The organism is Variovorax sp. CF079 (assembly GCF_900101545.1).
Classification (GTDB): Bacteria; Pseudomonadota; Gammaproteobacteria; order Burkholderiales; family Burkholderiaceae_C; genus Variovorax.
Genome location: NZ_FMZU01000017.1, coordinates 1 through 56,082 on the forward strand (window position 1 = coordinate 1; position 56,082 = coordinate 56,082).

Annotated in this window: 52 protein-coding genes and 1 tRNA gene (1 of these 53 only partly in view); 32 read left to right on the forward strand and 21 right to left on the reverse strand. The window is 69.0% G+C overall.

What is annotated here, in order from left to right; genetic code table 11:
• Nucleotides 1–121: 121 nt before the first annotated feature.
• Genes BLS74_RS33950 through BLS74_RS21940 form a run of 3 tightly spaced genes read left to right on the forward strand, consistent with a single transcriptional unit; the run spans nt 122 to nt 1,957 of the window.
• Complete coding sequence (locus tag BLS74_RS33950; RefSeq protein WP_139191725.1) at nt 122–307, forward strand: hypothetical protein; 186 nt, start codon at nt 122–124, stop codon at nt 305–307.
• Between the two features lie 46 nt (nt 308–353).
• Nucleotides 354–1,166: a substrate-binding domain-containing protein gene (locus BLS74_RS21935; protein WP_093109268.1), complete on the forward strand. Its 813-nt coding sequence runs from the start codon at nt 354–356 to the stop codon at nt 1,164–1,166.
• A 41-nt stretch (nt 1,167–1,207) separates the two neighbouring features.
• A complete protein-coding gene (locus BLS74_RS21940) occupies nt 1,208–1,957 on the forward strand; it encodes a transporter substrate-binding domain-containing protein (protein ID WP_093109269.1) in 750 nt (249 codons plus the stop codon).
• Here the strand turns inward: BLS74_RS21940 and BLS74_RS21945 are convergent.
• From BLS74_RS21945 to alaS, 3 genes are read right to left on the reverse strand one after another with little or no spacing between them, the layout of a single operon-like run.
• On the reverse strand, nt 1,948–3,201 hold the full coding sequence (locus BLS74_RS21945) for a D-amino acid dehydrogenase (RefSeq protein ID WP_093109270.1): 1,254 nt from the start codon (nt 3,199–3,201) through the stop codon (nt 1,948–1,950). The two genes, BLS74_RS21940 and BLS74_RS21945, sit on opposite strands and share 10 nt — an antisense overlap.
• Nucleotides 3,202–3,216: 15 nt before the next feature.
• A complete protein-coding gene (locus tag BLS74_RS21950) occupies nt 3,217–4,248 on the reverse strand; it encodes a 2-dehydropantoate 2-reductase (RefSeq protein WP_093109271.1) in 1,032 nt (343 codons plus the stop codon).
• A 5-nt stretch (nt 4,249–4,253) separates the two neighbouring features.
• Nucleotides 4,254–6,878, reverse strand: coding sequence for an alanine--tRNA ligase (gene alaS, locus BLS74_RS21955; RefSeq protein ID WP_093109433.1), 2,625 nt, complete (start codon nt 6,876–6,878; stop codon nt 4,254–4,256).
• 150 nt (nt 6,879–7,028) lie between these two features.
• Between alaS and BLS74_RS21960 the strand changes: the two genes are divergently transcribed.
• Nucleotides 7,029–7,400: a DUF2784 domain-containing protein gene (locus BLS74_RS21960; protein ID WP_093109434.1), complete on the forward strand. Its 372-nt coding sequence runs from the start codon at nt 7,029–7,031 to the stop codon at nt 7,398–7,400.
• 107 nt (nt 7,401–7,507) lie between these two features.
• Nucleotides 7,508–8,464, forward strand: a complete 957-nt coding sequence (locus BLS74_RS21965; RefSeq protein ID WP_093109272.1) for a cupin-like domain-containing protein — start codon at nt 7,508–7,510, stop codon at nt 8,462–8,464.
• 16 nt (nt 8,465–8,480) lie between these two features.
• Here BLS74_RS21965 and BLS74_RS21970 read toward each other — a convergent pair whose 3' ends face one another.
• Nucleotides 8,481–9,905 carry an FAD-binding oxidoreductase gene (locus tag BLS74_RS21970; RefSeq protein WP_093109273.1) on the reverse strand — a complete coding sequence of 475 codons (1,425 nt, stop codon included), beginning with the start codon at nt 9,903–9,905 and terminating at the stop codon, nt 8,481–8,483.
• 210 nt (nt 9,906–10,115) lie between these two features.
• On the opposite strand from BLS74_RS21970, the gene BLS74_RS21975 reads away from it, so the two are divergent.
• From BLS74_RS21975 to BLS74_RS22000, 6 genes are all read left to right on the forward strand, one after another.
• Nucleotides 10,116–10,541 (forward strand): ester cyclase, encoded by a 426-nt coding sequence (locus BLS74_RS21975; RefSeq protein WP_093109274.1) that lies wholly within the window; start codon nt 10,116–10,118, stop codon nt 10,539–10,541.
• Between the two features lie 2 nt (nt 10,542–10,543).
• Nucleotides 10,544–11,227 (forward strand): TetR/AcrR family transcriptional regulator, encoded by a 684-nt coding sequence (locus BLS74_RS21980; RefSeq protein ID WP_093109275.1) that lies wholly within the window; start codon nt 10,544–10,546, stop codon nt 11,225–11,227.
• Nucleotides 11,224–11,700, forward strand: coding sequence for a c-type cytochrome (locus BLS74_RS21985; protein ID WP_093109276.1), 477 nt, complete (start codon nt 11,224–11,226; stop codon nt 11,698–11,700). The genes BLS74_RS21980 and BLS74_RS21985 overlap by 4 nt, the downstream gene beginning before the upstream one ends.
• A gap of 61 nt (nt 11,701–11,761) precedes the next feature.
• A tRNA-Gly gene (locus BLS74_RS21990) sits at nt 11,762–11,835 on the forward strand.
• Nucleotides 11,836–12,127: 292 nt separating this feature from the next.
• Nucleotides 12,128–12,535 carry an FHA domain-containing protein gene (locus tag BLS74_RS21995; protein ID WP_093109277.1) on the forward strand — a complete coding sequence of 136 codons (408 nt, stop codon included), beginning with the start codon at nt 12,128–12,130 and terminating at the stop codon, nt 12,533–12,535.
• 322 nt (nt 12,536–12,857) lie between these two features.
• Nucleotides 12,858–13,265, forward strand: coding sequence for a GreA/GreB family elongation factor (locus BLS74_RS22000; RefSeq protein WP_093109278.1), 408 nt, complete (start codon nt 12,858–12,860; stop codon nt 13,263–13,265).
• An 18-nt stretch (nt 13,266–13,283) separates the two neighbouring features.
• Here the strand turns inward: BLS74_RS22000 and BLS74_RS22005 are convergent, their stop codons facing one another.
• Both BLS74_RS22005 and BLS74_RS22010 read right to left on the reverse strand, forming a co-directional pair.
• Nucleotides 13,284–14,207, reverse strand: a complete 924-nt coding sequence (locus BLS74_RS22005) for a hypothetical protein (RefSeq protein WP_093109279.1) — start codon at nt 14,205–14,207, stop codon at nt 13,284–13,286.
• A gap of 47 nt (nt 14,208–14,254) precedes the next feature.
• Nucleotides 14,255–14,920, reverse strand: a complete 666-nt coding sequence (locus BLS74_RS22010; protein ID WP_244503959.1) for a helix-turn-helix domain-containing protein — start codon at nt 14,918–14,920, stop codon at nt 14,255–14,257.
• 90 nt (nt 14,921–15,010) lie between these two features.
• On the opposite strand from BLS74_RS22010, the gene BLS74_RS22015 reads away from it, so the two are divergent.
• From BLS74_RS22015 to BLS74_RS22025, 3 genes are all read left to right on the forward strand, one after another.
• The gene (locus BLS74_RS22015) at nt 15,011–16,147 is read left to right on the forward strand and encodes an NAD(P)/FAD-dependent oxidoreductase (RefSeq protein WP_093109281.1); all 1,137 of its coding nucleotides are present in this window, start codon (nt 15,011–15,013) and stop codon (nt 16,145–16,147) included.
• A 112-nt stretch (nt 16,148–16,259) separates the two neighbouring features.
• Nucleotides 16,260–17,243: a Bug family tripartite tricarboxylate transporter substrate binding protein gene (locus BLS74_RS22020; RefSeq protein WP_093109282.1), complete on the forward strand. Its 984-nt coding sequence runs from the start codon at nt 16,260–16,262 to the stop codon at nt 17,241–17,243.
• A 27-nt stretch (nt 17,244–17,270) separates the two neighbouring features.
• Nucleotides 17,271–18,800, forward strand: a complete 1,530-nt coding sequence (locus BLS74_RS22025; RefSeq protein WP_093109283.1) for an amidase — start codon at nt 17,271–17,273, stop codon at nt 18,798–18,800.
• Between the two features lie 21 nt (nt 18,801–18,821).
• Here the strand turns inward: BLS74_RS22025 and fusA are convergent, their stop codons facing one another.
• Entirely contained in the window at nt 18,822–20,882 is a 2,061-nt protein-coding gene (gene fusA, locus BLS74_RS22030; protein WP_093109284.1) for an elongation factor G, read from the reverse strand.
• 109 nt (nt 20,883–20,991) lie between these two features.
• A complete protein-coding gene (locus BLS74_RS22035; protein WP_093109285.1) occupies nt 20,992–21,825 on the reverse strand; it encodes a hypothetical protein in 834 nt (277 codons plus the stop codon).
• 108 nt (nt 21,826–21,933) lie between these two features.
• Between BLS74_RS22035 and BLS74_RS22040 the strand changes: the two genes are divergently transcribed.
• The gene (locus BLS74_RS22040; protein WP_093109286.1) at nt 21,934–22,419 is read left to right on the forward strand and encodes a SixA phosphatase family protein; all 486 of its coding nucleotides are present in this window, start codon (nt 21,934–21,936) and stop codon (nt 22,417–22,419) included.
• Between the two features lie 9 nt (nt 22,420–22,428).
• On the opposite strand, the gene BLS74_RS22045 is transcribed toward BLS74_RS22040, so the two are convergent.
• From BLS74_RS22045 to imuA, 4 genes are read right to left on the reverse strand one after another with little or no spacing between them, the layout of a single operon-like run.
• Nucleotides 22,429–23,004 carry an NnrU family protein gene (locus BLS74_RS22045; RefSeq protein WP_093109287.1) on the reverse strand — a complete coding sequence of 192 codons (576 nt, stop codon included), beginning with the start codon at nt 23,002–23,004 and terminating at the stop codon, nt 22,429–22,431.
• 51 nt (nt 23,005–23,055) lie between these two features.
• Entirely contained in the window at nt 23,056–26,376 is a 3,321-nt protein-coding gene (locus BLS74_RS22050; protein WP_093109288.1) for an error-prone DNA polymerase, read from the reverse strand.
• Nucleotides 26,369–27,682 (reverse strand): Y-family DNA polymerase, encoded by a 1,314-nt coding sequence (locus BLS74_RS22055; RefSeq protein WP_093109289.1) that lies wholly within the window; start codon nt 27,680–27,682, stop codon nt 26,369–26,371. The genes BLS74_RS22050 and BLS74_RS22055 overlap by 8 nt, the downstream gene beginning before the upstream one ends.
• Nucleotides 27,651–28,451 (reverse strand): translesion DNA synthesis-associated protein ImuA, encoded by an 801-nt coding sequence (imuA, locus tag BLS74_RS22060; protein WP_093109290.1) that lies wholly within the window; start codon nt 28,449–28,451, stop codon nt 27,651–27,653. Before imuA ends, BLS74_RS22055 begins: the two co-directional genes overlap by 32 nt.
• Nucleotides 28,452–28,613: 162 nt before the next feature.
• Here imuA and BLS74_RS22065 point away from each other — a divergent pair, with 162 nt between their 5' ends.
• From BLS74_RS22065 to BLS74_RS22075, 3 genes are read left to right on the forward strand one after another with little or no spacing between them, the layout of a single operon-like run.
• Entirely contained in the window at nt 28,614–28,901 is a 288-nt protein-coding gene (locus BLS74_RS22065) for a type II toxin-antitoxin system RelE/ParE family toxin (protein WP_093109291.1), read from the forward strand.
• On the forward strand, nt 28,898–29,236 hold the full coding sequence (locus tag BLS74_RS22070; protein WP_244503960.1) for a helix-turn-helix domain-containing protein: 339 nt from the start codon (nt 28,898–28,900) through the stop codon (nt 29,234–29,236). Before BLS74_RS22065 ends, BLS74_RS22070 begins: the two co-directional genes overlap by 4 nt.
• A 3-nt stretch (nt 29,237–29,239) precedes the next feature.
• A complete protein-coding gene (locus BLS74_RS22075; RefSeq protein WP_093109292.1) occupies nt 29,240–30,061 on the forward strand; it encodes an aldo/keto reductase in 822 nt (273 codons plus the stop codon).
• Between the two features lie 4 nt (nt 30,062–30,065).
• Here BLS74_RS22075 and BLS74_RS22080 read toward each other — a convergent pair whose 3' ends face one another.
• The 7 genes from BLS74_RS22080 to BLS74_RS22110 form a co-directional block, all read right to left on the reverse strand.
• Nucleotides 30,066–31,025 (reverse strand): Bug family tripartite tricarboxylate transporter substrate binding protein, encoded by a 960-nt coding sequence (locus tag BLS74_RS22080; RefSeq protein ID WP_093109293.1) that lies wholly within the window; start codon nt 31,023–31,025, stop codon nt 30,066–30,068.
• Between the two features lie 17 nt (nt 31,026–31,042).
• Nucleotides 31,043–32,167 (reverse strand): porin, encoded by a 1,125-nt coding sequence (locus BLS74_RS22085; RefSeq protein ID WP_093109294.1) that lies wholly within the window; start codon nt 32,165–32,167, stop codon nt 31,043–31,045.
• A 116-nt stretch (nt 32,168–32,283) separates the two neighbouring features.
• On the reverse strand, nt 32,284–33,984 hold the full coding sequence (gene ilvD / locus BLS74_RS22090; RefSeq protein WP_093109295.1) for a dihydroxy-acid dehydratase: 1,701 nt from the start codon (nt 33,982–33,984) through the stop codon (nt 32,284–32,286).
• Nucleotides 33,981–34,436 (reverse strand): aconitase X swivel domain-containing protein, encoded by a 456-nt coding sequence (locus BLS74_RS22095; protein WP_093109296.1) that lies wholly within the window; start codon nt 34,434–34,436, stop codon nt 33,981–33,983. The genes ilvD and BLS74_RS22095 overlap by 4 nt, the downstream gene beginning before the upstream one ends.
• Nucleotides 34,433–35,728: an aconitase X gene (locus BLS74_RS22100; protein WP_093109297.1), complete on the reverse strand. Its 1,296-nt coding sequence runs from the start codon at nt 35,726–35,728 to the stop codon at nt 34,433–34,435. Before BLS74_RS22100 ends, BLS74_RS22095 begins: the two co-directional genes overlap by 4 nt.
• 12 nt (nt 35,729–35,740) lie before the next feature.
• On the reverse strand, nt 35,741–36,571 hold the full coding sequence (locus BLS74_RS22105) for an IclR family transcriptional regulator (RefSeq protein ID WP_093109298.1): 831 nt from the start codon (nt 36,569–36,571) through the stop codon (nt 35,741–35,743).
• A 59-nt stretch (nt 36,572–36,630) separates the two neighbouring features.
• Nucleotides 36,631–38,082 (reverse strand): FAD-dependent oxidoreductase, encoded by a 1,452-nt coding sequence (locus tag BLS74_RS22110; RefSeq protein ID WP_093109299.1) that lies wholly within the window; start codon nt 38,080–38,082, stop codon nt 36,631–36,633.
• A gap of 151 nt (nt 38,083–38,233) precedes the next feature.
• Between BLS74_RS22110 and BLS74_RS22115 the strand changes: the two genes are divergently transcribed.
• Both BLS74_RS22115 and BLS74_RS22120 read left to right on the forward strand, forming a co-directional pair.
• Entirely contained in the window at nt 38,234–39,226 is a 993-nt protein-coding gene (locus BLS74_RS22115) for a Bug family tripartite tricarboxylate transporter substrate binding protein (RefSeq protein ID WP_093109300.1), read from the forward strand.
• Between the two features lie 38 nt (nt 39,227–39,264).
• A complete protein-coding gene (locus tag BLS74_RS22120) occupies nt 39,265–40,284 on the forward strand; it encodes a Bug family tripartite tricarboxylate transporter substrate binding protein (RefSeq protein WP_244503961.1) in 1,020 nt (339 codons plus the stop codon).
• Nucleotide 40,285: 1 nt separating this feature from the next.
• On the opposite strand, the gene BLS74_RS22125 is transcribed toward BLS74_RS22120, so the two are convergent.
• Both BLS74_RS22125 and BLS74_RS22130 read right to left on the reverse strand, forming a co-directional pair.
• Entirely contained in the window at nt 40,286–41,155 is an 870-nt protein-coding gene (locus BLS74_RS22125) for an alpha/beta fold hydrolase (RefSeq protein WP_244503962.1), read from the reverse strand.
• Nucleotides 41,156–41,177: 22 nt separating this feature from the next.
• Nucleotides 41,178–42,002 carry a DODA-type extradiol aromatic ring-opening family dioxygenase gene (locus BLS74_RS22130; protein WP_093109302.1) on the reverse strand — a complete coding sequence of 275 codons (825 nt, stop codon included), beginning with the start codon at nt 42,000–42,002 and terminating at the stop codon, nt 41,178–41,180.
• A 79-nt stretch (nt 42,003–42,081) separates the two neighbouring features.
• Here BLS74_RS22130 and BLS74_RS22135 point away from each other — a divergent pair, with 79 nt between their 5' ends.
• The 12 genes from BLS74_RS22135 to BLS74_RS22190 all read left to right on the forward strand — a co-directional run.
• Entirely contained in the window at nt 42,082–42,969 is an 888-nt protein-coding gene (locus BLS74_RS22135; protein ID WP_093109303.1) for a LysR family transcriptional regulator, read from the forward strand.
• 170 nt (nt 42,970–43,139) lie between these two features.
• A complete protein-coding gene (locus tag BLS74_RS22140; protein ID WP_093109304.1) occupies nt 43,140–44,978 on the forward strand; it encodes an ABC transporter ATP-binding protein in 1,839 nt (612 codons plus the stop codon).
• A gap of 315 nt (nt 44,979–45,293) precedes the next feature.
• Complete coding sequence (locus tag BLS74_RS22145) at nt 45,294–46,673, forward strand: DUF2868 domain-containing protein (RefSeq protein WP_244503963.1); 1,380 nt, start codon at nt 45,294–45,296, stop codon at nt 46,671–46,673.
• Nucleotides 46,670–48,094, forward strand: a complete 1,425-nt coding sequence (locus BLS74_RS22150) for a GTPase/DUF3482 domain-containing protein (protein WP_093109438.1) — start codon at nt 46,670–46,672, stop codon at nt 48,092–48,094. The genes BLS74_RS22145 and BLS74_RS22150 overlap by 4 nt, the downstream gene beginning before the upstream one ends.
• 8 nt (nt 48,095–48,102) lie before the next feature.
• Nucleotides 48,103–48,918, forward strand: coding sequence for a glutamine amidotransferase (locus BLS74_RS22155; protein WP_093109305.1), 816 nt, complete (start codon nt 48,103–48,105; stop codon nt 48,916–48,918).
• A gap of 34 nt (nt 48,919–48,952) precedes the next feature.
• Nucleotides 48,953–49,597, forward strand: a complete 645-nt coding sequence (locus BLS74_RS22160) for a CDP-alcohol phosphatidyltransferase family protein (RefSeq protein WP_093109306.1) — start codon at nt 48,953–48,955, stop codon at nt 49,595–49,597.
• Nucleotides 49,597–51,150, forward strand: a complete 1,554-nt coding sequence (locus BLS74_RS22165; RefSeq protein WP_093109307.1) for a phospholipase D family protein — start codon at nt 49,597–49,599, stop codon at nt 51,148–51,150. Before BLS74_RS22160 ends, BLS74_RS22165 begins: the two co-directional genes overlap by 1 nt.
• Nucleotides 51,151–51,252: 102 nt before the next feature.
• Complete coding sequence (locus tag BLS74_RS22170; RefSeq protein ID WP_093109308.1) at nt 51,253–53,637, forward strand: penicillin acylase family protein; 2,385 nt, start codon at nt 51,253–51,255, stop codon at nt 53,635–53,637.
• A gap of 10 nt (nt 53,638–53,647) precedes the next feature.
• Nucleotides 53,648–54,262, forward strand: a complete 615-nt coding sequence (locus BLS74_RS22175) for a histidine phosphatase family protein (RefSeq protein WP_093109309.1) — start codon at nt 53,648–53,650, stop codon at nt 54,260–54,262.
• Between the two features lie 26 nt (nt 54,263–54,288).
• Entirely contained in the window at nt 54,289–55,260 is a 972-nt protein-coding gene (locus tag BLS74_RS22180) for a DnaJ C-terminal domain-containing protein (protein ID WP_093109310.1), read from the forward strand.
• A 5-nt stretch (nt 55,261–55,265) separates the two neighbouring features.
• Nucleotides 55,266–55,589 (forward strand): chaperone modulator CbpM, encoded by a 324-nt coding sequence (locus BLS74_RS22185; RefSeq protein WP_093109311.1) that lies wholly within the window; start codon nt 55,266–55,268, stop codon nt 55,587–55,589.
• Between the two features lie 88 nt (nt 55,590–55,677).
• Nucleotides 55,678–56,082, forward strand: partial view of a chemotaxis protein CheW gene (locus BLS74_RS22190; RefSeq protein WP_139191726.1) — the 5' portion only. 2,094 nt of this gene lie beyond the right edge of the window; only the first 405 of its 2,499 coding nucleotides appear in the window; it begins with the start codon at nt 55,678–55,680; the stop codon falls past the right edge of the window.

Genomic DNA, 56,082 nt, shown 5'->3' on the forward strand with positions numbered 1-56,082 from the left:
GTCGTGTTCGTCAACGGCGCCGCGTCGAACCTGGGCAACGGGGTGCGCGTGACCATCGAGGGCGAGCAGGTCGTCGATGGCGTGCTGATCGCCACCCGTGTGAGCTTCGACAGCTAGTTCGATGACCGATCCCATGAGCCAATGGGTCGGTGCCTTCCTGGCCGAGTGGTGCCGCCTGTCCGAAGGGCTTGCCGATCCCGAGCAATCGGCGGAGTTCGCGAAGGACATCTACGCCTCGTACGGGCAGCGCGATCCTGTCGAAGTCGCCGCAGAAATGTGGGGTGACGGAGCGGGGCGGACCGCCTGACAGCTTCCAGCCCTACGATGGCTGGCAGACAACCCAGGAGACGCCAATGACTTTTCCCACGCTCACGCGCCGCGCGGCATTGCTGCTCGCTGCCCTCGCCCTCGCCGGCTGCGGCAGCCTCGGCGGCAAGCCCGACATCGCTGCCGAACCGATCCACGTCATGACCTCGGGCGGCTTCACCGCCGCCTACAACGAGCTCACGCCCGGCTACGAAAAAGCCAACGGCCGCAAGGTGCAGACCGCCTACGGCGCCTCGATGGGCGCGGCCAGCGACTCGATCCCGAGCCGCCTCGCGCGCGGCGAGCCGGCCGACATCGTGATCCTTGCGCGCCCTGCCCTCGACGCGCTGGTGGCGCAGGGCAAGGTGGTGTCCGGCAGCCAGGTCGATCTGGTGCGCTCGTCGATCGGCTTCGCGGTGCGCACCGGCACGCCCAAGCCCGACATCAGCACGGTCGATGCACTCAAGCGCACGCTGCTCGCGGCGCCGTCGATCGCCTATTCGGCCAGCGCCAGCGGCACCTACTACGAGACCGAGCTGCTCAAGAAGCTGGGCATCGAGGACCAGGTGAAGCCGAAGAGCAAGCGCATCCTCAGCGAACGCGTCGGCACCGTGGTCGCACGCGGCGATGCGGCGCTGGGCCTGCAGCAGGTCAGCGAGCTGCTGCCCATCAAGGGCATCGACTACATCGGACCGCTGCCGGCGGAAGTGCAGCGCGTCACGGTGTTCTCGGCCGGCATCGCGACCGGCGCCAAGCAGCCCGAGGCGGCGCGGCAGCTGATCCGCTACATGAACTCGCCGGCCGCCGCGCCGGTGATCGAACGCACCGGGCTCGAAGCGATCGCGGCACGCGGCCCGTAAACTGGCGCGGCCCCAATCAACCACCGACGCCCGCAACGACCATGAGCTCGCCGATCACCCCCGCCATCGTCTCGGCCCTTGCGCCCACCGGCACGCTGCGTGCCTCCATCAACCTCGGCAATCCGATCCTCGCGAACAAGGAAGCAGCCAGCGGCGACCCGGCCGGCGTCTCGGTCGACCTGGCGCGTGCTCTTGCAGAACGCCTGTCCGTTCCGATCGGGCTGGTGGTGTTCGAGAAGGCGGCCGCGTCCGTCGATGCAGTACGCAACGAGCAGGCCGATATCGGCTTCTTCGCGATCGATCCGGCGCGCAGCGAGGGCCTGCGCTTCACCGCCCCCTATGTGCTGATCGAGGGCAGCTACCTGGTGCCCGCGGCCTCGCCGATCCGGCGCAACGAGCAGGTGGACCAGGGCGATGTCCGCATCGCGGTCGGCACCGGCAGCGCCTACGACCTCTTCCTCACGCGCGAGATCAAGGAGGCGCAGATCGAGCGCGTGCAGGGCGCCAAGGGCGTGTTCGAGAGGCTGCACGCGGGCCAGGTCGAGGTGGCGGCCGGCATTCGGCAGGTGCTCGAGGCCGAGGCCGGACGCACGCCCGGCTTGCGCCTGCTGCCGGGGCGCTTCATGGTGATCCAGCAGGCGATGGGCACGCCGGCCTCGCGCGGCGCGGAAGCGGCCGCCGCGCTGGCCGCCTTCGTCGAGGAGATGAAGGCCAGCGGCTTCGTGGCCGAGGCGCTGGCGCGGCATCGCATCCGGGGCGCCAGCGTGGCGCCTGCGGCCGTTCAGGCGTAGCGCGCCAGGCCCAATCCTTCCATATCGATCTCGGGCGAGCGGCCGCCGATCAGGTCGGCCATCACGCGGCCCGTGCCGGCCGCCATGGTCCAGCCCAGCGTGCCGTGGCCGGTGGCCAGCAGCAGCTTCGAAATAGGCGTGGCGCCGAGGATGGGCGTGCCGTCGGGCGTCATCGGCCTGAGGCCGGTCCAGAACTCCGCGCCTTCGACGCTGCCGCCCTGCGGGAACAGATCGGTGACAACGTGCTCCAGCGTGTCGCGCCGCCGGTCGTTCAGCCGCAGGTCGTAGCCCGAGAGCTGCGCCGTGCCGCCGACGCGGATGCGGTCGCCCAGCCGCGTCACGGCGACCTTGAAGGTCTCGTCCATCACCGTCGACTCGGGCGCCATCGCCGCGTCGGCGATCGGCACCGTGATCGAGAAGCCCTTGACCGGATACACCGGCAGGCGAATGCCCAGCGGCTTCAGCAGCTTCGGCGAGTAGCTGCCCAGCGCCACCACGTAGCGGTCGGCGCGAAAGGGGCCGGCCTCGGTATGGACGGCGGTCACGCCGGCGGCGTCGCGCGCGATGTCGGTGATGCCCACGCCGAAGCGAAAGCGCACGCCCGCCGCTTCGGCCAGCCGCGCCAGCGCCTGCGTGAACTTGAAGCAGTCGCCGGTTTCATCGCCCGGCAGGCGCAGGCCGCCGACGAACTTCTCCCTCACCGCGGCCAGCGCCGGCTCGTGCCGCACGCAGCCCTCGCGGTCCAGCAACTGGTAGGGCACGCCGTAGGCCTTGAGGATCTCGATGTCCTTGCCGGTGCCGTCGAGCTGCTTCTGCGTGCGGAACAGCTGAAGCGTGCCTAACGCGCGCTCGTCGTAGCGGATGCCGGTGTCGGCGCGCAGCTGCTGGAGGCAGTCGCGGCTGTATTCGGCCAGGCGCACCATGCGGCCCTTGTTGAGTTCGTAGCGCGCATGCGTGCAGTTGCACAGCATCGCGATCCCCCAGCGCCACATCGCGGGATCGAGCATCGGCCTGATGACCAGCGGGCTGTGCCGCATCAAAAGCCACTTGATCGCCTTGAGCGGCACGCCGGGCCCGGCCCAGGGCGCCGAATAGCCGGGCGACACCTCGCCGGCGTTGGCATAGCTGGTCTCCAGCGCCGGCGCCCGCTGGCGGTCGAGCACGGTGACCTCGTGGCCGGCCTTGGCGAGGTAGTAGGCCACGGTGGTGCCGATCACCCCGCTGCCCAGAATCAGTACTTGCATGCGAATCCTTGCCGTCTATGTCAAACCCAGCGCCGATTGCAATCGTTGTGCCGACAAGTGCTCCGGCCGCTCGGGCCAGGCTTCCAGCAGCGCCACCATCTTCTCGTTGATCGGCGCGCGGGCGCCGTTCGACTTGGCGAGCCGCACCACCTCGCCGCACAGCGCGTCGATCTCGGTGCGCCGGCCCAGCGCCAGGTCGTCGGCCATGCTGGAGCGCGCCTTGTCGTCGATGCGCAGCATGCGCGCCGCGACCAGGCGGAACAGCGGCGTCGGCAGGCGCAGCATGAACGGCAGGCGCCGCGCCGGCACCGCCGCGAGCTGCGCCGGCGCGATGTTGGCCCACGCCAGGGCATCCAACGCTTCGTCCATCAGGGCCGCCAGACAGCGGCGGTAGCCGCGGTCCAGCAGCTGCTCGCGCAGCGGCAGGCCCGAGAGCGCGTTGATCGGGTTGTTGAGATTGAGCAGCAGCTTGCCCCATTGGACCGACAGCATGTCGTCATAGGTGTCGACCGGTACGCCGGCACGCTCGAACACGGCCAGCCAGGGCCGCAGCGCCCTGCTGCGCCGGGCGGCCAGCCGGCCGACCGTGCCGCGGTGGAAGCTGCCGGGTTCGATCTCCGCGACGTTGTACGGCACCATGCCGGGCAGCACATAGAGCGTGGGTGCGACCTTCGATGCGACGGCCGCATTCGAGATGCCGTTCTGCAGCGAAAGCACCGGCGTGCCGGCCGGCAGCGCCTCGGCCAGCGCGGCCGCGGCCTCGACCGTCGCACTGCTCTTCACGGTCAGGAGCACCAGCGAGGGCCGTATGCCCAGAGGCACCCGCTCCTCGAGATGCAACGCGTCGGGCGGCACGTGGCGCTCCATGCCGTCGAGATCGCTGAGCGTGATCCCGCGCCGCGCGAGCGTCTGAAGCACGCGCGGGCGGCCGACGAAGACCACGCGCACGCCCTCCGCCGCCAGGCAGCCGCCGATAAAGCAGCCGATGGTGCCGGCACCCATCACGAGCACGTCGACGGGCACCGGCTCGGACTCGGGCTCGGCCATGTGCGCTAGATCCGTTCCGCGACCCAGCCCTGCACCGACTGCAGCGCGGCCGGCAGGCCTGCCGCATCGGTGCCGCCGGCCATGGCCATGTCGGGCTTGCCGCCGCCCTTGCCGCCGACCTGCTGGGCGACGAAGTTGACCAGCTCGCCCGCTTTCACCTTGCCCATGGTGTCGGCCGTGACGCCGGCGGCGATCTGCACCTTGCCGCCGTCGACGGCCGCCAGCACGATGGCCGCGGTCTTGAGCTTGTCCTTGAGCTTGTCCATGGTCTCGCGCAGCGTCTTGGCATCGGCGCCGTCGAGCTTGGCGGCGAGCACCTTGATGCCGCCCACGTCCACCGCCTGCGCGAGCAGTTCGTCGCCCTTGGACGAAGCGAGCTTGCCCTTGAGCGCGCCGACCTCGCGCTCCAGCGCGCGCACCTGATCGAGCACCTGCGTGAGGCGCGGCTGCAGTTCCGAGGCCGGCGTCTTCAGCGTGGCGGCCACGCTGTTCACCGTCGCCTCGAGCTCCTGCAGATAGGCCAGCGCATTGGCGCCGGTCAGCGCCTCGATGCGGCGCACGCCGGCGGCCACGCCGCCTTCGCTCACGATCTTGAACAGGCCGATGTCGCCGGTGCGCGCGACGTGCGTGCCGCCGCACAGCTCGCGGCTGGAACCGATGTCGAGCACGCGCACGGTGTCGCCGTACTTCTCGCCGAACAGCATCACGGCGCCGGTCTGCTGGGCCGACTCCATGTCCATCAGGCGCGCCTGGGTCGCCTGGTTGGCCAGGATCTCGGCGTTCACGCGCTTCTCGATCTCGAGGATCTGCGCTGCGCTGACGGGCGCGTTGTGCGCGAAGTCGAAGCGCGTCTTGTCGGCATCGACCAGCGAGCCCTTCTGCTGCACGTGCGTGCCCAGCACCTCACGCAGCGCCTTGTGCATCAGGTGGGTGACGCTGTGGTTGCGCATGGTGGCGGCGCGCAGCATCGTGTCGACGCGCGCGGTGACGGCATCGCCCACCTTCAACGTGCCCTGCGTCTGCGTGCCATGGTGGCCGAACACGTCGGCCTTGATCTTCTGCGTGTCGTCGACGCCGAACTGCACGCCTTCGGCCGCCAGCACGCCCTGGTCGCCGACCTGGCCGCCGCTCTCGGCATAGAAGGGTGTGGTGTCGAGCACCACGATGCCAGGCTGGCCTTCTTTCAGTTCCTGCACCGGCGCGCCTTCGTAGTAGAGGGCCACGACCTTGGCCTCTTCTTCGAGGTGCTCGTAGCCGGTGAAGGTATTGGCCCCGCCGCTGTACTCGACGGCGCGGTCCATCTTGAACTTGCCGGCGGCGCGGCCGGCGGCCTTCTGCTTTTCCATCGCCGCGTTGAAGCCGGCCGCATCGACCTCGACGCCGCGCTCGCGGCACACGTCGGCCGAGAGGTCGAGCGGAAAGCCGTAGGTGTCGTGCAGCTTGAAGGCCACTTCGCCCGGCAGCACCTTGGCGCCATCGGCCAGGGCCGCGTCGAGGATTTCCATGCCGTTGGCCAGCGTCTCGAAGAAGCGTTCTTCCTCGGCCTTCAGCGTCTCGGTAATGCGCTTCTCGTCGGCCACGAGCTTCGGATAGGCGTCGCCCATCAGCGCCACGAGGTCGGGCACCAGCTTGTGGAAGAAGGGCTTCTTCTGGCCCAGCTTGTAGCCGTGGCGGATCGCGCGGCGCACGATGCGGCGCTGCACGTAGCCGCGGCCCTCGTTGCCGGGAATCACGCCGTCGGCCACCAGGAAGGCGGTGGCGCGGATGTGGTCGGCGATCACGCGCAGGCTCTTGTTGTCGAGGTCTTTCTCGCCGGTTTCGCGCGAGGCAGCCTTGATCAGCGCAGCGAAGATGTCGATCTCGTAGTTGCTGTGCACGTGCTGCAGGATCGCGGCCAGGCGCTCCAGGCCCATGCCGGTGTCGACGCAGGGCGCGGGCAGCGGCTTCACGCTGCCGTCGGGCTGCATGTCGAACTGCATGAACACGTTGTTCCAGATCTCGATGTAGCGGTCGCCGTCTTCATCGGGCGAGCCGGGCGGGCCGCCAGCGATCTCGGGGCCGTGGTCGTAGAAGATTTCCGAGCACGGGCCGCAGGGGCCGGTGTCGGCCATCATCCAGAAGTTGTCGGACATGTAGCGACCGCCCTTGTTGTCGCCGATGCGCACCACGCGCTCGGGGGGCAGGCCGATTTCCTTGGTCCAGATGTCGTAGGCCTCGTCGTCCTCGATGTAGACGGTGGCCCAGAGCTTCTCGGCCGGCAGCTTGTAGACCTGGGTCAGCAGCTCGAAGGCCCAGGTGAGCGACTCGCGCTTGAAGTAGTCGCCGAAGCTCCAGTTGCCCAGCATCTCGAAGAAGGTGTGGTGGCGCGCGGTGTAGCCGACGTTCTCGAGGTCGTTGTGCTTGCCGCCGGCGCGCAGGCAGGCCTGCACCGAGGCCGCGCGCACGTAGGGGCGCTTGTCGGTGCCGAGGAACACGTCCTTGAACTGCACCATGCCCGAGTTGGTGAACATCAGCGTCGGGTCGTTGCCGGGCACCAGCGAACTCGACGGCACCACGGTATGGCCCTTGGAGGCGAAGAAATCGAGGAAGGACTTGCGGATGTCCGCAACGCTGAAGGTGGGCTGGCTCATCTTGGACTGGACTTCTGAGAGAGGCGGCCGAGCGGGCAGCCCCTGCATCGAACCCACCTAACTGCTTGATTTGCTTGAACATTCGATTATAGGTTTGGCCCCCTGCCCCGACCGCCCCTGTTGGTATGGCGAAGACCTATGCTCGGGCCCATGAACGACCGCCTGCTGGCCGATGCCGTGCTGGTGCTGCACGGCCTTTTCATCCTGTTCGTGGTGGCGGGCGGCCTGCTCGTGTGGCGCTGGCCGCGGCTCGCCTGGCTGCACCTGCCGGCGGTGCTGTGGGGCGCATGGGTGGCATGGACCGGAGGGTACTGCCCGCTGACGCCGCTCGAGAACGAACTGCGGCTCGCGGCCGGCCAGGCCGGCTACAGCGGCGGCTTCATCGACCATTACCTGCTCGGCGCGATCTATCCCGAAGGCCTCACCCGCGGCGCGCAGATCGCGTCGGGCACATTCGTCGCCGTGCTCAATCTGGGGGTGTATGGGCTGCTTCTTCGCAGGTGGCGCGCGAAGCGAAGCTGATGCCAAGCCGCTAGAAAATTGAAAACAAAAGGAGTACTCTTTCGCCGAACAACTCGGCGCCGGCGCGTCACGCGCACGGCAGGATCGGTTGGCCTGAGGAGGTCATCATGCTCGGTGAATTCGTCACAAGAGAACAGGCCGCCACCCTTGCAGCACGAGCGCGGCGACAGCCGGAACACCTGCTCGAGTTCGAGCCCGACGTGGTGCGCAGTTCGTACAACCTGCGGCCGTTCCTGATCCATCACCATCTCTGCGAACACCCCAGTTTCTCGCTGGACGCATTGTTCGCGCTCTGCCGGCGATTGCCGCGCGGGCAGGTGCAGTACCGCGTCGGCGCCATTCCCGGCGATGCGAATTTCGACTCCTCCTACGAGCGCTACCGCGAGGGCCTGCGCTTCGATGACGTGCTGGAGCAATTCGAAGAACGCAAGGCCTACATCTGCATCTACAACCCGGAGCGCGATGCGGGCTACCGGCCGGTGCTGGAGGACCTGCTGGCCGAGATCGCCGCGGCCATCGAAGACATCGATCCGGTGATCACCTGGTACTCGACCTACGTCTTCATCTCGACGCGCGACGCGGTCACGCCCTACCACATGGACCGCGAGATGAACTTCCTGCTGCAGGTGCGCGGCGAGAAGGAAGTGATGCTCTGGAATCCGCGCGACGACGAGATCATGAGCGCCGCCGAGAAGGACCGCCTGCTCGCGGCTTTCGAGAGCCAGCGCCCGAGCTACAAGCCCTCCTTCGAAGCCAAGGCGATGCGCTACGAACTGCGGCCCGGCTTCGGCGTGCACCATCCCTTCATCGCGCCCCACCGCGTCCATACCGGCCCCGACCTGTCCGTCTCGCTCGCCTTCACCTTCCGCACGCAGAAGTCCGACCTGCGGACCAGCGCGCATGCCTTCAACCACGTGCTGCGCCGCTGCGGCTGGTCGCCGGCGGAGGTCGGGGCCGAGCATCCGTACGCCGATCGCGCCAAGGCGGCGGCGGCGCACGCGATGGATGTGCCGCTCGAGTTGCTGCGCAAGCACCGGCACGCGCGTTCGGCCGCCGCGCACTGACGAAGGCGCAACGCGCTCAAGGCGCCGGCTCGATGTTCAGGTTCATGCGGAACAGGTTGCCCGGATCGAATTGCCGCTTCACGGCCTGCAGGCGCGGGTAGTTCGCGCCGTAGCTGCCCGCGACGCGCTCGGCCTCGTCCTCCGTCAGGAAATTGACGTAGCCGCCGCCGGTTGCGTGCGGCACGGCATCCTGGAAAACCTGCCGCGCCCATGCGCGCACCCGCTCGTCGTCGGCCGCGTCGGACCAGCGGCCATGCACGTTCATGATGTAGCGCGCATCGCGGCCGACGAAAGCCGTGTCATCGGGTTTCACGCGCGCCATCGCGCCGCCGAGCTGGGCGATGAAGATCTCGCACGCCGGCCCCGGCAGCCGGCCGACGGAATCGATCACGAGGTCGAGCGCCGCATCGCTCAGCGTGCTGAAGTTGTTCGACTTCCAGTAGTTGCGGCTGCCCGGCGTGAGCAGCGGATCGAAGGCCGACTGGAAGCCGACATAGGGCGTCGGCCCCAGCGCAGTCGCGAGCGGATCGCCGAACTGCAGCACCGGCGCGGCGGCGCGCTCGCCGGCTTCGACATCGCCGCTGTAGACGAGCGGCAAGATCACCACCTCCGTGCCGTGGACCGATTCGGGAAGGAAGGGCAGCGGGGGCGCCTTGCGCATCACCGTCCACACGCTCAGCTCGTCGGGCGCGCCGGCGGTGAAGTCGCGCCACGCGCGCAGGACCTGCTGCGCCTGCGCAAACGGATAGACCACCAGGCCCGAGTACACCTCGGGGCCGACCTCATGCAGCTGGAACTCGAACGAGGTCGCCACGCCGAAGTTGCCGCCGCCGCCGCGCAAGGCCCAGAACAGCTCGGGTTCCGAGGTGGGCGAGGCGACGCGCTCGGTGCCGTCGGCGATCACGACGGTGGCGCGCAACAGGTTGTCGATGGTCAGGCCATGGCGGCGCGTCAGCCAGCCGAAGCCGCCGCCGAGCGTGAGCCCGGCCACGCCGGTGGTGGAATTGATGCCGAGCGGCGTGGCCAGGCCGTGGGCCTGCGCCTCGCGATCGAAGTCGCCGAGCAGCGCGCCCGCGGCGACGCGCGCGGTGCGCTTCGCGGCATCGACCACGACCGTGCGCATGCCCGACAGGTCGATCATCAGCCCGCCCTCCGCGACCGCATTGCCCGCGATGTGATGGCCACCGCCGCGCACGCTGAGCAGCATCTTGTGCGCCGCGGCGAAACGCACGGCGGCCTGGACATCGCTGTCTTTCATGCACCGCGCGATCAGCGCCGGTCGGCGGTCGACCGTGCCGTTCCAGACCTTGCGCGCTTCGTCGTAGGCGGCATCGGCAGCGCCGAACACCCCGCCGCTGATCTGCGTCGCAAAAGCGGCGACGTCGGACTGCTGGAGTTGCCGGACGTCCTTGTCCAGCGTCTGGTAGGTCAGAGAGGTCATGGGGTGCTCCCGGAGTGAACGCGTTGAAGAGCCGGAGGCTCATTCTTGCGATCTGGCCGCTCCCGCACCTGACCCGGCGTCCTTGAAATCTATCCGTGCGTCCGGACGGTGGCGGGCTGGGGCGCTCTCGGATCAAATGAGATTAATTTCTTGTAATGAGACTGAAATCTCATTACGATACTGGCACTTCAACCCGCGAGGACATTCACCATGGCACTGACCCGCAGCGAAATGGATCGCAAGCTCGACGAGCATTTCAATTTCGAAGCCCAGGACAACGTGGAGGGTGTGCTGGCCACGCTCACGGCCGACGTCGAGCACGACGTGGTCGGCTGGCCCAGCGGCCCCAGCCGCAGCCGCGAAGGCGCGCGCCCGTTCTACGAGACGCTGTTCGCCGACCTGTCCGAAGGCAAGGTCGAATCCAGGCGCCGCCTCTACGGCGACAACTTCATGGTCGACGATTCGCTATGGAGCGGCCGGGCGCCGGGCCACCCCTTCGGCATGGACGGCCGCGACCGTCCGCTGGCCTTCCGCCTGCTGCACGTGATCGAGTTCGCCGACAACGGCGACATCCGCCGGGAGAACGTCTGGGTCGACCTGGGCGCCATCCTGCAGCAGTTGCCCCAGGTGGGCTGAGCATGGCGGGAAACGAAGGCCGCCCGCAGCAGAAGCAGCGCACCCGCAAGGCCCTGCTGCAGGCCGCATCGCAACTGACGAAACAGGGACGCCGGCCGACGCTCGAGGAGATCGCCGAAGAGGCGCTGGTTTCGCGCGCCACTGCCTACCGCTATTTTCCGAACGTCGAGGCGCTGCATCTGGAGGCATCGATCGACATCGAGACGCCCCAGGCGGAGGATGCGCTGCGCGGCGCGCCGGCGGACGACGTGGTCGCCCGTCTCGAACACGTGGACGACGCGCTGCACACGATGATCGCGGCCAACGAGGCGCCGCTGCGAATGATGCTGGCGCAGTCGCTGGAGCGAAGCGCCCGCGGCGAAACCGACGCGCAGCTGCCGGCACGCCAGAACCGCCGCACGCCGCTGCTCGAAGCCGCGCTCGCGCCGGCGAACGGCTCCATCAAGCCGGCGGCGCTGAAGAACCTCAAGCACGCGCTCGCACTGGTGATCGGTCCCGAGGCCATGGTAGTCTTCAAGGATGTGCTTCGACTCGACGACGCCGAGGCGCGCAAGGTCAGGCGCTGGGCGATCCGGGCGCTGGTCGCGGCTGCGGCGCAGCCTGCGCTCGCACCGGCCAGGCCGGTTCAGCGCAAACCGAAGGAAACGATTCTTCCCCGTCGATCTCGTCCAAGGAGTTCTCCATGAGAGCGCGCCCGAAATTCGTTGCCGCCGCATTCGCCCTTCTCGCCTGCGCCGGAACCTTGGCCGGGCCTGCGGAAGCAGGCAAGGATCAACTGCGCCGCGGCCGCTACCTGATACGGGTCGCCGGCTGCAACGATTGCCACACGCCGAACTACGGACCCAGCAACGGCCAGGTCGACGAGAAGCTCTGGCTCACGGGCGATGCCCTGGGCTGGGCGGGCCCCTGGGGCACGACCTATGCCACCAACCTGCGCCTGCTGATGGCCAGCATGAGCGAGCAGCAGTGGATCCACCATGCGCGCAACATGCGGCCGCGGCCACCCATGCCCTGGTTCAATGTCCGCGCCATGAGCGATGCCGACCTGAAGGCCATCTATGCATTCACCCGCTCGCTAGGCCCCGGCGGTTCGCCGGCACCCGCCTATGTGCCGCCCGGCAAGAAGGCTACGGGGCCGGTGGTGCAGTTCCCGGAGTGAGGCAGCGCGTGGCGCGCTGAGCGTTCAGGCGGCAGCGACCGCAGTAGAATCCGCGCCTGCTGCGGGTGTAGTTCAATGGTAGAACGGCAGCTTCCCAAGCTTCATACGAGGGTTCGATTCCCTTCACCCGCTCCAAACCCGACCATTGCGCATCACGGCCCCTCTCGCAGGGGCCGTTTTCATTGCGCTGGTGGTATCGATCGTCACGGCCCGGAGTCGGCCTTCATGCGTTGCTTCGAGGACGTATTCGCACCATCGATGCATCCCATTCACCCAAAGCGTTTTACTCCCGAAGCGCTCATCCCTAACCTCTGCCGACCCCCAATCCGCCCCCATTGAAAGGACGGACAGAGGTCTGCAGACGCGTGCCTGGCGCTCCAGCGTTCGTCGATCTGCCGGTACAGAACGACAGAACGGAACGCGAGACATGCCCAAACTCCTCTTGTTGATCAGCGCCAACACCACCAGGCAGATCAAACTGCGCAAGCCGGAAACCATCATCGGGCGGGCCCCGGGCAACGACATCGTCATCAGGCATGAAAGAGTCAGCCGTTTCCATGCCGCGCTGGTCCTCGATGGTCCATTCGTGACGATCAAGGATCTGGCCAGCAGCAACGGCGTTTACGTGAACGACGTCAAGGTCGATACGCAGCATCTGGTCGATGGCGACAGCATCTCCATCGGCGGCTGCAGAATGCGCTTCCTGGCCGGCAATCAGGACTACACGGCCGTCGAGGCTTTGCGGCTGCTGACGATCCCGGGGCTTCCGCTCGAACTGGCATCTCAGCGCGTCTCTCCCACATGGGCTGACGCATTGCGCGGCGCGGCCGCCTGACCCGCTCGATCTCGGCACTCCTCGAAGGGTCATCCGCCAAGCCGCCCTCGCACCGCCTCCTACAATGGGTCGCATGCGCTTCCCGGCCACCGCCCTCCTCGTCACTGACTGCCCCGCTGCAGCCCCCGTCGCCCCCGCGGCAGGCCGGCGCACGCACGCAGCCGACGGCAAGGCGACCCGGCCCGCTGAGCGCACGCCAGCCGCACTTTCCCTCGCCCGGCGATCGCCCTTCCCTCTTCTCGTTTAGCGCAACCATCGATCGCCGGGCTTAAGCCCCGCGCGACAGCGACCCTTTGCGGCTCGCATTCGATTGGAGTGCTTCATGTCATCGACGACCACCCTTCGCGGCGAGCGCACGCTCACCGAACTCGATCACCTTCGTCTCAGCAAGCTGCTCGACGAAAAATCCCACCCGGGGCTCGAAGCTCTCCTCGATGCCGCCGAACTGCTGCGCTCGCGCGAAGTGCCGGCGGATGTCGTCACGATGTATTCGCAAGTGACCATCGCGGATGTGCCCTCGGGCCGGCGCCACAAGCTGACCCTCTGCTACCCCAAGGATGCCAACCCCGGCGCCGGCCTCGTCTCGGTGCTCTCGCCGGTCGGCATGAGCCTGATCGGCTTGCGGCTGGGCGCGGTGGCGAGCTGGACTTTGCCGAGCGGCGAGGAAGGCCGCGCCGAGGTGGTCGAGATCCTGTTCCAGCCCGAGGCCAGCGGCGACTACACGACCTGAGAGCCCGCGCGAACACCCTCAGTCGTCGACGCCGGCCAGCAGATCCTGCGACTCGTCGTCGAAGCCCGGCACCGGTTGCGCCTTGGCCAGGGCCATCCAGAGGCTGAAGGGCATGCGCGGCAGCGCGCGGTGCACGGCCGAGCGCGCCACGACCAGCCGGCCCTCTTGCGCGATCAGCACGCCGCATTCGGCCGGAATCTCGTCGGGCTCGCCGATGGGCCGGCCCTTCGCATCGCAGCCCAGCACGTACCAGCACTCGCCGCCGAGGTCGAGGTAGGCAGCGCGCTTGTCGGGCTTGCGCAGGTCGCTCAGCAGGTCGGCGCGATTGACCTTGACCTCGTGGACGATCGGTTGCGCATAGGCCTCGACGCTGGTGTTGCGGATCGAGAAGACGTCCGGCCGCGCGATGCACCAGCGCGGCTTGTCGCCCTCGTTCACCGCCGGCAGCCGCGCCCGCAAACTTAAGGCCCGCCAGGCCACACGGCCGGCGCGCGTCATCTCGCGCGCGACCTGCTCGACCAGCGCCTCGTGCTTGGAGAGCACCGCGCGGTTGACGACCAGCGTGCGCGCAATGTGCGCGATGCCGGCATCGGTGACACGCAGCGTTTCGTGGCCCGGCGCCGAGCGCACGCGTTCCAGCAGGCCGGCGGCCAGCAGGTCGACCTCGATGGCGTCGCAGCAAGGCCAGCCGGCCGAGCGATAGACCTCGCGCAGGCGGCGCGCATGCAGGCGCCCCAGCGCCGCCGCGCCGGGCGGCGGATCGGCCACCGGCGGCGGCGCGCCTGGCTCGGTCATCGGCGGATCAACCGCCGGCGGGTCGCCCTCCGGCGGCGGCGGTGGCGGTTGCGCGGGCGTTGGCGGGATCGGCAGATCGGGCGCGGGCGGCGGCGGCCCGATGGGTGCGTCGACGTCGATGCCCTGCGAGGCGAGTGCTGCTGTCATCGCGCAAGGTTAGCGAAAAGCAGCGGCCGAGGCGAGTGCGGGCGCGGCTACGGGCGCTGGCCCGCAGACCCGGACATGACCACCACCACCTGCGCCTGCGTCTTCCCGACCGAGAGATAGACATGCCCCACGCTGCTGTCGAAGTAGACCGACTCGTTGCGCCGCACCAGCACCGACTCACCGGTCTCGAAGCGGATGCGCACGGCGCCGGACAAGACCATGCAGAACTCGTGGCCGGGATGTCGGATGAAATCGGCGAACTCGTTTTCGTGGCGCGCCAGGATGCGGCCGTGCATCGGCTCCATGGTCTTCGCCGGATAGTCGGTGCACAGCATCCGGTATTCGTACTGGTCGCTGGCATAGCTCGGCGAACTGTCGAGCGCCGAATGAACGAAGGTCGGCGCCGCCTTGCCCGTGCGGCGCGCGGCCGGATCGAACAGGCGCGAGATATCGACGTTCAGCGCCCGCGCGACAGCAGCGAATTTCTCGTAGCTGATGGAGATCTGCCCGAGCTCCATCTTCGACAGCGTGGACAAGGCCACGCCCGAACGAGCGGACAACTCCTTCAGCGTGAGCTTGGCGGCCTTGCGGATCGAACGCAGCCGCTCGCCCATGACATCGCGTCCTATCGATTCGACGGGCGCGGCGGCCGATCTGGTGCGGCGCGATTTCTTCGCGGGCGGCGTGGGCGGAGGACGCAAGGGACGGACCATGGGGCGGCGCATTATGGCGCACGGGGTGGTGCGGCTTGACCGTACCTGTGCCCCGGAACGATAATTCTCGTAAATGAGAATTCAGATTCCATGAGCACGCCGCCTTCCTTCGACTTCGCAGTGATCGGCGCCGGCATCGCCGGCGCATCGCTCGCATTCCATTTGGCCGGGCGCTCCAGCGTGATCGTGCTGGAGCGCGAGTCCCAGCCCGGCTATCACTCGACCGGCCGCTCCGCCGCGATGTTCATGGAAAGCTACGGCACGCCGGCCATCCGGGCGCTGACGCGCGCGAGCCGCGCGTTCTACGAGCAACCGCCCGAAGGCTTCGCCGCGCATCCGCTGCTCACGCCGCGCGGCGCGCTCTACATCGCCAGCGAGGCCCAGTTGCAGGAGCTGCAGGCGACTTTCGAGGCGCTGTCGCGCAACGCCCCGAACGTCAGCCTCATCACCGGCGAGGAGGCCGTTTCGATGGTGCCGGTGCTGCGCGCCGACCGTGTGCATGCGGCCATCTTCGAGCAGGATGCACAGGACATCGACGTCCATGCACTCCATCAGGGCTACCTCAAGGGCATGCGGGCCCGCGGCGGCACGCTGCGCTGCAACGCGGAACTCGCGGCCGCGGTGCGTACCGAGGGTGTCTGGCAGCTCTCCCTGGCCGATGGCCAGCAGGTGCAAGCGCGCTGCCTGGTCAACGCGGCCGGCGCGTGGGCCGACCAGGTCGCGGACCTGTGCAAGGTTCCACGCGTGGGGCTCGAGCCGCGGCGGCGCAGCGCCTTTACCTTCGCGGCGCCCGAGGGCCTCGACTGCGCGGCATGGCCGGCGGTCGTCGGCATCGACGAAAGCTTCTACTTCAAGCCGGATGCCGGCCAACTGCTGGGTTCCCCGGCCAATGCCGACCCGGTTGTGCCGCACGACGTGGTGCCCGAGGAACTGGACGTGGCCCTGGGCATCCACCACATCGAGAACGCCACCACCTTGTCGATCCGTCGCCCGAGCCATGCGTGGGCCGGACTGCGCTCCTTCGTGCCGGACGGCGACTTCGTGCTCGGCTGGGAAGAGAGCTGCGAAGGATTCTTCTGGCTTGCCGGCCAGGGCGGCTATGGCATCCAGACGGCGGCGGGCGCGTCGGAGCTTGCAGCAGCCTTGCTGCACCACGAGGCGCCGCCGGCGCACCTGCTCGCCCACGGCATGGATCCCCTTGCATTCCGGCCGGGGCGACTGCGTTGACTCCGGCGCCGCAGGGGTTTCTACTGGCACGATTCATGCAGGTTTTCGGCTTTGCTCGGATATGAGAATTCTCGTTAAAGAGAATTTTCGAATCATCACCGAAAGGACTTCCATGCAACTTCGCATCAGCGCCCTTCTTCATGCTGCAGCATGGACCTGCGCATCCCTCGCGACCACGCTGTCCGCCCATGCCGCCGGCTATCCGGAAAAACCGGTGCAGATCATCGTGCCGTTCCCGCCGGGCGGCGCCGGCGACGTGATGGGGCGCCTGCTGTCGCGGCAGCTCGAAGCCCGGCTCGGGCAGCCGGTGATCGTCGACAACAAGCCCGGCGCGGGCACCGCCATCGGCGCGCAGTTCGTGGCGAATGCCAAACCCGACGGCTACACGCTGCTCTTGAGCTCCAATTCCACCTACACCCTCAACCCGGCCATCCAGCCCAAGCTGTCCTACGACCCGATCAAGGCCTTCGAGCCGCTGGGCATGGTGGCCAACCTGGCGCTAGTCCTGGTGGCCCATCCGACGGTGCAGGCGAGCAGCGTGCAACAGCTCGTTGCAGCCGCCAAGGCCGAGCCCGACAAGTACATGTACGGCTCCTTCGGCAACGGCACCGTGTCCCACTTCGCCGGAGAGATGTTCAAGTCGGCGGCCGGCGTCAAGCTCACGCACGTGCCCTACCGCGGCAGTGCGCCGGCGATGACCGACCTGGTCGGCGGACAGATCCCGCTGGCCTTCGACAGCGTGGTGGCCGCGGTGCCGCACATCAAGACCGGCAAGATCAAGCCCCTGGCGGTCACCACCGCTGCACGCTCGACACTGCTGCCCGATGTGCCGACCGTGGCCGAGAGCGGCTACCCCGGCTACCAGATGAGCTCCTGGATCGTGCTGGTCGCGCCGCGCGGCTTGCCGCCGGAGGTCAAGCAGAAGCTCGAGCAGGCCCTGGCCGCCTCCATGGAGGACGCCGAGATGCGCGAAAAGCTCAAGGGCGTGGGCTTCGAGCCCGCCTATGCGCCCATCAAGGACTGGAGCGGCATGGTCGGCAAGGACATCGCCCGGCTGCGCAAGATCGCGGAACAATCGCAGATCAAACCCGACTGACCTTTTCCCTTTGGGCCTCGCACATCCATGTCATCCGGCAACACCCTTCCAGACCAGTCCGCCGTCGAACTGCGCCGCATGATCGGCAGCCGCGAGGTTTCGCCCGTCGAGGTGCTGGAGTCCAGCATCGCGCGCATCGAGGCGGTGAACCCGGCGGTCAACGCGCTCACCGCCACCTGCATCGAACGGGCGCGCGAAGAAGCCCGGCGCGCCGAGGCACAGGTGCTGCGCGGCGAAGCGCTCGGCAGCCTGCACGGCCTGCCCATCGGCATCAAGGACCTGGAAGACACCGCCGGCCTGCTGACCACCTACGGCTCGCCGCGCTTCCGCGGCCAAGTGCCCGCGCGCGACCACGCGCTCGTCGCGCGCCTGCGCGCCGCGGGTGCCATCGTGGTCGGCAAGACCAACGTGCCGGAAATGGGCGCCGGCGCCAACACGCGCAACCCGGTCTGGGGCGCCACCGGCAATCCCTTCGATCCGATGCGCAATGCGGGCGGTTCGTCGGGCGGCTCGGCCGCTGCGCTCGCCACCGGCATGCTGCCGCTGGCCACCGGCTCCGACACCGGCGGGTCGCTGCGCATTCCCGCGGCACTGTGCGGGGTGGTCGGCTTCCGTCCCTCGCCGGGGCTGGTGCCGGTGGAACGCAGGCAGCTCGGCTGGACGCCGATCTCGGTGATCGGGCCGATGGGGCGTACCGTGGCCGACACCTGTCTGCAGTTCGGCGCCCAGGTCGGACAGCATGCCTGCGACCCGCTCACCTATGCAGTGGACGGCCGCACGTTCACGCAGCTTGCGCCCGCGGACCTGGCTTCGCTGCGCGTCGGCTACACCGAAGACTTCGGCGTCTGCCCGGTGGACGACGGCATCCGCACGCTGTTCCGCCAGCGCATCGCAACGATCCGCCACCTGTTCCGAAGCGTCGACGCGGTGCGGCCCGACATGGGCGAAGCCGACCGCTGTTTCGACGTGGTCCGTGCAGCAAGTTTCGTCGCGGCATTCCGCGAGGCCTACGAAACCGACCCGGGCTCGCTCGGGCCCAACGTGCGCGCCAACTACGAGATGGGCGCGAACATGACGATGGCAGACGCCACCTGGGCGCACCTGGAGCAGACGCGCATCTTCCGTTCGTTCCAGGCACTCTACGAAGACTTCGACCTCATCCTGTCGCCGACCACGCCGGTGTCGCCCTTCGCCTGGACGCTGCCCTACCTCGATCAGATCAACGGCCAGCCGCTGCGCAACTACTACCACTGGCTGGGCCTGACCTACGTCGTAACGCTGGCCACCAACCCCGCGCTCGCGCTGCCCTGCGGTGTGGACGCGGGCGGCATGCCCTTCGGCCTTCAACTCATCGGCCGCTTCCGCGGCGATGCCGAACTGCTGTCGGTGGCGCATGCGATGGAAGCCGCTTTCGCGCGCATGCCCGAGACGCAGCGGCCGCAACCGGATCTCGCTCGCCTCGCGAAGCCCGTGCCCGAGTTGAAATCGATCGTGACGCATCCGCCGGTTCTCGATGCAGCCACGCCCGCCGCGACCGGAGGCCATGCGGCGGTATGAGCCACCGCAGGCGACCCCGCCTCACTCCTCGTCGCGCACCCGGTGCTGTCCCATCAGCGTCTGCTGCAGCGCCGGCGGCACCGCCTCGTAGTGCGAGAGCTCGATGGTGTAGCGCCCCTGCCCGCTGGTCAGCGCATTGAGCCGCGACTGGTAGCCCGACAACTCTGACAGCGGCACCTGCCCCCGGATCAGCACCGTACCCGCCGAGCCGTTGGAGGTGCCCGTGACCAGGCCGCGCCGCCCCGACAGGTCGCCCGTGACGTCGCCGATCGCCGTGTCCGGCGCGGCGATGTCGATCTGCACCACCGGCTCCAGCACGATCGCGCGCGCCGCCTGGATGGCCGCGATGAAGGCCTTGCGGCCGGCGGTGGCGAAGGCGATGTCCTTGCTATCGACGCTGTGGTGCTTGCCGTCGTAGACCACCACGCGCACGTCGACCACCGGGTAGCCGGCGATCGCGCCGCGTTCGAGCACCTCGCGCACGCCCTTCTCGACCGCGGGGATGAACTGGCTCGGAATGGTTCCGCCCCGCACCTCGTCGGCGAACTCGAAGCCGGAACCGCGCGGCAGCGGCTCGATGCGCAGGAACACCTCGCCGAACTGGCCGGCGCCGCCGGTCTGCTTCTTGTGGCGGTGGTGGCCCTCGGCCGGCACCGTCACGGTCTCGCGGTAGGCGATGCGCGGCGGCCGCGTGTTGACCTCGAAGCGGTAGACCTCGCGCAGCCGCTCGAGCAGCACGCGCAGGTGCAGCTCGCCCAGGCCGTAGACGATGGTCTCGTTGGTGACCACCACATGCTCCAGCCGCAGGCAGGGATCCTCGTCGACCAGCTTGCCGAGGATCTCCCACATGCGCTGCTCGTCGCCATGCCGCTTGGGCTCGATCGCCAGCCCGTGCACCGGGATCGGGAATTCCAGCGGCGCGAGATGAACCCGGTCGTCCTCGGCCGCGTCGTGCAGCACGGCGTCGAAATGGATCTCGTCGACCTTGGCCACGGCCGCGATGTCGCCCGGCAGCACGCGCGACACCTCCACATGGTCCTTGCCCTGCAGCAAGAACAGGTGGCCCACTTTGAAGGGCTTGCGCCCGTCGCCGATGTAGAGCTGGCTGTCGCGCGTGAGCGTGCCCTGGTGCACGCGGAAAATGCCCATCTTGCCGACATAGGGGTCGACCGTGACCTTGAACACGTGCGCCAGCACGTGCAGCGAAGGGTCGGGCCTGGCCTCCACGGGCTTGGCCTCGGCACCCTCGCCGACGATGAAGTTCGGCGGGTTGGCCTCGGTCGGGTCGGGCAGGAGCTTGACGATCACGTCCAGCAACTCGGCCACGCCGGCGCCGCTGCGCGACGAGACGAAGCACACCGGGATCAGGTGGCCTTCGCGCAGCGCCTGCTCGAGCGGCGCGTGCAGCTCGGCCGGATCCACGTCGCCCTCTTCGAGATAGCGTTCGACGAAGGCCGCGTCGACCTCGACCACCTGCTCCACCAGCGCGCGGTGCGCCGCTTCGACGGGGCCGAAGTCGGACTGCCCGAAGCGGTTGAAGAAGCAGTCCACCACCTGCTTGCCGACCCCGTCGGGCAGGTTCAGCGGCAGGCATTGGCGGCCGAAGGTGGCCTGGATGTCGGCCAGCAGGCCCGCCAGCGAGACGCCCTGCGAGTCGATCTTGTTGACGATGATCATGCGGGCGAGGTGGCGCGAGGCCGCGTACTCCATCATGCGCACGGCCATCGGCTCGATGCCGGTGGCGGCATTGATGACCACCGCCGCCGTTTCGACCGCCTCCAGCGCCGGCAGGCTCTGGCCGAGGAAGTCGGGCCCGCCGGGCGTGTCGATGAAATGGATGCGCGTGCCGGCATGCGTCAGGTGCATCACCGATGCGTTGAGAGAATGCTGCATGCGCCGCTCGATCGGATCGTGGTCGCTGACGGTACTGCCCCGCTCGACGCTGCCCGGCGCGCCGATGGCACCCGCCTTGTACAGCAGGGCCTCGGCCAGGGTGGTCTTGCCCGAGGCCGAGGCCCCGACGAGCGCCAGTGTGCGCACCGTCTCCATTTCGGCCGCGAGGCCGTTCGATCGGCTTGGCATGGGTGGTCTCCTCCCGCCCGGAAGGCGCGCCGGACGGCTGGTTGGGATCGCGTGTTTGCCTCTGCCGACCCAGCGTACGGGATTGACCGGCCTGGCGCAAGCGGGTCAGCTACGACGTGACGATCGCTTCGCCTCCAGGGTTTCGCAGGGTCTGCCTTCCCAGGGCGTGCAGCACAGGCAGGGCCGCGAGCGCCGCCGTCAGATGCTTGAGGGTGTGGCCCGATATCAGCTGCTGCGTCACCTCGTAGATCGCGTGGTCCGACAACTCGAACAGCTTGGCCAGGCCGTAGAAGAAGATCACCCAGCCCAGCTTGACCCCGATGGCGCCGCTCACCGGCTTGGCGAGCGCCAGCGTCAGGACCAGCGCCATGCCGCCGTACTGGACCAGTGCCCACGGCAGCACGTCCCCGGTTTCGTGATGGACACCCACTGCCAGCAGCCCCCCGGCCAGCGTGAACCAAGCCGCCGGCCAGCCGGCGCGCGCACTCACCCTGTCGCAGACCGCAACACCCAGGATGCCGGCGAACGCGACCGCCATGCCGGCACGGTCTGCGGCCAGCCGCAGACCGTCGGGCTGCACGTGATAGAAGGCCGAGCCCGCGGCGGTGAGGACCAGTCCCGCGAAGAACATCCAGGCGCAATCGAGCGCGTTGTCGGGGAGCTGGTTCGGGGGCTGCGGGCCCGGCACGGCGTCCTGAGCGTCTTTGTGAGCCCGGTCCAGCCGGCGCAGCCGGAGCAGGCCCCAGATGCCGATCGCCGCAAAGGGCAGATTACTCAGCACGTCCATCGAGTTCGGGAGCCCGTGCCAGGCACGGTTGTCGGCAAAGGCCGCAGCGGCCATTTCGGGCGTCGGCAGCGCGGGCCCAATGATGGCGGTCACCCACAGCAAGGCGAACAGGATCAGCAATCCGCGTTCGCGAGGTGAGAGCGACGGCACAACCATGGCGGAACTCCAGGTAGCTCGAGGAGGCGGAATCCAATTTTCCACCACCTCAGGCAACAGCCGACAATATTCCTCACCATGCCGAGTGCATCGGCGAAAAGGCTGACCATGAAAACCTTGTTTCTGGTGCGGCATGCCAAGTCGAGTCGCGACGATCCGTCCTTGCCCGATCGGGAGCGGCCATTGAACGATCGCGGCCGCGATGATGCGCCCAGGATGGGCAAGCGCCTGACCCAGCGCGGGGTGAAACCCGATCTGCTCGTGTCGAGCCCGGCGCTGCGGGCGCTGACGACGGCGCAACTCATCGCCGACGAGATCGGCTACCCACGCAAGAACATCGTCGTCGATGAGCGGCTCTACGCCAGCAGCCCGGACGACCTGCTGGCCGTCATTTGCGCGCTCGACGACAAGCTGGACCGCGTGATGCTCTTCGGCCACAACCCCGAGTTCACCGAGCTCGCGCACCGGCTGTCGAGCGAGATCATCGACATGCCCACCTGCGCCGTCGCCGAGTTCCGCTTCGATGCCAAGGCATGGGCGGATGTCTCGGAGGCCGGCCCGGCGAAGGCGAAGCTGGACGCGCCGAAGAAGTAGTTCTGCCGACTAAGCGAGCAGCGACACCCCAGTCAGCCAACGGTGTGCCCCAAACAGGAAGCCGGCATACACCACCAAGCCACCCGCGAGCGCCATGATGTCGTTCAGAGCACCCGGCGGAGCGCCAGGCACGCTGTGTGGCACAGCGCGGCGTTGGACGGAGATCCAGTCGGCCGCTGCCCAGACGAGGAAAGCCCCGAACAGCAACACGTCGGCCAGCGTGCCATTGCCCAGCAGGTGCGCCGTTGCCCAGAGCGCCACGGCAAGCAGCATGGGGTGCTTGACCGTTCGCTGGATGCGCCCGGGCAGGTAGGCCGCGAACAGCAGTGGAAACACCGGCAGCATCAACAGCAGCGCGACATGCCGCAGCGCGGGCGGCGGCGTGTAAAGCACCACCGGCGTCTGGCGAGCCAGGCCATAACCATAGATAAGCAACACCAGGCCGGCGAGCGAGGCCAGGGCGTACATGCCTTTCCAAACCCGCTCGCCGCGCCGTTCGATCTGTGCACCGCGCCAGGCGGGCGCGACGATCGACACCGAATGAATGCCAAGGAACAGGATGAGGCCAACGACAAGAAGAGACATGAGAACTACCTCCGGGCGGCGCTGCTGGCCGCAGTGGCCGTTGAACGATTGTCAGTGGAAATCGCGGCTCTTGTTGCTCTTGGCCAGCCGGCCGAGCAGCGGCGTCAGGTCCTTGAAGCCGGTGGCCACCAGGTGGCGCACCTCGCCGCCGCTGTCCACGTCGCGCTGCCAGGTGCCCTGCACCGCGAGCAGGTGCGACTTGAGCAGCGGCTCGCGCCAGGCCTCGACCACGTGGCTCCAGACGATCACGTTGACGTTGCCGGTCTCGTCTTCGAGCGTGACGAAGATGGTGTCCTTGGCGGTCTGCGGGCGCTGGCGTCCCATCACGATGCCGCAGGCGCGCACGGTCTGGCCGCTCGGCACCTCGCGCAGCTGTTCGGCGCTCGATAGCCTCATGCGCGCGAGCCGCGGGCGCAGCAGCGCCAGGGGATGGCGGCGCAGCGTGAAGCCCAGCGAGGCGTAGTCGCCCACGATCTCCTCGCCCTCGGGCGCGAGGGGCAGTTGCAGGGCCGCTTCGTGGATGGGCACGCCCTTGAGCAGCGCCGGCGCACGGCGCTGCGCGGTGGCATCCCACACCTGCTGGCGGCGGTGGCCCGAGAGCGTGATCAAGGCATCGGCCGCTGCGAGCGCCGCCATGTCCTTGGCGTCGAGTTCGGCGCGCAGGGCCAGGTCTTCGGTGCTGGTGAAGGCGGCCTGGGCGCGGGCTTCGAGCATGCGCTTCGCGCCGGCCTCGCTGAGGCTGGCGATGCGGCGCAGGCCGAGGCGCACGGCAGGTTGGCTCAGGTTGCCGAGGCGGGTGGCGAAGCGCGGGTTGACGGCAGGTGGCACCTCTGCCGGCGACTCCAGGGTGCAATCCCATTCGCTCGCCGTCACATCCACCGGCCGCACCTCGACGCCATGACGCCGCGCATCCTGCACCAGCTGCGAGGGCGAGTAGAAACCCATGGGCTGCGAGTCGAGCAGCGCGGCCAGGAAGCAGGCGGGCTCGTGCAGCTTGAGCCAGCTGCTCACGATCACCAGCAGCGCGAAGCTCGCGGCATGGCTTTCGGGGAAGCCATAGTCGCCGAAACCCAGCACCTGCTGGTAGATGGCTTCGGCAAAGGCGCGGTCGTACTCTCTGTCGACCATGCCCTCCACCAGCTTGCCGTGGAACTTGTCGATGCCGCCCTTGCGCTTCCAGGCCGCCATCGCGCGACGCAGGCGATCGGCCTCGTCGGGCGTGAAGCCGGCGGCGATGATCGCGATCTGCATCACCTGCTCCTGGAAGATCGGCACGCCCAGCGTGCGCTCGAGCGCGGGGCGCAAAGCTTCCTTCGCGTATTCGATGGGAATGCCTTTGCGCACCTTCTCGCGGTTCTTCAGGTACGGGTGCACCATGCCGCCCTGAATCGGCCCCGGCCGCACGATCGCAACTTCGATCACCAGGTCTTCATAAGTTCTCGGCTTGAGGCGCGGCAGCATCGACATCTGCGCCCGGCTCTCGATCTGGAACACGCCGATGGTGTCGGCATCGCAGATCATGTCGAACACGGCCTCGTCGTCGTTCGGTATCTGGTGCATTTGCAGCGCCGTCTTGCGCCAGCCGTTGACCATGGCCAGCGCGCGCCGGATCGCGCTCAGCATGCCGAGCGCCAGCACGTCGACCTTGAGCATGCCCATGGCCTCGAGATCGTCCTTTTCCCACTGGATGACGGAGCGGTCCTTCATCGACGCGTTCTCGACCGGCACCAGGCGCGTGAGCTTGGTCTGCGTGAGCACGAAGCCGCCCACGTGCTGGCTCAGGTGGCGCGGAAAGCCCTTGAGCTGCTGCGTGAGCTCGATCCACTGGTACAGCTTCCGCATGTCTTCCCGCAGGTTCACGCGCTGCATCGCTTCTTCGAGGCGCTGGTCGAGCACGACGTGGTCGAACCAGTAGTGGTCCTTGGCGAACTCGTCGACGAGACGCGCATCGATGCCCAGCGCCTTGCCCACGTCGCGCAACGCGCTGCGCGAGCGGTAGCAGATCACGACCGCGGCGATGGCGGCGCGGTCGCGGCCGTATTTCTGGTAGATGTACTGGATCACCTCCTCGCGCCGCTGGTGCTCGAAGTCGACGTCGATGTCGGGCGGCTCGCGGCGCTCGCGGCTCAAAAAGCGCTCGAACAGCAGGTGGCCGGTATCGGGGTCGATGGCGGTGATGCCGAGGCAGTAGCAGACGGCCGAGTTGGCGGATGAGCCGCGGCCCTGGCACAGGATGTCTTTGGAGCGTGCGAAATGCACGATGTCTTCGACGGTGAGGAAGAACATCTCGTAGTGAAGTTCGACGATCAGGTCGAGCTCGTGCTGGACCTGCGCTTGCACCTTCTGCGGAATGCCCGCGGGATATTTCACTCGCGCGCCCTCCCAGGTCTTGCGCACCAGCGTCTCGGCCGGCGTCTCGCCGCTCGCTACGCTCTCGAGCGGGTACTTGTAGTGCTCGCGGATCACGTCGAGATCGAAGCGGCAGCGCCGCGCGACTTCGAGCGTGTTGGCGAGCAGCTCGGCCGGATAGAGCTCGGCCAGGCGCAGGCGCGAACGCAGATGCCGCTCGGCATTGGACTGCAGCGCAAAGCCGCACTCGGCCACCGGCCTGCCTTCGCGCACGGCGGTGATCACGTCCTGCAGCGGCTTGCGCGAACGCACGTGCATGTGCACGTCGCCGGCCGCCACCAGCGGCACGCCGGTTTGCGCACTCGCCTGCTGCAAGGCGGCGAGCCAGAGGTCGTCGTCGAGCTCGTTCTGCAACTCGACCGCAATCCAGAGATGCCCCTCGAAAAGACGCGCGGCCTCAGCCACATCGGCGCAGAGCGCTGCAACATCGGGCATGGCGCCCGGCGTGCGCAGCGGCACGAAAAGAATTTCGCAATCGCGCAGCGAGGCCACGTCGCTTTGCGCCCAGCTCACGCGGTAGCTGCCCTTGGGCGCCGTGGTGCGCGCCGCGGTGATGAACTCGCAGAGATTGCCCCAGCCTTCGAGGTCGTGCGCGATCGTCACCAGCTTGAAGCGCTCGAACGCGAACTCGCTGCCGAGCAGCAGCCGGAACGGATGTCGTTCCGTGGGGGCCAGCGTTTCGAGGTATTCCCTGAGCCCCTCGTGCGCGCGCACCACGCCGGCCACCGAGCATTCGTCGGTGATCGCGAGCGCCTCGTAGCCGAGGTCGTAGGCACGCTGCACCAGCTCTTCGGGGTGCGATGCGCCACGCTGGAAGCTGAAGTTCGTGATGCAGTGCAGTTCGGCATAAGAAGGCAGGCTCGGCGCCTGCAGCGGCTCGGGCTGCGACCGCCACGGCAGCGCATGCACCGTGGCCGAGGCCCGTGCGCGCTTCTGGATCTGCTTGTCGCTGAGTTCAGGCATACATGCCCTGCAGGTACCAGCGCGGCGCCTCGGAAGTGAAGCAGGACGAAGGCCGCTCGCGATAGATCCACACCAGGCCGGCCTTCGGGCTTTCCGCGATGTAGTAATCGCGCACCACGGGCTGGCCCTCGCCCCACCAGCCGGCCTCCACCCGCTGCGGCCCGACCAGCTTGCGCAGGCGGCCCTGGTAGCACGGGCGCTCGCCTTCCATGTCCAGCCGCAGGGGCTCGCGCAACAGCCACGATGGATAGAGCGCATCCGGCTGCGAGACAGGCGACGCATCGGCGCGCGCCTTGTGCAATGCGGGCTTCCACACCTGCTTGCATTCCGGCCGATGGTCGGCCTGTGCGACCGCGCGCAGCACCTGCTGCGCGCCCAGCCGCGCGCTGAGCCGCTCGACCAGCTCGTGCAGCTTGTCGCCCTTGCGGTTGTCTTCCGGCAGAAAGCTCGTGCTGGCGCCGGCCCAGGGCGTGGTCTCGATCGAGCGCAGGCGCAGCCAGCTGGCGGGCGCGGCCAGCGTCGTGAGCGCGAGCCGCTCGGCCAGAAGACGCCGCAGGTGCGCCATGTCCTGCGTGGGCTCGGCCGTGCGCACCGTGACCTGCTGGTGCGGCGGCAGGTCGACGCCGTTGAAGCGCCGGAGGTCGAGCGTCCATTGCAGTTCGAGCGCCACCGCGCCGCGCTGGCGCGCGGCGAGCCAGATCTGCAGCGCGCTGAGCAGGCGGTTGGCCGACCACATGAGTTCGGGCGCGCTTTCGGCCAGCGCGGGCAGCTCCAGCTTCTGCTCGAACGCGTCGGGCAGCGTGAGCCAGGCATGGCTTTCGGGGCGCAGGCCCCAGGCGGCATCGAGCGCTTCGCGCAGTTCCTTGCCGAAGCGGCGCGTGAGCCCGCCGCGCGGCAGCGCCGCCACGTCGCCCCAGGTGCGGCAACCCAGGTGCGCCAGCACGTCGAGGTGATCGCGCGCCGCGCTCAGCGTGTCGAGCGGCAGGTCGGAAGACGAGTCGCCCGGCGGCTCTTCGCCGCGCGCGAACATGCGCAGCCGTGCGAGCGCGATCAGGCTGGTCGCGCCCTGTGCCCGCTGCACGGGCACCGGCGCGGGATTGGTTCGCGCCAGCTCGCGCATCAGCGCCAGGCGCCCGCCCCAGAGCCGCTCGCAGGCCGAGACTTCGAGCAGCAGCGCCTCGTCGTCGACCCAGACGACGCGCGGCGTGAACTGCAAGGCCCACCAGCCGAGCGCCTCGAGGGGCGGCAACGGCAGCGCGGTATCGGAGAGGAGCTCAGGCGGCCAGCGCAATGCGATCCAGTGCATGGCCTTTCTCCTGGTGGAGGCCGAGGCGGACCACGGTCGCGCCCTCGGCCATCGGCTGCAACCCGCCCTCCTGCTGCCACCGCAACTTGCGCCTGAGCTGGCTGGCCGCGAGCAGCGCCGTCATGCGTTCGCTGCGCGCCGGCAACCGGATGGGCGAAGCCAGCGGCGGGCCGCGGCGCTTGAGGATGTGGACGTCGATTTGCGCGCTGTCGTCCTCGCAGCTCGCCAACCGCAGGCGCAGCCGCGCCGGCGAGGTCGAATGGGCCGCTGTCTCGGGCCGGAACACGAACAGCAGGCTGTCGTGCTGCGCCGCCGCGAGCTGCAGCCGCCGCAGCTCGCCCACGCGCGCCTGCGGCAGCCAAGCCAGCACGGCGGCCATGTCGGCGCAGCGCAAGGCTTGTTCGCAGGCCCACAGCCTGGCCGCCGATGCCTCGCAACGAACCCACAGCAGCGCCTCCACCGGCAAGCCGCGCGCCGCCAGCGCGGGGCCAAAGGGCTCCTGCGGTGCGCCGATCAAGGCCACGGGGCCGTTGCCGCCCTGCACCGCCTGCGCCAGCGCAGGCAGCAGCAGTTGCCAGGCATGCGCCTCGGGCGCGGACTGCAGCAGCTCGGTCATCGCCCCCACCGGCCAGCCGCCGCCGGGCAGCTGCGCATTGAGCGCCGCATGGCCGGTGCCGACCACCTGTCCGTCGGCCAGGCCCAGCTCGTCCCCGCGCCAGACCTTGTGGCGCGCAGAAGAGGAAAAGGAGTCGAAGGAAGGGAGGCCCATGATGGATCGAATAACTGTATTTTTATACAGTATTCTTGGGCCGTCTCAGGATTTTTTAATCCCCTGCCCTCCGCGCGCCCTCAAGACACGCTTGATCGATCTATATCCATTTGAATATACTCATGAAGCCGATCCGCTTTCTGGGCGACGCATCTCAAATGCTTGAAGGAATTTCCGCCGGATGCCCAACAAGATGCCGGTTATCAACTCGACAAGGTGCAGCGTGGCCAGCAGCCTGATGACTTCAAGCCCATGCCCGCGATCGGCAAGGGCGTCGAAGAACTCAGAGTTTGGGACAGCGCCGGCACCTATCGCGTCATCTACACCGCACGGATGGCTGACGCCGTGATCGTTCTGCACGCCTTCCAAGAGAAAACACAGGCCACGTCGCGACAGCACATCGAAACCGCACGACGCCGCTTTCAACAATGCATCAAGGAGCAAGCATGAACCGCCGGGCCGTTCCCAAGGCGAATACCGCAGCGCGCAGCGCGGAGGTTTATCCAATGAGCACCACCACTTACGCCAGCGTCTGGGATGCGATCGCCGACACGCCCGAGCAGGCAGCCAATCTCCGCACGCGCGCAGAGCTGATGCAAAAAATCGCGGCCATCGTGCAAGCAAATGGCTGGACTCAAACACAAGCCGCCACGCACTGCGGCATCACGCAGCCGCGCATGAACGACTTGCTGCGAGGCCGCGTATCCCGTTTTTCGCTCGACGCGCTGGTCAACATCGCGACCGCCATCGGGCGCCGCGTGCACGTCGAGCTGACGCTCGCCTGAGGCATGACCACCCGCCCCATCCCCTCCACCCAGGAAGCCCTCCCCGTCATCGGCTGCGGCACCTGGATGGGCTTCGATGTCGCCGCCGGCAGCGCCGAGCACCAGCGCCTGCCCGGCGTGCTCGATGCGCTGTTCGCCGCCGGCGGCAAGCTGATCGACAGCTCGCCTATGTACGGCCGCGCCGAGGCCATGACGGGCGAGCTGCTGGCCGCGGCCGGGCATCGCGACAACGCCTTCCTCGCCACCAAGGTCTGGACCAGCGGCCGCGAGGCCGGCATCGCGCAGATGGCGCAGTCCTTCCAGCGCCTGCGCACCGAACACATCGACCTGATGCAGGTGCATAACCTGGTCGACTGGCGCACCCACCTCGAAACGCTGCGCGGCTGGCAGGAGCAGGGCCGCGTGCGCTATCTCGGCATCACACACTACACCTCGTCGGCTTACGCCGAGGTCGAGGCCGTGCTGCGCGAGCAGAAGCTCGACTTCCTGCAGATCAACTACTCGCTCGATGCGCGCGAGGCCGAACAACGCCTGCTGCCGCTCGCGGCCGAGCGCGGCGTCGCGGTCATCGCCAACATGCCTTTCGGCGGCGGCAGCCTCATGCGCCGGCTGCGCGGCAAGCCCCTGCCCGGCTGGGCCGCCGAGATCGGCTGCGCGAGCTGGGCGCAGCTGTTGTTGAAGTTCGTGCTGAGCCACCCGGCCGTGACCTGCACCATCCCCGGCACCAGCCGGCCCGAGCACATGGCGGACAACGCGGCGGCCGGTGCGGGCGGCTTTCCCGATGCCGCCTTCTGGCAGCGCCACGCGCACAGCATCGACCGCTGAGCTGCTACTCGAACTTCAGCTTGTGCTGCCTCACCGTCGCGCCGAAGGCGTCGTACTGCGTGCGAAAGAAAGCGGCGAACTTCTCCGGGCTCATGCCGTAGCCCTCGAAGCCCTGCTGCACGAGCTGCTCGCGCACTTCGGGCCGCGCCAGCGTGTTCTGCAGCTCGGTCGAAAGCCTGTCGGTGATCGCTGCAGGCAGCCCCGGCGGCCCGAAGAAGCCGGCCCACGGCGTGATGGTGAGCTTGCCCAGGCCCAGCTCGCTCGCCGTCGGCACCTCGGGCAGCAAAGCACTGCGCTGGGGCTGCAGCGTGACGAGGGCGCGGATGCGCCCTTCCTTCACGAAGCCGGGTGCCAGGGTGCCGGTGGTGAACATCATGTGGATCTGCCCGCCCAGGAGATCGGTCATGGCCTGCATGTCGCCCTTGTAGCGCGCGTTGACCACCTTCCGCTGCTCGCCGAGCAACTGCAGCATGGCGAGTTCGGATGCGCTGTTGCTCGAGGCCGAGTTGTAGCCGCCGGGCCTGGCCGCGACCGCTGCCAGCAATTCGTTGACGCTCTTCGCCGGAAAATCCGAAGGCACCACGAGGAACATCGAGAACTGGCCGGCCGAGCTGATCGGCGTGAAGGCCTTGAAGGGGTCGTAGGGCGGGTTCGGCCGCAGCGTGGGCGCGGCCACCATGGCGGTGTTGGTGCCCATGAGCAGCGTGTAGCCGTCGGGCGCAGCGCTCGCCACTGCCTGCGCCGACAGGATGCCGTCGGCGCCGGGGCGGTTGTCGACGATCACCTGCTGCCCCAACTGCTTCGACAAGCCCTGCGCGATGATGCGCGTGAGCGCGTCGGCGCCGCCGCCCGGCGCGAAGCCCACGATCAGGCGCACCGGTTTCTGCGGATAGCCGCCCGCACCCCAGGCCGCCGTCGCCGGCAGCGCCAAGGCAGCCCACTTCACGATGGTTCTGCGTTGCATGTCCGTCTCCTTTCAGTTCAGAAAAGATGCCGCACGCCGAACTCCAGCCCCGAGGAGCGGCGTCCCGGAATCAGCGCGGCCGGCGCCCCGCTGACCACGTAGCGCCCCTGTCCCTTGTTCGTCAGGCGCGCGTAGGTGCCATAGAGGGCCGTGCGTTTGGACAGCGTGTGCACATAGCCCAGGCCGAATTGCCGCGCATCGTTGCCGCTTTGCGCGGAGCGGTCGGCATTGCGCAAGGTGTCGTCGCTGCGGTCGTCGAGGCGGGCGTAGCTCAGGCGGATGCGTCCGACGCCGCCCACCGGGATGTGGGCGCCGATCTCCGCCGTGTTCTTGTGCCCCGCGCCGGCGGCCAGCTTCACCCTCACGGCGTTGTAGAGCACGAAGAGTTTCGCGAAGCCGAGGTCCCACGATCCGCCGACGTTGGCATGCGTGTACTTGCCCATGGTGGCCGTGGTGAGCGCGCTGGTGCGCGTCACCGCCGCCGCGACGTCGAAGGGCCCGGACGCGAAGCCGATGCGCGCACCGGCGAAGTTGCCGTCGTGCTCGTTCGCCGCCGGCTGCGTGTTCTCCCCCATCCCCGCCATCGCCATGCCGTAGAAGCCGCCGAGCGATCTCGGCAGCCAGTAGCTCACCGTGTTGCTGCCGGCAATGGTGGTGGGCAGCGGACCCGTGCCCGTTCCCGCGAAGGTGAGGTTGCCCGCGCGGGCCACGCCGTTGGCGTTGAAGGGATCGAAGTAGATGCTGTTGTAGTGGGTGGGAATGAAGTCGCGGCCCAGCCGCACTTCGCCCCAGTCGCTGGACGAGAGGCTGACGTAAGACATGCGATCAAAGGTCAGCAGGCCCGCGATCCCGGCGCCGCTGGCCTGGTTGTTGGTGTTGCTCGCGCGGCCCGTTCCGGTGTCGGGGTTGAGGCTGCCTTCGAGCCAGAAGCCCGCGGCCAGCCCGCCGCCGAGATCTTCCTGGCCGCGAAAGCCCAGCCGGCTGGTGGAAAGCCCGCCGTTCGACAGCGAAGTCAGCGAAACGCCGCCCGATGTGCTGCGCTGAACGCCGAGGTCCATCACGCCGAACACCGTGACGCTGGATTGCGCATGGGCCGCGGTACCGGCCAGCCCGACGGCCGACCACAGCAACAGTCTCTTCATCTTTGTGTCTCCTGCATTTCTCTTTGTTGAAAACTCGAAGGGCGGGCATGGCTGCGCCGCCGGGTGCGGACGTGTCCGTCCGCACCAGGCCTGTGAACCGTGGGATGGGCCGGGGTCTAGCCCGTGGGCTTCAGAGGTTCGCAGCGCACCAGCACTGCGCCTTTCGAGAGTGCGCCAACGTTGCGCCGGTATTGCTGCAGCCAGCCGGTGTCGTGCATCGGCGCCGGTGCCTGCCAGTCGGCGCGGCGCGCCTGCAGTTGCGCGTCGCTCAGATCGACGTCGAGGCGGCGCTCGTCGAGGTCGATGGTGATCGAGTCGCCGTCGCGCAGCAGCCCCAGCGGACCGCCCAGCGCTGCCTCCGGCGAGACCTCGGCCACCACCAGCCCCTTGCAGACCAGCCCCGAGAGATGGCCGTCGGTCAGCAGCGCGACCTCGTCGCCCAACCCGGCACCATCGATCGCGAACACCACCCGCGAGGCGCCGCCGCCCATCGCGGGGCCGCCGCAGGCGCCGGCACCGCGCATCACGACCACCTGGCCGGGGCGGATGCTGCCCTGCTTCAGCGCCGCAATGGCCGCGTCCGCGCTCCAGAAGCACACGGCCGGGCCGGTGAAGCGGCGCACCTTGCGCGGGGTGATGCCGGTCTTGATGAGCCCCGATTCGGGTGCCAGGTTGCCACGCAGCAGCACGATGGCCGGAAGCGGTGCGACCGGGCGTTCGATGGGACGGATCACCTCCGCATCCGCCACCTCGGCACGCCGCAGGTTGTGCGTGACCGTGTCGCCGGTCACCGTCAACGCAGCGGCGTCGAGGAGCGGCTCGAGCTGCTTCATCAATGCGCGACAGCCACCCGCGGCTTCGAACTGTTCGATGCTGTGCTCGCCGATCGGCCGCACGCCGGCGAGCACCGGCGTCGTCGGGCCGAGCTGCTCGAACAGGCCGTAGACGTCGGCACCGCACTGTCCTTCGGTCGCCACCGCCTGCAGATGCTTGGCCGTGTTGAGCGAGCCGCCGACGGCCAGCACCGCGCGCACCGCGTTGGCAAAAGCGCCGGGCCTGAGGATGTCGCGCGGCTTGAGGTCGTCCCACACCATCTGCACGATGCGCGTGCCCGCGGCGCGCACGTCGGCCATCATCTTCTGGCTCAGCGCCGCCACCGGCGCGCTGCCGGGCAAGGCCATGCCAAGCGCCTCGCAGACGATGTGCATCGAGTTCGCGGTGCCCAGGCCCGAGCACACGCCGGGTCCGCGGATCGCCTCGCGGCTCATGCCGACCAGCTCTTCCACCGGCAGCTTGCCGGTGACCGCATGCATCGCGCCGATGAACACTTCCTCGATGTCCATGTGCCGGCCGCGGTACTCGCCGCTGGGCTGGTAGCCGCAGGGCACCAGCAGCGTCGGGATGTTCAGCCGCGCGGCGGCCATGAGCTGGCCCGGCACCGTCTTGTCGCAGGAGGTGAGGCAGACCATGCCGTCGAGCTGCGCGCCCTCGACCGCCACCTCGATGTCATTGGTCACCAGGTCGCGCGCGGCCAGCATGTAGGCGCCGCGCGCGCCGGCGCCGGTGATGAAGTCGCTCGGCGCCGCGGTGCGGATCTCGAAGGGCACGCCGCCGGCCGCGCGGATAGCGGTCTTGATCTCGGCGGCCACCTGGTCGAGATGGCTGAAGCAGGCCGCGAGCTCGGACGAGCTGTTGACGATCGCGATCTTCGGCTTCTCGCAGTCTTCCTCGGGAATGCCGAGCGCGCGCCAGTGCGCGTTGCGCACCGACCAGAGGTAGGAGCCGCGCGGGAAGTTGCTGCGCAGGGAGCGTGTCATGCGTGGTCTCCGGTCGTGTTCTTCTTCGTGACTTCGACGATGCCGCGTTCGGCATCGACGCGCACCCAGTCGCCGGTCGCTATGCAGTCGAGCGGGTCGCGGTCGAAATCGGTCAGTGAAGGCGCGTGCGTGACCACCGCGCCCAACGCGATCTTGGTGGTCATCTCGTTGAACAGCATCGCGGCCGGCGCCATGCCCATCAGCCGCGCGACATGGAACATCGCCGACCAGCCCGAGGACCCCTTGGCGCCCGGAAACACCAGCACCTTGCCGGCGAAGGACCGGCCGCGCAGTTCGTGCCGCGTCTCGATGACGGTGCCGGTGCGCGGATCGATGCCGCCCCAGCCCGAGATGCGCTCGCGCGTGACCAGGGCCTCGCCCTCCGCGACGCCGCCCACAACCTTGCGGCCACGCAAGGTCAACAAAGTCTCTTCGGCAACGACCGCGTTCATGCGTGGCTCCCGTTCCAGCGCCCGGTGCAGGCGGCGTCGATGCACTGCGCCGTGCTGCCGAACCAGGCCTCGACGCCGAGGATGGCGGGCAGATAGTGGGCCTGCTTGGCCGAGTCGAGCGCCACGGTCTTCGTGCCCTTGGGCACGGCGCGGCTCATGGCCGAGCAGCTGTCGGACATGAGGATGCCGCCCGCGTCCTCGATGATCTTGGTGTAGCCGTTGCGGTCGGCCAGCGACTTGATGGCGCGCGGCGTGAAGATCCAGAGTTCGCAGCTCTCGTGCACCTTGCGGCCCTCGATCAGCTGCGCGGCCTCCCAGATCTGCTCGATCGTGTAGTGCGGGCAGCCCAGCATCACGTACTGGACCTCGGCATCGCGGCCGGTGGCGTTGATCTTCTCGTAGGTGGCGCGGCGCTCGGCCTCGCCGTAGCGCAGCACCTCGACCGGCGCCTTGCCGCCGAGCGCCTGCTCCAGCGTCAGCGCCTCGGGCGTGATGCCGACGATGTGGTACATCTCGACGCCGCCCGAGGACGAGGCCGCCGCACCGAAATGCTTGAGCCGCGGCAGGTTCGGCACCCGGGCGATGCCGCGCCGGCTGTGGACCACCGGCACGCGCTCCTGCACGAGGTCACCCATGTAGTAGCCGAGCAGGCCCCAGTCCTCGACCGACTCGACCTCGATGTCGAGCTCCACCACGTGCGTGGCGCGGCGGTGCTCGTCGAGGTGGTAGCCCCAGTAGGGAATGCGGCCGGTCAGCATCGCGGCGCCGGTGCTTTCGCGGCCTTCGGTGTTGGTGCGTGCGCCCAGCACGGAGTTGCAATACACCACCGCCGACGACTCCATCCACGCGCAATGCTCGCCGCGCGTCGGGATGTTGCCGACCTGGTAGGGCGTGCAGGTGTTCATGATCTGCGCGCCGAGGCCGGCGGCGTGGCGTTCGCTCTTGGCGTAGAACTCGACGATCGCCTCGCTCACGCCCATGCGCTCGGGCTGCCCCGGATCGAAGCCGAGCTGCAGGTGGCTGGTGAAGGTCTTGAACTTCGGGATCGCCACCACCTCCTGGCTATCGAGGCTGAACTCGGAGAACACCGCGTCCATGCCGCCGCCTCGCTCCAGCGCGAAGTCGCGCTGGAAGGGCGTGGTCGAGGTGATGGTGGCGCAGACGTTGTGCGTTTCGACCAGGCGCTCGGCGCCGAGCGCTTCGCCGTAGCGCATCAAGAGGTCCATCGCCTTCTGCACGGCAGGGCCGTCGCGGCCGTCCCGCATGGCTTTCTCTTCATCGCTCAGGTGCATGGCCTGTGTCTCCTAGGGTTTGGGCACCGGCACGTGGCCGCCGATGTCGCGCGCGATGGACAGCGCAATGTCGTGCAGGCGCGGCGCGATCTCGTTGCGCAGCCGGTCTTCGCTGAAGACGAAGGCCGCGCCGCCGCCGTTGAGCGCCATGATCTCGTCGCCCGGCCCGATGAGAGGCACCGAGACCGAGTTGATCTCGCGGTGGAACTCGCCGAGCGACAGGCAGTAGCCGAGCCGCTTGGCCTCGTCGATCGCGCGCATCATGTTGGGCGCCATGCTGTCCCACTCCGGGCCGCGCAGCAGGCGCATCGAATCCAGCAGCTGCGTGCGCTGCGCCTCGGGCAGCGCCGACAGGTAGGCCCGGCCCAGCGCCGAATTGGGCAGCGGCGCGCGCGAACCGACGTCGAGCCGGGCCGAGAGCATCGACGAGCGGGGCCGGCAGGCCTCGATCAACACCATCTCCATGCCGTCGCGCACCGCCAGGTAGACCGATGCGCCCACCTCTTCGGCCAGCGCCTGCATGCTGGGCCGCGCGGCGGCGCGAACGTCGAGACTGCCGAGGAACACGCGCGCCAGCGACACCACGCCCGGCCCGAGCATGAAGCGATCGGCCGGCTGCGCCGCCTTGAGCATGCCCATCGCGAGCAGCGTCGCGACCAGGCGGTTGACGGTCGGCCGCGGGATGCCGGTGATGCGTGCGACTTCGGCATAGCCCAGCACCGGCCGCTCTTCGCTGAAGCAGCGCAGCACCGAGATGCCGCGCTCCAGTGCGCTGACGGTGTCCGAGCGGTCGGCGCGCTCGGAGGCGTTGAGGGAGTTGTCGTTGCGGTCTGCTGCTGGCATGGAAGAACCCTTGGTAAGAGTCTCCAATGTAGATGCGCTCGGGTTCATGGCCGGCGGACTCAGGCGACGGCCGCTTGCGGCGACGACGCCGCTGCGCTCTCGGCCGCGGCACCGCGCAGGTAGACGCCCTGGTTCAGCAAGGCCGCTTGCAGCGCATCGACAGGCACGGCCCGCGGCGCGATGCCGGCCCGCGATGCGAGCGCGGCCGCCACGCCCGCGGCCTGGCCCGTGATCCAGCACTGCGGAATCTCGCGCATGAAGCCGTGCGAGTTGCGGTCGCAGGAGATGTGGCGGCCACAGGCGAGCAGGCCGTCGAGCTGTTGCGGCACCAGGGCGCCGTAGGGGATCGAGATGTTGGGGAACTTGGGCGACACGGCCGGCGACACGCCCACCTCGTCGGCCAGCGCCCGGCCCTCGGGCCACTGGCTGCGCAGCACCGAACCCGCGCCGCTCAGGCGCCGCGCATGGCGCACGCCGATCTGCGGCGCGCTCAGCATCATGTAGGCACTCTCGAAGCCCGGCGCATGGGCGCGGAAGTAGTCGAGGTGCGCGGCCATCGCGCGGTGCGAGCGCACCTCCACGGCCGTCAGGTCGTCGACGTCGAGCGCCGAGTAGCCCGACTGGCGCGGCCCCATGAAGAGCGCGATGTCGTTGCGCCACGAGACGAAGGGCCGCTCGAACAGGCCGAGCTGCTCGCGCCCGCGCGCCATGAAGGCGGTGAACTGCTCGGGCTGGCCGGCCTTGAATTCGATCCAGCGGTCCATGTCGACGCCGCCGAACAGCCACGAGGTGTTCATGCAATGGTGGACATCGGCCTCCTCGATGTCGTTGACGTAGGCCGCGCCGGCGCGCGCGAACAGGTCGCCGTCGCCGGTGGCGTCGACCACCACGTCGGCCATGATGGCCATGCGCCCTTCCTTGCTCTCGAACACCACGCCCTTGACCGCGCCGTCCTGCACGATCGGCACCGCCGCCCACGAGTGGTAGATGAGCTTGACCTTGCGCTCCAGCACGATCTCCTGCGACAAGAGCTTGAGCCGCTCGGGATCGATGGTCGGCGACCAGGTGACGACGCCGTGGTAGGCGGCGGTGCGCTGCGACCAGTGCGCGGCCTTCGCGGTGTCCTGCGAGCCCCAGTCGCCGCGCGAGGGGCCGGCGACCGCGTCGGCCGGCAGGCGGTCAAACAGCTCTTCCGCGAAGCCGCGGATCACGAGTTGGCCTTCCCAGTCGGTCATGCGGTCGATCCAGATCACGAGGCCGCCGGTGGAAAGACCGCCCAGGTGGTTGTAGCGCTCGAGCAGCGCGACATCGGCGCCCTGTTTGGCCGCTGCGGCCGCCGCCGCCGTGCCCGAAGGTCCGCCACCGACGACCAGCACGCCGCAGCGGTGGTAGATCGGAATGTTCTTGCCGGGCTCCGCCCACATGCCGTGGTCGGGCCGCTGGATGCGCTTGTCGCGATCGAAGATGTCGGAGCTCAAGATGCGCTCGTCGGTGCGGACCACAGTTTTCATGGATTCAGATGCTTGGATGGAGCGTCATATTTTGGACATGCAGATCATTTAACAAACATTAAAGGTCGTTAATACGGGTATTCCCTGTCAATGATTCAATATTAATGAGTCGATAGTCCGTTTAATGGATCAATTGAACAAGGAGACAAGCATGGACGCGTTCCTCAGCGCCCGCCGTGCCGGGATCGTGCTGGCCGGCATCGCGCTGCTGGGCTTGGCGCCGCTGGCCATGGCGCAGGACTTCCCGGCCAAGGGCAAGCCGATCCGCATCGTGGTCGGCTTCACCGCCGGCGGCGGCACCGATGCGCAGGCGCGCATCGTGGCGCAGAAGCTCGGCGAGCTGCTGGGCACCAGCGTGATCGTCGACAACAAGCCCGGCGCCAGCACCATGCTGGCCGCCAGCGAAGTCGCGCGCGCCCTGCCCGACGGCCACACCCTGCTCTACGCGCCCTCGTCGACCATGGCGCAGAACCCGCACACGCTGTCGCAGGTGCCCTACGACCCCTTCAAGGACTTCACGCCGATCTCGATGGGCGGCCGCGGCCCGCTGGTGCTCTCGGTGAGCAGCAGCGTGCCGGTGAACAACGTGCGCGAGCTGGTGGCCTACGTCAAGGCGCGTCCGGGCACGGTGAGCTATGCCTCCTTCGGCGCCGGCACCTCCTCGCACATCTATGGCGAGGCCTTCGTCCAGAAGACCGGGCTGGACGCGGTGCACATTCCCTACAAGGGCGGCTCGGACGCGGCGAAGGACCTGATCGGCGGCCGCGTGCAGTACATGTTCGACTCGGCCTCGTCGGCGGTCATCACTTCCGGCACCGGCAAGGTGAAGATCCTCGCCGTCGCAGCGGCAGCGCGCATCGCGGCCTTGCCGGATGTCCCGACCCTGGCCGAGCAGGGCGTGGCCGGGCTCGACCTGCCGAGCTGGCTCGGCTTCTACGGACCGGCGCAGATGCCGGCGCCGGTGGTCGCCAGGCTCAACGCGGCGCTGACGCAGGTGCTGGCCATGCCGCAGGTGCGTGACTTCTACCGCACCGGCGGCTACGAGGCCGGCGCCACCACGCCCACCGAGTTCGCCAGCATCACGCGCGCCACCTACGAGCGCTGGGGCGACATGGTCCGGCAGGTGGGGCTCGCGAAGCAATGAGCGCCGCGCCGGGCCGCCCCAAGCAAGCTCGCTCCCGCTTGGCGGGAAGGCGCGCAGCGCCAAGGGGGCTCCAATGCGCCGGCATCGCGCGCCGCCGGGTCCTCGCATGGCTGGCGGGCGCGGGCGCCTTCGCCGCGCTGGCCCAGACACCGGCGTTCCCGGAAAAAGGAAGAACCATCCGCATCGTGCTCGGCCTGGCCGCGGGCGGCGCATCGGACGCACAGGCGCGCTTCGTCGCCAGCAAGCTCACCGAGGTACTGCAGACGCCGGTGATCGTGGAGAACCGGCCCGGCGCCAGCTTCATCCTAGCCACCGAGGAAGTGATCCGCGCCGCGCCCGACGGCTACACGCTGATGTACGCGCCCTCCTCCGTGGTGGCGCAGAACCCGCAGACGCTGGCGCAGGTTCGCTACGACCCCTTCATGGACCTGACGCCGATCTCGCTCGGCGCGCGCGGACCGCTGGTGCTGACCGTGCATGCCAGCGTGCCGGCGAAGAACGTGCAGGAACTCGTCGCCTACATCAAGGCCAATCCCGGCAAGCTGGGCTATGCCTCCTTCGGCACCGGCACCTCCTCGCACATCTACGGCGAGGCCTTCGCGCGCCAGGCCGGACTGGACGTGGTGCACGTGCCCTACAAGGGCGGCGCCGATGCGGCGAAGGATTTCCTGGCGGGTCGCGTGCAGTACTACTTCGACGCCGCGCCCAATGCCATCCAGAACGCGGCAACGGGCAAGGTCCGGATGCTGGCCGTGGCCGCACCGCGCCGCAGCCCGATGCTGCCCGACGTACCCACCATGACGGAACAGGGCGTGCGCGACCTGGACATGGCGAGCTGGCTCGGCTTCTACGGCCCGGCGCGCATGCCCGGGCCGGTCGTGGCCCGCCTCAACGCGGCATTGACGCAGGTGCTGGCCATGCCCGCCACGCGCGAGTTCTTCCGCCAGGGGGCCTACGAAGCCGAGGCCTCGAGCCCGCAGCAGCTGGCCGAACTCACGCGCACGACTTACGACCAGTGGGGCGACATCATTCGCAGGCTGGGGCTGACGAAGCAGTAACTCAGGCAAAGAAGCGCAGCAGCAGCGCATTCACCTCGGCCGCGCGCTCGTACTGCACCCAGTGGCCCGCGCCGTCGACCACCGCGCCCTCGCGCTGAGGATGGCCGGCCGTGAGCTGCGCAACCAGCGGCCGCGAATCGGCCGTCACGTCGTGTTCGCCCCAGACCAGCAATTGCGGCCCGCCGAGCGCGTCGAGCGCGGCCTGCAGCCCGCCCGTCATCGAGACTTCCTTGCTGCGAAAGCGCGTGCCGTGGCAGGACACGTCATGGATGGCGAAGGCCAGCGCATCGATGGCCGAGGGCTCGTGCAGCATCAGCGCGCCGAGGTTGTGCAACAGCGCAGCGCGCTCTTCCTCGCGGTCCTCGGCGGCGCGCCAGTTGATCATGTCGACCGTCATGCGACGCATCGTTCCGTGCCCGCCGCTGCCCATCAGGGCCAGGCGCCGGATGCCGCCGCGCCGGAGTGCGAACTTCGCCGCCACCAGGCCGCCGAAGGAGAAGCCACCGAGGTCGATCTCGGTCTGCGCGCCGATCAGGCTGTCGAGCGTGGCGACCATTGCATCGAGCGAGGGGCCCAAGGCCTCCTGGCCCGGCGCGGGCCGCGGCGGCGTGTCAGAGTCGTTGAAGCCCGGCATGTCGGGCAGCCACAGCGTGTGCGCGGCCGACAGCGCCTCGATATTGCGCAGCCAGTGCATCCAGCTGCCATGGCCGCCATGCAGCAGCACCAGCGGCGGGCCGTCGCCGAAGCGGCGCCAGCGCACGCGCAGGCCGTCGTGCAAGGCATCGTGATGAATGGACAGCGCGTCGGTGCGGGCAATCAGCCGATGCGCCTGGGCATCGGCCACGGGGTCGAAAGTGTGGAGATCTGGCACCGGCACATTGTGCCGGCGTCGATCAAGCCGCGTCGCCGGCCGCCGCACCGAAGCGGTAGCTCGACACCGCGATGCCGCCCATGAAGGCGTCCTCGTGGTAGATGCGCTTGCCGGTGTCCTGCTCGGCGGCGCCGACCGCGACCATCAGCGGGATCAGGTGCTCTTCGCGCGGATGCGCAATGCGAGCCGCGGGCGCCTGCGACCAGTCGAGCAGGCGCTCGGCCCGCTGCGCCGGCGCCGCATCCACGGTCGCGGCCAGCCAGTCGTCGAAGGCCTTCGACGGCTCATGCGCCTGCGGACCGAAGTTGCGCAGGTTGTGATAGCTCAGGCCGCTGCCGACGATCAGCACGTTCTCGTTGCGCAGCGGCGCGAGCGCCCGGCCCAGCGCCAGGTGCTCGGCCGGATCGAGGCCGCGCTTGAGCGACAGCTGCACCACCGGCACGTCTGCCTTCGGATAGATCGCGGCCATCGGCGAGAACATGCCGTGGTCGAAGCCGCGTTCCGGATCCAGGCTCGCGGGCAGCCCGGCGGCCTCGATCAGCCCCTGCACGCGCCGCGCGAGCTCGGGCGAACCGGGCGCGTCGTAATGCACGTGGTAGGTGTGCTCGGGGAAGCCGCCGTAGTCGTAGATCATGGGCGGCTTGGGGTTGCCCATCACGGTGAACGCCGGCGCTTCCCAGTGCGCCGAGATCATCAGGATGGCGTCGGGCCGGCGGCCGATCTGGCGCGGCATGTCGGCCAGCGCGGCTTCGAGCTGGGCATAGGCATCGCCCATTTCCTTCTTCATCCACGGCCAGGGGCCGCCGCCGTGGGAGATGAAATAGGTGGGAAGGGTTTGCGTGGTCATGACTGCCAGTCTAGAGATTTCCCTTCGAGAAATCGATAGGCTAGGATTCATCGAATCGTTTCTCTGCAGGAAATCAACCATGGACCGGCTGACCAGCCTGCGCGTGTTTCGCGACGTCGTCGAATCGGGCAGCTTCGTCGCCGCGGCCGAGCGCCTGGGCGTCTCGGCGCCGATGGCCAGCAAGCACGTGGCGCAGCTCGAGAAGTCGCTCGGCGCGCGCCTGCTGCATCGCTCGAGCCGGCATCTGAGCCTGACCGAAGCGGGCCAGGCCTGGTACGAGCAGAGCCGGCGCGCGCTCGACCTGCTCGATGCGGCCGAGGCCGCGATCGGCCAGAAGAACGAGGCGCCGCGCGGCCAGCTCAAGGTCAGCGCGCCCGTGTGGTGCGCCACGCCGCGCATTGCCCGCGTGCTGGCCGATTACCGCGAGCGCTTTCCGGAAGTGCTGGTCGACATGCACCTGGAGAACCGCAAGGTCGATCTCGCGGCCGACGGCTACGACCTCGCCCTGCGCGCGACGCAGGAGCCCTCGCCGGCGCTCATCGCGCGACCGCTGTGCCGCCTGCAGTTCCACCTGGTCGCCGCGGCCGACTACCTCGCGCGCGCCGGCGTACCTGCCGTGCCGGCCGACCTGGCGAAGCTCGGCGCCATCGTGCCGAGCTACGTCAATATCGAAGGGCTCGCGCTCAAGGGGCCGGGCGGGCGGCAGGTGCCGCTCAGGCTGCAACCGGTGATGAAGTCCGACGACACCACGCTCACACTGCATGCGGTGCGCGCGGGGATGGGCATGTCCTTTCTGCCCGAGTGGCTCATCGATGACGACCTGGCTGCCGGACGGCTGGTGCGCCTGGTGCCCGACTACACCGCGCCGGCGGTGACGCTGTTCGCCATCTACACCAGCCGCCAGTACATGGCGCCCAAGATGCGCAGCTTCATCGACTTTCTGGGAGAGCGCTTGTCGGGGCGATAGGCGTTCGCTCTGGCCTGGCGCGAGCAGCTCAGGGAAGCCCGAAGGGCCGGTGACGTCGGCCGGCGCAGGGCACACCGCCCGCCTCCGCACCCATGGCACACCCATAGGCCTTGCGCATGCACAAGCACCTGCCCGCCGTTACAGTGGCGCCTCACTGGAGACAGCCCGCCTTGTTCCGCTACTTCGAAAAACTGCTCCATCCCTATCCCCCCGCCGAACCCGCACTGCCGCCACTCGGCTTCTTCGCCTTTCTCTGGGCCTGCACCGAAGGCCTGCGCGGCAAGATCCTCGCCATGGCGCTGTTCACGGCCGCGATGTCGGCCTTCGAGGCGCTGCTGTTCGCGATGCTCGGGCGCATCGTCGACTGGCTCGGCGGGCAGGTGCCGGCCCGGCTGTGGGAAGAGCGCGGCGACACGCTGATGTGGCTGGGCGCGGCCCTGGTCGCCAGCATCGCGGTGGTGGCGCTGCAGACCGTGGTCAAGCACCAGACGCTGGCGGTCAACCTGCCGATGCGGCTGCGCTGGAACTTCCACCGCCTGATGCTGGGCCAGAGCATGGCCTTCTACCAGGACGAGTTCGCGGGCCGCATCACGGCCAAGGTGATGCAGACCGCGCTGGCGGTGCGCGAGACCGTGTTCGTGCTGGCCGACGTGCTGGTGGCCATGGGCGTCTACGTCGCGACCATGATCGTGCTCGCGGCCGTGCTCGACCCGCAGCTGATGCTGCCCTTCGTGATCTGGCTCCTGCTCTACATCGCCACGCTCGTCTTCTTCGTGCCTCGGCTCGGCGAGATCGGCAAGGCGCAGGCCGATGCGCGCGCCATGATGACCGGCCGCGTGACCGATGCCTACACCAACATTGCCACCGTCAAGCTGTTCTCGCACACCCAGCGCGAGGCCGGCTTCGCGCGCGCGGCGATGAAGGAATTCATGATCACCGGCTACGGCCAGATGCGGCTGGTGAGCGCCTTCGAGATCGCCAACCACACGCTCAGCATGGGCCTGACTGCCGGCATGGCAGGCACGGGCCTCTGGCTGTGGTCGCAGGGCGCGGTCGGCGTCGGCGCGGTGGCCGCGGCGACCGCGATGGCGCTGCGGCTGCAAGGCATGTCGCACTGGATCATGTGGGAGATGACCAGCCTGTTCGAGAACATCGGCACGGTGCAGGACGGCATGAAGACGCTGTCGCGCCCGCGCACCGTGCTCGATGCGCCCGATGCCGCCGTGCTTGCCGTGCCACGTGGCGAAGTGCGCTTCGATCATGCGAGCTTCCGCTACGCCGACGGCGGCCGCCGCGTGATCGACGACCTCACGCTCACCGTCGCGCCCGGCGAGAAGATCGGCCTGGTCGGCCGTTCGGGCGCCGGCAAGTCGACGCTGGTGAACCTGCTGCTGCGCTTCCACGATCTCGAAAGCGGCCGCATCCTGATCGACGGCCAGGACATCGCGCACGTGACGCAGGATTCGCTGCGCACGCACATCGGCATGGTCACGCAGGACACCTCGCTGATGCACCGCTCGGTGGCCGACAACATCGCCTACGGCCGGCCCGACGCGAGCGCGGAGGCGATCCGCGTGGCGGCCGAACGCGCCGAGGCGCACGACTTCATCCAGACGCTGGGCGACCCGAACGGCCGCCGCGGCTACGAGGCGCACGTGGGCGAGCGCGGCGTCAAGCTGTCGGGCGGCCAGCGCCAGCGCGTCGCGATTGCGCGCGTGATGCTGAAGGACGCGCCGATCCTGCTGCTCGACGAAGCCACCAGCGCGCTCGACTCCGAGGTCGAGGCCGCGATCCAGGCCAGCCTGTACCGCCTGATGGAAGGCAAGACCGTGATCGCAATCGCGCACCGGCTCTCGACCATCGCGGCCATGGACCGACTGATCGTGCTCGACGAGGGCCGCGTGGTCGAACAGGGCGACCACCGCACGCTGCTGGCGCAGGGCGGGCTCTATGCGCGGCTGTGGGCGCATCAGAGCGGCGGCTTCCTGGGAGATGGTGACGACGAGTAAAAGAAGGCCAAAGGCTTTCCGGCGAGTCCTACAGTGCGCGAAGACAGCCGACTACAGCTTGAAATCCTGTGCCTGTCACCCTGGAATCGTCTTCAACAAGAGGAGTCCTCGCCGTGAATTCCATCATCTACATCGTTGGGCTGGTCGTGGTCGTGGTCGCCGTGCTCTCCTTCTTCGGCCTTCGCTGAGATAAACACACCGTTGCTTTTTCCGCGTCCTTTCGGCGCGGATCCGGGGCCATCGCGGCCCCGTTTTTCATGAGCGAGCGGCCGGGGGGCGCCGGGCATAATTTCGCGCTCTCTTTGAAGGAAGCCGTTGAACCCCGCAGCGCAGCGCTTTGATTTCCAGGATGCGACGATCGCCGAGGCCTTGCAACTGGTCGAAGAGGCGGGCCCGCTCGACGACGCGCAGGCAGTGCGCGAGGCCATGGCGCTACGGTCCGACGGCTGTGGCCGGATCATCGAACGCGCACGCCTGCTCGGGCAGCGCATCGGCCTGCTGAACGAACTGGAACGCGCCCGCGCCTGGGCCTCCTGGGTGCTGCTGGCGCTGGTGGCGCTGATCGTCGCGGGCGGCCTCACGCTCGCCGGCAGCGTGGTCGACGGCAGCGCGCGCAGCATCAACGTGGTGGTGGCGCTCGCCAGCCTGCTAGGCCTGCACCTCTTGACCCTGCTGCTGTGGCTCTTCGGATTGTTGGTGCCGCTGGGCTCTTTCAACGCCTCCTTCGGCTGGCTGTGGCTGGCGCTCACGGCCCGCGTGGCCGGCGGCAAGCGCGGCCAAACGCCGATCCTGCTGCGCGCGGCCACGCGCCTCCTGGCGCGCGCGCGCCTCCTGCCCTGGGCGTTGGGCTTCGCGAGCCACGCGATCTGGTCGCTCTCCTTCGCGGTGATGCTCGCCGTCCTGCTCTTCGCGCTGGCCTTCCGCAACTACACGCTGAGCTGGGAGACGACCATCCTCGACCCGGCCTTCTTCGTGCGCGGCGTGCAGCTGCTCGGGGCGGCGCCGGCCTGGCTGGGCTTTCCGGTGCCGGACGCGCAGACCGTGCTTTCGCCGCTCGCCGCCGCGGCCGGCCAGCGCGCCTGGGCGCTGTGGCTCACCGGCTGCATCGTGGTCTACGGGCTGCTACCGCGCCTTTTCTTCGCGCTGCTCTGCGCGCTGGTCTGGCAGGCGCGCAAGAAGGCGCTTGCGCCGGATCTTTCGCAGCCCTACTACCGCCGGCTGCTGGCGCGCTTCGAAGCGATGGCGCCGCGGCAGATCGTGGATGCCGATCCTGGCCGCCTGCCGCATGACGCTGCTACCGGACTGGTCGCGGGCGAGACCGCCGACACGCTGATGGCCATCGGCTTCGAACTGCCGGACGAGCTGCCCTGGCCGCCGGCCGCGCTCGCTGCGGCGGGCGCGCAAGTGTTGCGCATCGACGGCAGCGCGAGCGCGCGGCGCGAACTGCTCGACACACTGGCCCGGCTACGGCCGCGGCGCGTGCTGGTCGGCTGCAACGCGGCTTCCAGCCCGGACCGCGGCACCGAGCGCTTCCTGCGCGAGGTCGCCTCGCTCAGCAGCGAGTGCCGGCTGTGGCTGCTCGGCGGCGATGCGCAAGCGACGCCTCAGCGCTGGCATGCCTGGCTGGCCGATGCCGGCCTGGAAGGCATCGTCGCCAGCGACGCACCGGAGGCCGCGTTGCGCGGATGGGCATGACGACGACGGAGCCCATCCGCATCGCCGTCGTCGGCCATACCAACGCAGGCAAAACCTCGCTGCTACGCACGCTGACGCGGCGCGTGAATTTCGGCGAGGTGTCGCAGCAGCCCGGCACCACGCGCCATGTCGAAGCCGTCGAGCTTCAGGTGAGCGGCCGCGCCGCAGTGCGCTTTTTCGACACGCCGGGCCTGGAAGACGCGGTCGCGCTGCGCGAACATCTGGCCGCCTTCGACGACAAGGACCTCACGCCGCCCGAGCGCGTGCGCCGCTTCCTCCAGGGTCCCGAGGCGCACGGCGTCTTCGAGCAGGAGGCCAAGGTGCTGCGGGCACTGCTGGAGGTCGATGCCGCCTTCCTGGTGATCGATGCGCGCGAGCCGGTGCTGCCCAAGTTCCGCGCCGAGATCGAGCTCCTCAACGCTTGCGCGCGGCCGGTGCTGCCGGTGCTCAACTTCGTGCGCGATGCGGCGACTCGCGAGGCCGCCTGGAAAGAACTGCTCTCGGCCTACGGCCTGCACGTGGTGGTGCGCTTCGATGCAGCCGCGCCCTTCGTCGGCGCCGAGCGCGAGCTCTACCGCGACCTCGCGACGCTCTTGCGCGACCGGCGCGCACAGCTCGACGGCGTGGCCGCTTATCTCGAAGCCGAGTTCGCCCAGCGGCGTCGGGCGGCGGCGACGCGCGTCGCCGAGCTGCTGGTCGATGCGGCCGCGATGCGCCGCAGCGTATCGGCCGTCGAATTCGCCGTCGAAAGCAGCCGCCAGCGCCTGATCGCCGCGCTGCAGAAAGACGTGTTCGACAAGGCGCAGCGATGTGCGGACGACCTGCTCGCGCTCTACGGTTTCCGCGAGGGCGATGCCGACGAGGCGCCGCTGCCGATGGTCGAAGGCCGCTGGACCATGGACTTCTTCCACCCCGAGGCGCTGAAGGACGCCAGCGTCCTGCTCGGCAAGGGCGTGGCCGTCGGTGCCGCCGTCGGCGTGGTGGCCGACCTGGCGCTCCATGGCCTCTCGCTGGGTGCGGGCGCAGCGCTCGGCGGCGCCATCGGCGGCGCGGTCTCGCAAGGCCTGGGGCCGCTGGGCCGCAAGCTCGCCAACAAGCTGCGCGACGTGCACGAGCTCACGGTGGAAGACCGCGTGCTGTTCGTGATCGCAAGCTGGCAGCTCAAGCTTTTGCGCGCGTTGGAGCAGCGCGGCCATGCGGCCGTCGACCGCATCGCCGCCAGCGCGGCCGCGGGCAGTACCGAAGCCGCCCAGCGCCCCCTGGCCGAGCTCGTGCGCGCCGCGCAGCCGGCACGCAGCCACCCCGACTGGGAAAGCAGCGCCCGCCTGCGCTGGCGCGAGGCGCCGCAGCGCCAGGACGTAGTGGCGCGGGTGGCCGAGCGCGCCGCGGCCGCCATCGAAGCGCTCGAGACTGCGGCATGATCCGGGAGATGGAAGACACCTGCCCCCGACCCCTCGCGATCATCAAGCTCGGCGAGACCTTCGACGCGCTGCGCGAAGCCCGTGGCGACTTCGAGCACTGGGTGGCGGCCGGCCTCGGCGCCACCCGGCTGCCGATCATGGTGCTCGATCCGCGCCGCGGCGACACGCTGCCGCCGCCCGAACAGATCTCGGGCGCGATCGTGACCGGCTCGCATGCGATGGTCTCGCACCGCGAGCCCTGGAGCGAAGCCACCGGCGCCTGGATGGCGCAACTGGTCGCCCACGGCACGCCGGTCCTGGGCATCTGTTTCGGCCACCAGTTGCTGGCGCATGCGCTGGGCGGCGAGGCCGGCAATCACCCGGGCGGCCTGGAAATCGGCACCGTCGAGATCGCGCTGGCCGACACGGCAAAGGACGACCCGTTGCTGCAGGGGCTGCCCGCGCGCTTCGACGCGCAGGAGGTGCATTGGCAACGCGCGCTGCGGCTGCCCGAAGGCGCCGTGCTGCTCGCAGGCAACGCTTTCGAACCTCACCAGGCCTTCCGCGTCAGGCTGCGCGCCTGGGGCGTACAGTTCCATCCCGAATTCGATGCCGAGGTCATGCGCGGCTACATCGACTGCATGGCCGGCGAGCTGCAGGCAAATGGCATCGACCCGGCCGCGCTGCGCGAGCGCGTCGCCGGCACCGCGACGGCGGCGCAACTGCTCGGCCGCTTCGCCCACATCGCGGAAGAACATGACGCCGGAGTGCGCACGCCCGGCCCGGCTGAACGCGGGGCCCGGCATCGGATTGCGACTACAGAAAGCCCCCCGCAGTTGCGCTAAGGTGCAGCGCAGCTTTCCCTTCGAAAGAACAGTCATGGCCACCACCCCACCCGTCGTCGCACGGGCCCGCAAGCATTTCTCGATGATCCGCGGCTTCCACCTGGCCGACGTGTTCACGCTCGGCAACGCGGCCTGCGGCGTCGGCGTCGTGTTCCTTTCGATGGCCTATGTGGCGAGCCAGTCGCTCGCGCAGTTCCTCTGGGCCGCGGCGCTGGCGCCCGCCGCCTTCGTGTTCGACGTCTTCGACGGCCGCATCGCGCGCTGGCGGCAAACCCAATCGGCGCTCGGCCGCGAGCTCGACTCGCTGGCCGACGTGATCTCCTTCGGCGTGGCGCCCGCCGCGCTGGCCTTCGCCGCCGGGCTCGACGGCGGCTGGGATTGCGTGATCCTGATCTATTTCGTCGGCTGCGGCGTGAGCCGCCTGGCGCGCTACAACGTCACGGCCGAAGCGCTCTCGGCCGGCGCCGACAAGGTCAAGTACTTCGAGGGCACGCCGATCCCGACCAGCGTGGTGCTGGTGGGCGTGCTCGCCTGGGCCGCCTGGCAGGGCCGCATCGGCGACGCGGTCTGGGGCGGCGTGTGGATGCTCGGCCCCTGGGCCCTGCATCCGCTGACGCTGCTGTTCGCGCTCTCGGGCACGTTGATGATCAGCAAGACGCTGCGCATTCCAAAGCTGTGATGCGCGCCGCCCGCGTTGTCGCTTGCGTCGCGCTGGGACTGGCTCTCTCGGGCTGCGCCAGCCTGCCCGACCGTGTCGAGCGCAGCGAGTCGGTGGCACTCGCCGACACCGCCGGCACCCGCCTCGGCCAGGCGCTCGCGCCGGAGCTGGCGACGCATGCGGGCAAGTCGGGCATCCTGCCGCTGGTCGCCGCGCAGGAAGCTTTCGCGGCCCGCGTGGTGCTGGCCCAGGCCGCGGAGCGCAGCCTCGATCTGCAGTACTACATCTGGCGCGGCGACACCACCGGCCAGCTGCTGTTCGAGGCCGCGAGCAAGGCGGCCGAGCGCGGCGTTCGCGTGCGCCTCTTGCTCGACGACAACAACACCAGCGGACTCGACGCCACCCTCGCCGCGCTCGATGCGCATCCGAACATCGAGGTCCGGCTCTTCAATCCCTTCGCGAATCGCGGCTTCCGGGTCGGCGACTTCGCGCTTGACTTCTCGCGCGTCAACCGCCGCATGCACAACAAGTCCTTCACGGCGGACAACCAGGTCGCGATCGTCGGCGGGCGCAACGTGGGCGACGAGTACTACGGCGCCGATCTGCAGCTCGGCTTTCAGGACCTGGACGTGATCGCGATCGGGCCGGTGGTGCGCGAGGTCTCGCGCGAGTTCGACCTGTACTGGAACAGCGAGGCTGCTTATCCGGTCGCGAGCCTGCTGCCGTCGGCGCCTGCGGATGCCGCAGCGCGGCTGCGCGAGCAGTGGGCGCAGCTGCGGCGGCAAGCCGAGACGCAGCGTTACCTCGAAGCCGTGCGCCAGACGCCGCTGATGCGCGAGGTGGCCGAGCGCCGCCTGCCCTTCGAGTGGGCCGATGCGCGCGTGGTGAGCGATGTGCCCGCCAAGGTGCAGTCGGCGGCGGGGCAGGAAGAGCAGCTCATGTTCCCCCTGCTCAAGGAGGCCATGGGTGAGCCGAAGCGCGAGCTCGACCTGGTGTCGCCCTACTTCGTGCCCGGCGCCGGCGGCACGCGCGAGCTGGCCGCGCTCGCCGCACAGGGCGTGAAGGTGCGCATCCTGACCAACTCGTTGGCCGCGACCGACGTGGGCGCGGTCCATGCAGGCTACGCCCGCTACCGCAAAGAGCTGCTCGTCGGCGGTGCCGTGCTCTACGAGCTCAAGCCGAGCGCCGCTGCGCCGCCGCGTCCGGAGGAGGAGAAGCGCCAGAACCCAGGCGGAAGTTCGGCCGCGAGCCTGCATGCCAAGACCTTCGCGGTGGACCGCAGCCGCATCTTCGTCGGCTCGCTCAATCTGGATCCGCGCTCGGTGCACCTCAATACCGAGATGGGCGTCGTGATCGACAGCCCCGTGCTCGCCGAGCGGCTGGCCGTTGAGATCGACAATGTCGTTCCGACGCTCGCCTACGAGGTGCGCCTGCCGGCCGACGGACGCGGCATGGAGTGGATCGACCGCGGCCCGGCGGGCGAAACCCGCTACACGACGGAGCCGGGCGCCGGCGCCATGCGGCGCCTGTGGATCGACTTCCTCTCGATCCTGCCGATCGAGTGGCTGCTGTAGCGCTGGCTCGTCGGCGACAGCTCACCCGGGTTATCACGCAATCGTCACCTGCAAGCGGCAACCTGTAATCGACAGCTTCGTTTTCACTGCAAGGCTTCGACCATGACAAACACGACATCTTCCCGGTTTGCACCGAGCGCGATCGCCCTGGCCTTCGCCGCCTTGCTCGCGGCTTGCGCGAGCAACCCTGCGCCGGGCTCGCGCAGCGTGACGATCGAACGCACCACCTACGGCATCGCGCACATCACTGCGCCGGACTACGAAGGCATCGCCTACGGCGTGGCCTACGCGCATGCGCAGGACAACGTGTGCCAGACCGCCGAGCATCTGCTCACCGTGCGCGGCGAGCGCGCGCAGTTCCTGGGCGCGCAGGCCACCGGCGAACTCGGCCTGGGCCGGCTGCCGAACACGCAGATCGACCTGTTCGTGCGCGCCCACATGGACGACGCCGCGCTGGCGCGTGCCGCCGCCGCCAACAACGAGGACGTCAAGGCCTCGCTGCGCGGCTACGTGGCCGGCTACAACCGCTACCTGCAGGATGCGGGCCCGAACGGCCTGCCCGAAGCCTGCCGCAACAAGCCCTGGGTACGGCCGATGTCGCTGGCCGACCTGTCGCGCACCACCGAGATGTCGATGATCCAGGGCGGCATCGGCGCGCTGGCCGGCGCGGTGCTCGCGGCAGCGCCGCCCGCGCCGGGAACGCGGAACGCCGCAGAGCCGGTCGCGCTGCAGCAGGCGGTCGCGGAGATCGGCCGCCACAGCTTCAATGCGAACCCCGAGGGCGGCGAGCTCGGCTCCAACGGCTGGGCCTTCGGCCGCAACGCCACGCCCGACGGCCGCGGCCTGGTGCTGGGCAATCCGCATTTCCCGTGGGCCGGCACCAACCGCTTCTGGGAGATGCACCTCACCATCCCCGGCCAGCTCGACGTGATGGGCGCCACCGGCGGACTGAGCCCGGTGGTCGCGATCGGCTTCAACAAGGACGTGGCCTGGACGCACACGGTCTCCACCGGCAAGCGCTTCACGCTGTATGAACTCAAGCTCGACCCGGCCGACCCCACGGTCTACATCGTCGACGGCCAGCGCAAGAAGATGACGACCAGGAACGTCAGCCTGCCCGCCGTGGGCGGCCCGGCACCGCCGAAGACTTTCTACGGCACCGAATGGGGCCCGGTCGTCTCGCTGCCGCGCGCCGGCCTCGGCTGGACCGCCACCACCGCCTACGCGATCCGCGACGCCAACACGCAGAACGTGCGCTCGGCCCAGAGCTGGATGCAGATGGCGCTGGCGCGCAACGTCGGCGAACTGCGCGCCGCGATGGGCAACCAGGGCATGCCGTGGATCAACACCATCGCGGCCGACCGCGAGGGCAATGCGATGTACGCCGATCTCTCGGTAGTGCCCGACGTGTCGGCCGAAATGCTGAAGGCCTGCGCACCCTCACCCCGTGCCGCCGCGCTGCTCAACGCCGCCGGCCTGCCGGTGCTCGACGGCTCGCGCTCGGCCTGCGCCTGGAACCGCGACGCCGCAGCCGCGATGCCCGGCGTGACCGCTCCGGCGCGCATGCCGGTCGTCGTGACGCCGGACTGGGTGCAGAACAGCAACGACAGCTTCTGGCTCAGCAACCCGCACATCGAAGCGCCCGCCGGCATCTCGCCGCTGGTTGGCTTCACCGGCACGCCGCAGCGGCTGCGCACGCGCAGCGGGATCATGGAAATCGAAGCCCGGCTGGCCGGCAACGACGGCCTGCGGGGCGACAAGATGGGCGCGGCCGAGCTGCGGAGCGTGATCTTCCGCGACCGCAACCTGGCCGGCATGCTGGTCGCCGATGACCTGGTGGCGGCCTGCAACGCCGGCGCCTCGGCGCTCACGCAGGACCAGGCGCTCGGCTGCCGCGTGCTCGCCGCCTGGGACCGCACCAGCAACGGCGCATCGAAGGGCGCGCCGCTGTTCCGCGAGTTCTGGCGCAAGGCCAAGGACGTGCCGAAGGTCTGGCGCGTGCCCTTCGACCCGACCCGTCCGGTCGCGACACCGGCCGGCCTCGACATGGCCACGCCGGCCACGCGCGAGGCCGTCTTCAAGGCGCTGGGCGACGCGGTCGCCATCGTGCGCACCGCCGGCTTCGCGGCCGACGTGCCGCTGGCCGAAGTGCAGACCCGCACGGTGCGCGGCCAGAAGGTCGCGATCCACGGCGGCGACGAGTTCGAGGGCGTGCTCAACAAGGTGGAGAGCCAGGGCCAGTCGCTGATCGATCCCAAGGGCTACAACATCAACTACGGCAGCAGCTACATGCAGGTGGTGGGCTTCGACCAGCGCGGGCCGGTGGCACAGGCCATACTGACCTACGGCCAGAGCAGCGACCCCGCATCGTCGCGCGCCTACGACCAGTTGCCGCTGTTCGCCGCCAAGCAATGGCATCCGCTGCCCTTCCACCGCGCCGACATCGAGGCGCAGCGCGTGGGCGCCCCCCTCCGACTCGCCTATTGAAAGAAACTCGATGAACGACGGTCTGGATCAACTGGTGCAACTGGCCGCCGCAGTGCCGCTGGCGCCGGCCTGCGATCACTTCTACTTCCTGCGTCACGGGCAGACCGAAGGCAACGCGCGGCGGATCTTCCAGGCGGTCAACACGCCGCTGAGCGTGCTCGGCCTGCAGCAGGCCACGCGCGCGGCCGAACTGCTGGCCGGCGAACCGATCAGGAGCGTGGTGTGCAGCGATGCGAAGCGCGCCTTCGACACCGCCCACACGGTCGCGGCCGGCCTGCGCATCGCGCCGCTGGTGCTCGAAAGCCTGCGCGAGCGCAATTTCGGCGCGCTGATCGGCACCTCCTCCGCCAACCTGGACTGGGCCTGCGAACCCGAGGGCGGCGAGACGCTGGCCCAGTTCATCGCCCGCAAACGGGCCGCGCTCGAAGTCGCGCTGGCCCATCCGGCACCGGTGCTGGTGGTGGCGCATGGCGGCTCGCTGCACGTGCTGGCGGCGCTGCTCGGCGTGGCCATCGACCTCGGCGTGATGGGCAATGCCCAACCCTTGCGTTTCGAGCGAAACGGTCCTACATGGCGGGTGACGCCGCTCCTGCAACATGTGGATGGCGGAGCGGCGGTGGCCTGAAGGCCGCACCACGCATCCTCACCACCATGGAATTCAAGGACTACTACCAGGCACTGGGCATCGAACGCGGCGCGTCGGACGACGAGGTCCGCAAGGCCTACCGCAAGCTCGCGCGCAAGTACCACCCCGACGTCAGCAAGGAACCCGACACCGAGCGGCGCATGCGCGAGATCAACGAGGCCAACGACGTGCTGCGCGACAAGGAAAAGCGCGCCGCCTACGACGCGCTGGCCGACCAGGTCGCGCAGGGCCGCTACGCCGGCGGCCGCCCCGGCGAGGGCTTCCAGCCGCCGCCGGGCTGGGACGAGGGTTTCGAATTCCATCGCGGCCCGGGCCAGGGCCCGGCCGACCATGCCGAGTTCAGCGAGTTCTTCTCTTCGCTCTTCGGTGCGGCCGAACGGCGCAGCGCCGAGCGCCGCCACTACCGCGCACGCGGCGAGGACCACCACGCGGCCATCGAGATCTCGCTCGAAGACGCGCTGCACGGCGCCGAGCGCGAGATCACGCTGCGCTCGCAGGAGATCGACGCCCGGGGCCGGCCCGAATGGAAGACGCGCACGCTCAGCGTGAAGATTCCCGCCGGCGTTCATCCGGGCCAGTACATCCGGCTCGCCGGCCAGGGCATGCCGGGCCATGGCGGCGAGCCGGCCGGCGACCTCTACTTCGAGGTGCGCATCGCGCCCCACAAGCTCTACCGCATCGAGGACCGCGACCTCTACATGACGCTGCCCGTGACGCCGACCGAAGCCGCGCTCGGCGCCCAGGTGAAAGTGCCGACGCCCGCCGGCGGCGTGGTCGAGGTGACCGTGCCGCGCGGCGCGCGCAACGGCCTCAAGCTGCGGCTCAAGGAACGCGGCCTGCCGGGCAAGCCGCCGGGCCACCTCTACCTGCTGCTGGAGATCGCGCTGCCGCCGGCCGACACCGAGGCCGCGCGCAAGGCTTACGAGCAACTGGCGCAGGCCGCGCCCTTCGACCCGCGCCGCCATCTCGGAGTGTGACGAACATGGCTACCCATTCCTTCACTGCCACGATACTGAGCAGCTCGCACCCGCTCCCCGCGCACGAACTGGCGCATGCCTGCGGCGCCGAGATCGAGTGGGTCGTTCAACTGGTCGAGGTCGGCATCGTCGAGGTGCGCACGCCGGCCGAGCGCCCGGAGGACTGGTGCTTCCACAGCGCCGACCTGCAATGCGCGCTGGCCGCGCGCCGGCTCGAGCGCGACTTCGGTGTCGGGCTCGACGCCGCGGCGCTGATCCTCGACCTGGAGCACGAGGTGCGCCGGCTGAAGGCGGTGCTGCGCGCCCGGGGACTCGAACGCGAAGCCTGAGCGTTTTGCAGGGCGGCGCATGTCGCCGCAAAATCGTTATTTCACATACCATTCGCCCGCGTTGCCGCGCGGTTCGAAACATCACACCATGCAAAAGACATCCGTTGTCAAAGGAGTGCGCTTCGACGCTGCCGTGGCGCCACTGGTGTCGCGCATGGAGCTGGTGAACGACCATCGCGAGTCCCTGCAGCGCCTTGCGGACATCTGGGACCAGCTGGCGCTGCTCGGGCAGATGAGCGACAGCGGCACCGACATCGCATCCACCGGCGCCCGCTTCCACGAACTCACCGGCGTGCTGCTCGATTCGCTGGCGCGCAGGCTGCTGCAGGACGCGCTGCGCACCGCGCGCGCCAAGGCCCAGACCGGCATCGACATCCTGGTGCGCAACCTCTATGAGCGCACGGCCGACATCGGCTTCCTCGCAACCGACTCGGCGCTGCGCGATGCCATCGCCGGAGGCGCCCAGGTGCGCCAACGGCTGCGCGCCTACGCG

Coding starts and splice junctions, on each gene's coding strand:
- BLS74_RS33950 (WP_139191725.1), top strand. CDS start 122: ATGACCGATCCCATGAGCCAATGGGTCGGTGCCTTCCTGGCCGAGTGG.
- BLS74_RS21935 (WP_093109268.1), top strand. CDS start 354: ATGACTTTTCCCACGCTCACGCGCCGCGCGGCATTGCTGCTCGCTGCC.
- BLS74_RS21940 (WP_093109269.1), top strand. CDS start 1,208: ATGAGCTCGCCGATCACCCCCGCCATCGTCTCGGCCCTTGCGCCCACC.
- BLS74_RS21945 (WP_093109270.1), bottom strand. CDS start 3,201: ATGCAAGTACTGATTCTGGGCAGCGGGGTGATCGGCACCACCGTGGCC.
- BLS74_RS21950 (WP_093109271.1), bottom strand. CDS start 4,248: ATGGCCGAGCCCGAGTCCGAGCCGGTGCCCGTCGACGTGCTCGTGATG.
- alaS (WP_093109433.1), bottom strand. CDS start 6,878: ATGAGCCAGCCCACCTTCAGCGTTGCGGACATCCGCAAGTCCTTCCTC.
- BLS74_RS21960 (WP_093109434.1), top strand. CDS start 7,029: ATGAACGACCGCCTGCTGGCCGATGCCGTGCTGGTGCTGCACGGCCTT.
- BLS74_RS21965 (WP_093109272.1), top strand. CDS start 7,508: ATGCTCGGTGAATTCGTCACAAGAGAACAGGCCGCCACCCTTGCAGCA.
- BLS74_RS21970 (WP_093109273.1), bottom strand. CDS start 9,905: ATGACCTCTCTGACCTACCAGACGCTGGACAAGGACGTCCGGCAACTC.
- BLS74_RS21975 (WP_093109274.1), top strand. CDS start 10,116: ATGGCACTGACCCGCAGCGAAATGGATCGCAAGCTCGACGAGCATTTC.
- BLS74_RS21980 (WP_093109275.1), top strand. CDS start 10,544: ATGGCGGGAAACGAAGGCCGCCCGCAGCAGAAGCAGCGCACCCGCAAG.
- BLS74_RS21985 (WP_093109276.1), top strand. CDS start 11,224: ATGAGAGCGCGCCCGAAATTCGTTGCCGCCGCATTCGCCCTTCTCGCC.
- BLS74_RS21995 (WP_093109277.1), top strand. CDS start 12,128: ATGCCCAAACTCCTCTTGTTGATCAGCGCCAACACCACCAGGCAGATC.
- BLS74_RS22000 (WP_093109278.1), top strand. CDS start 12,858: ATGTCATCGACGACCACCCTTCGCGGCGAGCGCACGCTCACCGAACTC.
- BLS74_RS22005 (WP_093109279.1), bottom strand. CDS start 14,207: ATGACAGCAGCACTCGCCTCGCAGGGCATCGACGTCGACGCACCCATC.
- BLS74_RS22010 (WP_244503959.1), bottom strand. CDS start 14,920: ATGGTCCGTCCCTTGCGTCCTCCGCCCACGCCGCCCGCGAAGAAATCG.
- BLS74_RS22015 (WP_093109281.1), top strand. CDS start 15,011: ATGAGCACGCCGCCTTCCTTCGACTTCGCAGTGATCGGCGCCGGCATC.
- BLS74_RS22020 (WP_093109282.1), top strand. CDS start 16,260: ATGCAACTTCGCATCAGCGCCCTTCTTCATGCTGCAGCATGGACCTGC.
- BLS74_RS22025 (WP_093109283.1), top strand. CDS start 17,271: ATGTCATCCGGCAACACCCTTCCAGACCAGTCCGCCGTCGAACTGCGC.
- fusA (WP_093109284.1), bottom strand. CDS start 20,882: ATGCCAAGCCGATCGAACGGCCTCGCGGCCGAAATGGAGACGGTGCGC.
- BLS74_RS22035 (WP_093109285.1), bottom strand. CDS start 21,825: ATGGTTGTGCCGTCGCTCTCACCTCGCGAACGCGGATTGCTGATCCTG.
- BLS74_RS22040 (WP_093109286.1), top strand. CDS start 21,934: ATGAAAACCTTGTTTCTGGTGCGGCATGCCAAGTCGAGTCGCGACGAT.
- BLS74_RS22045 (WP_093109287.1), bottom strand. CDS start 23,004: ATGTCTCTTCTTGTCGTTGGCCTCATCCTGTTCCTTGGCATTCATTCG.
- BLS74_RS22050 (WP_093109288.1), bottom strand. CDS start 26,376: ATGCCTGAACTCAGCGACAAGCAGATCCAGAAGCGCGCACGGGCCTCG.
- BLS74_RS22055 (WP_093109289.1), bottom strand. CDS start 27,682: ATGCACTGGATCGCATTGCGCTGGCCGCCTGAGCTCCTCTCCGATACC.
- imuA (WP_093109290.1), bottom strand. CDS start 28,451: ATGGGCCTCCCTTCCTTCGACTCCTTTTCCTCTTCTGCGCGCCACAAG.
- BLS74_RS22070 (WP_244503960.1), top strand. CDS start 28,898: ATGAACCGCCGGGCCGTTCCCAAGGCGAATACCGCAGCGCGCAGCGCG.
- BLS74_RS22075 (WP_093109292.1), top strand. CDS start 29,240: ATGACCACCCGCCCCATCCCCTCCACCCAGGAAGCCCTCCCCGTCATC.
- BLS74_RS22080 (WP_093109293.1), bottom strand. CDS start 31,025: ATGCAACGCAGAACCATCGTGAAGTGGGCTGCCTTGGCGCTGCCGGCG.
- BLS74_RS22085 (WP_093109294.1), bottom strand. CDS start 32,167: ATGAAGAGACTGTTGCTGTGGTCGGCCGTCGGGCTGGCCGGTACCGCG.
- ilvD (WP_093109295.1), bottom strand. CDS start 33,984: ATGACACGCTCCCTGCGCAGCAACTTCCCGCGCGGCTCCTACCTCTGG.
- BLS74_RS22095 (WP_093109296.1), bottom strand. CDS start 34,436: ATGAACGCGGTCGTTGCCGAAGAGACTTTGTTGACCTTGCGTGGCCGC.
- BLS74_RS22100 (WP_093109297.1), bottom strand. CDS start 35,728: ATGCACCTGAGCGATGAAGAGAAAGCCATGCGGGACGGCCGCGACGGC.
- BLS74_RS22105 (WP_093109298.1), bottom strand. CDS start 36,571: ATGCCAGCAGCAGACCGCAACGACAACTCCCTCAACGCCTCCGAGCGC.
- BLS74_RS22110 (WP_093109299.1), bottom strand. CDS start 38,082: ATGAAAACTGTGGTCCGCACCGACGAGCGCATCTTGAGCTCCGACATC.
- BLS74_RS22115 (WP_093109300.1), top strand. CDS start 38,234: ATGGACGCGTTCCTCAGCGCCCGCCGTGCCGGGATCGTGCTGGCCGGC.
- BLS74_RS22130 (WP_093109302.1), bottom strand. CDS start 42,002: ATGACCACGCAAACCCTTCCCACCTATTTCATCTCCCACGGCGGCGGC.
- BLS74_RS22135 (WP_093109303.1), top strand. CDS start 42,082: ATGGACCGGCTGACCAGCCTGCGCGTGTTTCGCGACGTCGTCGAATCG.
- BLS74_RS22150 (WP_093109438.1), top strand. CDS start 46,670: ATGACGACGACGGAGCCCATCCGCATCGCCGTCGTCGGCCATACCAAC.
- BLS74_RS22155 (WP_093109305.1), top strand. CDS start 48,103: ATGGAAGACACCTGCCCCCGACCCCTCGCGATCATCAAGCTCGGCGAG.
- BLS74_RS22160 (WP_093109306.1), top strand. CDS start 48,953: ATGGCCACCACCCCACCCGTCGTCGCACGGGCCCGCAAGCATTTCTCG.
- BLS74_RS22165 (WP_093109307.1), top strand. CDS start 49,597: ATGCGCGCCGCCCGCGTTGTCGCTTGCGTCGCGCTGGGACTGGCTCTC.
- BLS74_RS22170 (WP_093109308.1), top strand. CDS start 51,253: ATGACAAACACGACATCTTCCCGGTTTGCACCGAGCGCGATCGCCCTG.
- BLS74_RS22175 (WP_093109309.1), top strand. CDS start 53,648: ATGAACGACGGTCTGGATCAACTGGTGCAACTGGCCGCCGCAGTGCCG.
- BLS74_RS22180 (WP_093109310.1), top strand. CDS start 54,289: ATGGAATTCAAGGACTACTACCAGGCACTGGGCATCGAACGCGGCGCG.
- BLS74_RS22185 (WP_093109311.1), top strand. CDS start 55,266: ATGGCTACCCATTCCTTCACTGCCACGATACTGAGCAGCTCGCACCCG.